Origin of the sequence: Streptoalloteichus hindustanus, from assembly GCF_900129375.1 — a bacterium.
Lineage (GTDB): Bacteria > Actinomycetota > Actinomycetes > Mycobacteriales > Pseudonocardiaceae > Streptoalloteichus > Streptoalloteichus hindustanus.
This window is the reverse complement of record NZ_FQVN01000002.1, coordinates 687,468-745,138: the sequence shown is the minus strand read 5'-3', so window position 1 is coordinate 745,138 and position 57,671 is coordinate 687,468. Positions and strand designations below refer to the sequence as shown.

General features: G+C 71.2%; 48 protein-coding genes (2 of these 48 cut by a window edge). 21 read left to right on the top strand and 27 right to left on the bottom strand.

Annotation, left to right across the window (positions count from 1 at the left end; translation table 11 throughout):
* Window positions 1-91: the 3' end of a 5'-3' exonuclease gene (locus tag BUE43_RS08695; RefSeq protein ID WP_073480838.1), read on the top strand. The gene continues 863 nt to the left of window position 1, outside the view; 91 of the gene's 954 nt are visible here — the last part of the coding sequence; its start codon lies off the left edge, out of view; it ends in the stop codon at window positions 89-91.
* A 272-nt stretch (window positions 92-363) separates the two neighbouring features.
* Window positions 364-1,182, top strand: coding sequence for a ribosomal RNA small subunit methyltransferase A (locus BUE43_RS08690; protein WP_073480837.1), 819 nt, complete (start codon window positions 364-366; stop codon window positions 1,180-1,182).
* Window positions 1,183-1,240: 58 nt separating this feature from the next.
* Here the strand turns inward: BUE43_RS08690 and BUE43_RS08685 are convergent, their stop codons facing one another.
* From BUE43_RS08685 to BUE43_RS35930, 6 genes are all read right to left on the bottom strand, one after another.
* Complete coding sequence (locus BUE43_RS08685; RefSeq protein WP_073480836.1) at window positions 1,241-1,606, bottom strand: nuclear transport factor 2 family protein; 366 nt, start codon at window positions 1,604-1,606, stop codon at window positions 1,241-1,243.
* Window positions 1,607-1,766: 160 nt separating this feature from the next.
* Complete coding sequence (locus BUE43_RS08680; RefSeq protein WP_143174031.1) at window positions 1,767-2,510, bottom strand: PP2C family protein-serine/threonine phosphatase; 744 nt, start codon at window positions 2,508-2,510, stop codon at window positions 1,767-1,769.
* A 156-nt stretch (window positions 2,511-2,666) separates the two neighbouring features.
* Complete coding sequence (locus BUE43_RS08675) at window positions 2,667-3,497, bottom strand: helix-turn-helix domain-containing protein (RefSeq protein ID WP_073480834.1); 831 nt, start codon at window positions 3,495-3,497, stop codon at window positions 2,667-2,669.
* Between the two features lie 283 nt (window positions 3,498-3,780).
* Window positions 3,781-4,149, bottom strand: coding sequence for a hypothetical protein (locus BUE43_RS08670; protein ID WP_073480833.1), 369 nt, complete (start codon window positions 4,147-4,149; stop codon window positions 3,781-3,783).
* Window positions 4,146-4,307 carry a hypothetical protein gene (locus BUE43_RS34110; RefSeq protein ID WP_159447715.1) on the bottom strand — a complete coding sequence of 54 codons (162 nt, stop codon included), beginning with the start codon at window positions 4,305-4,307 and terminating at the stop codon, window positions 4,146-4,148. The genes BUE43_RS08670 and BUE43_RS34110 overlap by 4 nt, the downstream gene beginning before the upstream one ends.
* A gap of 55 nt (window positions 4,308-4,362) precedes the next feature.
* The gene (locus tag BUE43_RS35930) at window positions 4,363-4,641 is read right to left on the bottom strand and encodes an HC3 family zinc finger protein (protein ID WP_407697105.1); all 279 of its coding nucleotides are present in this window, start codon (window positions 4,639-4,641) and stop codon (window positions 4,363-4,365) included.
* Window positions 4,642-5,056: 415 nt separating this feature from the next.
* On the opposite strand from BUE43_RS35930, the gene BUE43_RS34105 reads away from it, so the two are divergent.
* The 4 genes from BUE43_RS34105 to BUE43_RS08640 all read left to right on the top strand — a co-directional run bounded on the left by BUE43_RS34105 (window position 5,057) and on the right by BUE43_RS08640 (window position 8,978).
* Window positions 5,057-5,215, top strand: coding sequence for a hypothetical protein (locus BUE43_RS34105; RefSeq protein WP_159447714.1), 159 nt, complete (start codon window positions 5,057-5,059; stop codon window positions 5,213-5,215).
* 204 nt (window positions 5,216-5,419) lie between these two features.
* A complete protein-coding gene (locus BUE43_RS08650; RefSeq protein WP_159447713.1) occupies window positions 5,420-6,163 on the top strand; it encodes a GntR family transcriptional regulator in 744 nt (247 codons plus the stop codon).
* Window positions 6,164-6,825: 662 nt separating this feature from the next.
* Window positions 6,826-8,031, top strand: coding sequence for a helix-turn-helix domain-containing protein (locus BUE43_RS08645; protein ID WP_073481022.1), 1,206 nt, complete (start codon window positions 6,826-6,828; stop codon window positions 8,029-8,031).
* A gap of 200 nt (window positions 8,032-8,231) precedes the next feature.
* Complete coding sequence (locus tag BUE43_RS08640) at window positions 8,232-8,978, top strand: HAD family hydrolase (RefSeq protein ID WP_073480828.1); 747 nt, start codon at window positions 8,232-8,234, stop codon at window positions 8,976-8,978.
* 4 nt (window positions 8,979-8,982) lie between these two features.
* Here BUE43_RS08640 and BUE43_RS08635 read toward each other — a convergent pair whose 3' ends face one another.
* The gene (locus tag BUE43_RS08635) at window positions 8,983-10,197 is read right to left on the bottom strand and encodes a helix-turn-helix domain-containing protein (protein WP_073480827.1); all 1,215 of its coding nucleotides are present in this window, start codon (window positions 10,195-10,197) and stop codon (window positions 8,983-8,985) included.
* 165 nt (window positions 10,198-10,362) lie between these two features.
* On the opposite strand from BUE43_RS08635, the gene BUE43_RS08630 reads away from it, so the two are divergent.
* Window positions 10,363-11,202 (top strand): helix-turn-helix domain-containing protein, encoded by an 840-nt coding sequence (locus BUE43_RS08630; RefSeq protein ID WP_407697098.1) that lies wholly within the window; start codon window positions 10,363-10,365, stop codon window positions 11,200-11,202.
* Between the two features lie 78 nt (window positions 11,203-11,280).
* Here the strand turns inward: BUE43_RS08630 and BUE43_RS08625 are convergent, their stop codons facing one another.
* A complete protein-coding gene (locus BUE43_RS08625; protein ID WP_073480825.1) occupies window positions 11,281-12,276 on the bottom strand; it encodes an LLM class flavin-dependent oxidoreductase in 996 nt (331 codons plus the stop codon).
* A 238-nt stretch (window positions 12,277-12,514) separates the two neighbouring features.
* Between BUE43_RS08625 and BUE43_RS08620 the strand changes: the two genes are divergently transcribed.
* On the top strand, window positions 12,515-13,069 hold the full coding sequence (locus tag BUE43_RS08620) for an SMI1/KNR4 family protein (protein WP_073480824.1): 555 nt from the start codon (window positions 12,515-12,517) through the stop codon (window positions 13,067-13,069).
* Window positions 13,070-13,150: 81 nt separating this feature from the next.
* Here BUE43_RS08620 and BUE43_RS08615 read toward each other — a convergent pair whose 3' ends face one another.
* The 3 genes from BUE43_RS08615 to allB all read right to left on the bottom strand — a co-directional run bounded on the left by BUE43_RS08615 (window position 13,151) and on the right by allB (window position 16,263).
* A complete protein-coding gene (locus BUE43_RS08615) occupies window positions 13,151-13,681 on the bottom strand; it encodes a GNAT family N-acetyltransferase (protein ID WP_200797442.1) in 531 nt (176 codons plus the stop codon).
* Between the two features lie 78 nt (window positions 13,682-13,759).
* Window positions 13,760-14,929, bottom strand: a complete 1,170-nt coding sequence (gene alc / locus BUE43_RS08610) for an allantoicase (RefSeq protein ID WP_073480822.1) — start codon at window positions 14,927-14,929, stop codon at window positions 13,760-13,762.
* Entirely contained in the window at window positions 14,926-16,263 is a 1,338-nt protein-coding gene (gene allB, locus BUE43_RS08605) for an allantoinase AllB (RefSeq protein ID WP_073480821.1), read from the bottom strand. Before allB ends, alc begins: the two co-directional genes overlap by 4 nt.
* Before the next feature lie 535 nt (window positions 16,264-16,798).
* Between allB and BUE43_RS08600 the strand changes: the two genes are divergently transcribed.
* A complete protein-coding gene (locus BUE43_RS08600) occupies window positions 16,799-17,377 on the top strand; it encodes a Uma2 family endonuclease (RefSeq protein ID WP_073480820.1) in 579 nt (192 codons plus the stop codon).
* Between the two features lie 23 nt (window positions 17,378-17,400).
* Here the strand turns inward: BUE43_RS08600 and BUE43_RS08595 are convergent, their stop codons facing one another.
* The 4 genes from BUE43_RS08595 to BUE43_RS08580 form a co-directional block, all read right to left on the bottom strand.
* Window positions 17,401-18,522 (bottom strand): glycerate kinase, encoded by a 1,122-nt coding sequence (locus tag BUE43_RS08595; protein ID WP_073480819.1) that lies wholly within the window; start codon window positions 18,520-18,522, stop codon window positions 17,401-17,403.
* Entirely contained in the window at window positions 18,519-20,237 is a 1,719-nt protein-coding gene (gcl, locus tag BUE43_RS08590; protein ID WP_073480818.1) for a glyoxylate carboligase, read from the bottom strand. The genes BUE43_RS08595 and gcl overlap by 4 nt, the downstream gene beginning before the upstream one ends.
* 72 nt (window positions 20,238-20,309) lie before the next feature.
* Complete coding sequence (locus BUE43_RS08585; protein WP_407697097.1) at window positions 20,310-21,236, bottom strand: 2-hydroxy-3-oxopropionate reductase; 927 nt, start codon at window positions 21,234-21,236, stop codon at window positions 20,310-20,312.
* A gap of 23 nt (window positions 21,237-21,259) precedes the next feature.
* Complete coding sequence (locus tag BUE43_RS08580) at window positions 21,260-22,087, bottom strand: hydroxypyruvate isomerase family protein (protein WP_234995605.1); 828 nt, start codon at window positions 22,085-22,087, stop codon at window positions 21,260-21,262.
* 682 nt (window positions 22,088-22,769) lie between these two features.
* Here BUE43_RS08580 and BUE43_RS08575 point away from each other — a divergent pair.
* The gene (locus BUE43_RS08575; RefSeq protein ID WP_073480816.1) at window positions 22,770-27,134 is read left to right on the top strand and encodes a cation-translocating P-type ATPase; all 4,365 of its coding nucleotides are present in this window, start codon (window positions 22,770-22,772) and stop codon (window positions 27,132-27,134) included.
* Window positions 27,135-28,637: 1,503 nt separating this feature from the next.
* Here the strand turns inward: BUE43_RS08575 and BUE43_RS08570 are convergent.
* The 3 genes from BUE43_RS08570 to malQ all read right to left on the bottom strand — a co-directional run bounded on the left by BUE43_RS08570 (window position 28,638) and on the right by malQ (window position 32,027).
* Complete coding sequence (locus BUE43_RS08570; protein ID WP_073480815.1) at window positions 28,638-29,306, bottom strand: NAD(P)-dependent oxidoreductase; 669 nt, start codon at window positions 29,304-29,306, stop codon at window positions 28,638-28,640.
* Window positions 29,307-29,410: 104 nt separating this feature from the next.
* On the bottom strand, window positions 29,411-29,860 hold the full coding sequence (locus BUE43_RS08565; RefSeq protein WP_073480814.1) for a hypothetical protein: 450 nt from the start codon (window positions 29,858-29,860) through the stop codon (window positions 29,411-29,413).
* A gap of 205 nt (window positions 29,861-30,065) precedes the next feature.
* Window positions 30,066-32,027 (bottom strand): 4-alpha-glucanotransferase, encoded by a 1,962-nt coding sequence (gene malQ, locus BUE43_RS08560; RefSeq protein ID WP_234995604.1) that lies wholly within the window; start codon window positions 32,025-32,027, stop codon window positions 30,066-30,068.
* A 184-nt stretch (window positions 32,028-32,211) separates the two neighbouring features.
* Here malQ and glgX point away from each other — a divergent pair, with 184 nt between their 5' ends.
* The 6 genes from glgX (at window position 32,212) to BUE43_RS08530 (ending at window position 43,249) form a co-directional block, all read left to right on the top strand.
* Window positions 32,212-34,368, top strand: a complete 2,157-nt coding sequence (glgX, locus tag BUE43_RS08555) for a glycogen debranching protein GlgX (protein WP_143174028.1) — start codon at window positions 32,212-32,214, stop codon at window positions 34,366-34,368.
* A 5-nt stretch (window positions 34,369-34,373) separates the two neighbouring features.
* The gene (treY, locus tag BUE43_RS08550) at window positions 34,374-36,701 is read left to right on the top strand and encodes a malto-oligosyltrehalose synthase (protein ID WP_073481016.1); all 2,328 of its coding nucleotides are present in this window, start codon (window positions 34,374-34,376) and stop codon (window positions 36,699-36,701) included.
* Between the two features lie 47 nt (window positions 36,702-36,748).
* Window positions 36,749-38,515, top strand: coding sequence for a malto-oligosyltrehalose trehalohydrolase (gene treZ / locus BUE43_RS08545; protein WP_073481015.1), 1,767 nt, complete (start codon window positions 36,749-36,751; stop codon window positions 38,513-38,515).
* A gap of 522 nt (window positions 38,516-39,037) precedes the next feature.
* Entirely contained in the window at window positions 39,038-40,045 is a 1,008-nt protein-coding gene (locus BUE43_RS08540) for a glycoside hydrolase family 18 protein (RefSeq protein WP_073480813.1), read from the top strand.
* Between the two features lie 28 nt (window positions 40,046-40,073).
* Complete coding sequence (locus BUE43_RS08535; RefSeq protein WP_073480812.1) at window positions 40,074-41,054, top strand: hypothetical protein; 981 nt, start codon at window positions 40,074-40,076, stop codon at window positions 41,052-41,054.
* Window positions 41,051-43,249 carry a bifunctional polysaccharide deacetylase/glycosyltransferase family 2 protein gene (locus BUE43_RS08530; RefSeq protein WP_073480811.1) on the top strand — a complete coding sequence of 733 codons (2,199 nt, stop codon included), beginning with the start codon at window positions 41,051-41,053 and terminating at the stop codon, window positions 43,247-43,249. The genes BUE43_RS08535 and BUE43_RS08530 overlap by 4 nt, the downstream gene beginning before the upstream one ends.
* An 89-nt stretch (window positions 43,250-43,338) precedes the next feature.
* Here the strand turns inward: BUE43_RS08530 and BUE43_RS08525 are convergent, their stop codons facing one another.
* The 5 genes from BUE43_RS08525 to BUE43_RS08505 form a co-directional block, all read right to left on the bottom strand.
* The gene (locus BUE43_RS08525; protein WP_073480810.1) at window positions 43,339-43,740 is read right to left on the bottom strand and encodes an Imm1 family immunity protein; all 402 of its coding nucleotides are present in this window, start codon (window positions 43,738-43,740) and stop codon (window positions 43,339-43,341) included.
* Window positions 43,728-44,243 (bottom strand): DddA-like double-stranded DNA deaminase toxin, encoded by a 516-nt coding sequence (locus tag BUE43_RS34995; RefSeq protein WP_268844421.1) that lies wholly within the window; start codon window positions 44,241-44,243, stop codon window positions 43,728-43,730. The genes BUE43_RS08525 and BUE43_RS34995 overlap by 13 nt, the downstream gene beginning before the upstream one ends.
* Before the next feature lie 748 nt (window positions 44,244-44,991).
* Window positions 44,992-45,552, bottom strand: a complete 561-nt coding sequence (locus BUE43_RS08515; protein WP_073480808.1) for an NADPH-dependent FMN reductase — start codon at window positions 45,550-45,552, stop codon at window positions 44,992-44,994.
* Window positions 45,553-45,669: 117 nt separating this feature from the next.
* On the bottom strand, window positions 45,670-46,830 hold the full coding sequence (locus BUE43_RS08510; RefSeq protein ID WP_083959513.1) for a macrolide family glycosyltransferase: 1,161 nt from the start codon (window positions 46,828-46,830) through the stop codon (window positions 45,670-45,672).
* Window positions 46,831-47,003: 173 nt separating this feature from the next.
* Window positions 47,004-47,450, bottom strand: coding sequence for an SDR family oxidoreductase (locus BUE43_RS08505; protein WP_073480807.1), 447 nt, complete (start codon window positions 47,448-47,450; stop codon window positions 47,004-47,006).
* A 121-nt stretch (window positions 47,451-47,571) separates the two neighbouring features.
* On the opposite strand from BUE43_RS08505, the gene BUE43_RS08500 reads away from it, so the two are divergent.
* The 3 genes from BUE43_RS08500 (at window position 47,572) to BUE43_RS08490 (ending at window position 49,246) form a co-directional block, all read left to right on the top strand.
* Window positions 47,572-48,180: a TetR/AcrR family transcriptional regulator gene (locus BUE43_RS08500; protein ID WP_073480806.1), complete on the top strand. Its 609-nt coding sequence runs from the start codon at window positions 47,572-47,574 to the stop codon at window positions 48,178-48,180.
* Between the two features lie 83 nt (window positions 48,181-48,263).
* The gene (locus tag BUE43_RS08495) at window positions 48,264-48,917 is read left to right on the top strand and encodes a TetR/AcrR family transcriptional regulator (protein WP_073480805.1); all 654 of its coding nucleotides are present in this window, start codon (window positions 48,264-48,266) and stop codon (window positions 48,915-48,917) included.
* Window positions 48,914-49,246 carry a DUF6204 family protein gene (locus BUE43_RS08490; protein ID WP_073480804.1) on the top strand — a complete coding sequence of 111 codons (333 nt, stop codon included), beginning with the start codon at window positions 48,914-48,916 and terminating at the stop codon, window positions 49,244-49,246. The genes BUE43_RS08495 and BUE43_RS08490 overlap by 4 nt, the downstream gene beginning before the upstream one ends.
* A gap of 160 nt (window positions 49,247-49,406) precedes the next feature.
* Here BUE43_RS08490 and BUE43_RS08485 read toward each other — a convergent pair whose 3' ends face one another.
* The 3 genes from BUE43_RS08485 to BUE43_RS08475 all read right to left on the bottom strand — a co-directional run bounded on the left by BUE43_RS08485 (window position 49,407) and on the right by BUE43_RS08475 (window position 55,190).
* Complete coding sequence (locus BUE43_RS08485) at window positions 49,407-50,816, bottom strand: SWIM zinc finger family protein (protein ID WP_073480803.1); 1,410 nt, start codon at window positions 50,814-50,816, stop codon at window positions 49,407-49,409.
* Window positions 50,813-53,641 (bottom strand): DEAD/DEAH box helicase, encoded by a 2,829-nt coding sequence (locus BUE43_RS08480; protein ID WP_143174060.1) that lies wholly within the window; start codon window positions 53,639-53,641, stop codon window positions 50,813-50,815. Before BUE43_RS08480 ends, BUE43_RS08485 begins: the two co-directional genes overlap by 4 nt.
* A 358-nt stretch (window positions 53,642-53,999) precedes the next feature.
* Window positions 54,000-55,190: an epoxide hydrolase family protein gene (locus BUE43_RS08475; protein ID WP_073480801.1), complete on the bottom strand. Its 1,191-nt coding sequence runs from the start codon at window positions 55,188-55,190 to the stop codon at window positions 54,000-54,002.
* Between the two features lie 224 nt (window positions 55,191-55,414).
* On the opposite strand from BUE43_RS08475, the gene BUE43_RS08470 reads away from it, so the two are divergent.
* Entirely contained in the window at window positions 55,415-56,212 is a 798-nt protein-coding gene (locus BUE43_RS08470; protein WP_073480800.1) for a TetR/AcrR family transcriptional regulator, read from the top strand.
* A gap of 61 nt (window positions 56,213-56,273) precedes the next feature.
* On the opposite strand, the gene BUE43_RS08465 is transcribed toward BUE43_RS08470, so the two are convergent.
* A complete protein-coding gene (locus tag BUE43_RS08465; RefSeq protein WP_234995603.1) occupies window positions 56,274-56,903 on the bottom strand; it encodes a GntR family transcriptional regulator in 630 nt (209 codons plus the stop codon).
* A gap of 250 nt (window positions 56,904-57,153) precedes the next feature.
* On the opposite strand from BUE43_RS08465, the gene BUE43_RS08460 reads away from it, so the two are divergent.
* Window positions 57,154-57,671, top strand: partial view of an amino acid permease gene (locus BUE43_RS08460; RefSeq protein ID WP_073480798.1) — the 5' end (the start) only. The gene runs 988 nt beyond the window's last position; 518 of the gene's 1,506 nt are visible here — the first part of the coding sequence; the start codon lies at window positions 57,154-57,156; the stop codon falls past the right edge of the window.

The window sequence follows — 57,671 nt, the reverse complement described above, 5'->3', positions numbered from 1 at the left end:
CGACGCGGAGCGGGCGATCGCGTTGCGGGACCGCTGGAACCTCGGCGGTTCGGTGGACCGCCTGCTCAAGGCGCTGAACCAGTCGCGGTGACACCGCACGGCCGTGACGCACCCCACCGGTAATTCGGTTGGACCCTCCACTTCGGTCTGATTAGCGTCACCGACATGGCAGCCTTCGCGAGCTTCTGTTTCTGCTACTGCCGCACGCGTCGCTGAGCGCGACGGCGTGATCCCCACGGCGTGACCGTTCTGGTCACTGGCGCGCCGTCGCCTCGTCGTGCCCGTTTCCCGGTCTGAACCGGATGTCGCGGGCACGACGCATCAGGACTCCCTGGCACTTCTTGAGTCTGGATGTGATGGCGCATGCCAGCGCGTACGCTCGCGCCCAATTACCACGGCACGCATTTCCTCCGTTCCGCCGCGGTCGCCACCAACCTGGTGCGCGCCTCCGGCGTCGGCCGGGACCACCTGGTCGTCGACCTCGGCGCCGGCGGTGGTGCGATCACCGCACCCCTCGCCGCCACCGGCGCCCGAGTGCTGGCGGTGGAACGGAACCCGAAGTTCGTCGAGACCCTGATCGACCGGTTCTCCAACACCGCCAACGTTCGCGTGATCCAGGGTGACGCGCGGACCGTGCCTCTGCCCCACCGGCCCTACCAGGTCGTGGCGAACATTCCGTTCTCGGTCTCCACTCCCCTGCTGCGTCGGCTGCTCCAGTCCCCGCGCACCCGGCTGCGCCGTGCCGACCTGATCGTGGAGTGGGGTCTCGCACGCCGGCTGACCCGGCCCCGCCCGCGCGACCTGGAGACGGCGTGGTGGGCGGCACGCTTCGAACTCGCGCTGGTGCAACGCATCCCGCGCACCTGTTTCTCCCCATCGCCCACAGTGGACGCTGCCCACCTGTCGATCCGCCCGCGCTCGGGGATGGGATCGCGGGTTCTCCCGCCCCTGTGGTGGCTGGTGCACGCCGGCTACACCTCTCCACAGAGGACAGTGCACGCCCTGGTCACCGAGGTCGCGGGCGCGCGCCAGGCCCGCCGTCTCGTCAGGATGGTGGGCCTGGAGTCGAACACCCTGGCCGACCAGGTCACCGTGGAGCAGTGGGCCGGGCTCGCCCAGGGCTTGGCCGAGGCCGACACCGTGTCCTGGCCACCGCTTCCCCGCCGCCTCGACCGGGTCTGACCGCCCGAACGCGTCGGGGGACGGTCACGCGCGTGACCGTCCCCCGACGCGAAGCCGCTCAGGCAGCGGGAACCTTGTCGAGGAACCCGTGCACGTTCCGCAGCCGGCCGTCCTCGGTCAGCACCACGACGTCGAAGCCGACCACGAGGGCCTCCTCGTCGCCCGCCGCCAACTCCCACGTGAACCGCGCGAGGTTGTGGTGGGCGTCGACCGGGCTGCCGAACCGGAAGGACAGGCCGGGGAACTGCTGCTGGACCGCAGCGATCATGGCGTCGATCGCGGCCGGGCCCTCCGCGACCGTCTGCGGGTCCACGTAGCTGCCGTCCTCGGCCCACAGGGCGTCGATCTCCGCCCGACGACGGGCGGGGTCCCGCTCGTTCCACGTGGCCAGGTACCGCTCGACCAGCTCCTGGACGTCGCTCATGACTGTCTCCCCTCACCACGGACTGGTTTGCCGCCCCCGGCCCCGTTTCCGGCCGGGCTGACGAAAACGATCGTGGCATGTGGACGGACACAGCGTCGATTACCCCGGAGGTAATGCCACGTCCTCCTGGGCGACGCGGCCCAGCTCCTCTGACGCGCGCTCACTCCTCGCCTTCAGCCGTCGGCGCCGTCCCGGTTGACCAGCCGTCGGCCTGAGGGTGCGGAACCACCAGCGCCGTGATGTCGTCGCTACTCCGTTCCCGCGCGGCCTTCACGAGCTGTTGCGCGCACATCTCCGGGTCCGACGCGTGTTCCTGGAGGACGGTGGCGATCTCGGTCTCCGGGAGGCGGTGCAGACCGTCGGAGGCGAGCACCAACAACCGGGACCGGACGCACATCCCCCACACCCCGTAGACGTGGGCGAGGTCCAGGCTGTTCATGATCCGGTGGTCCACGCGCCGGGCGTCCTCCTCGCTCGCGCCCCGCGCCCGGAGCAGTTCTCCCTGCGTGTGCGGGTTGGTCACGCGCTTCACCGAGCCGTCGGTGGCCCATCTGTAGGCGGCGCTGTCCCCGGCCCACGCGATCTGCCAGTAGCGGCCGGGAAGAGCGGTGGCCACGACGATCGCCCCGCTCGGCGACGAGATGTCCTCGGTGGGGTCCTCGCAGAGCTCGGCGGCGGCCATCACCCCCCACACCGGGGTGCGGCGCGCGGCGATCCTCACCGCGGTGGCGGCGGCGAGCTGCGCGAACTCCGCGACCTCCGGAGTGGAACCGGTGCCGTCGACGATCGCGACGGCGAGCCGGTCGTGGAACTGGTGATGGGCGTGGGCGTCGGCGTTGAGCGGGCGTCGCGGTCCCTTCTCGGTCGCGACGCCGATGACGGGTTGGGAACAACTCGCTGTCATGCCCACGCTTTCTACCCGCTGCGCCACGCGAGAAGCCGTCTTCGTGCGACGACAGCGAACAATCCACCGGACGAGTGGCGAACAACCGCACACGACTGTCACCCACAGCAGTGACGAAGCCTGTGGGTGACAGTCACCGTGGACGTGGTCAGCGCTCTATAGATCTCCCTTCCTCTGCCTGCGAAGAAGCTCAGCGACGTAGCCCGTGGAGTCGCTGGGGTTCAGCGCGGCGTCCAGCAGAACCTCGATCACCCCCCGGTAGTAGCCGGTCTCCGGCGCCTGGTCCGCGAACACCACGGCCACCGGTGTTTCCAGCACCACGACCGGGGACTGGTTCTCGTACTCGCAGAGCACGAACCCGCTCACGCCCACGGCGGCCGTGGCGGGGGCGACCCGGAAGGCGACCGACTCCCGCCGGGCCAGATCCAGCAGGTACTCGTACTGGGCGGCCATCACCTCCCGTGACCCCACCACCCGGTGCAGCGCGTCCTGTCCGACCAGCAGCGTGGCGTGTGGCGACTGGTCGCCGAGGAGAACGGTCGAGCGGCCACGTCGGCATGCGACGCGACGTGTTGCTTCCTCGGGCGTCAGCCGCAGGGCGTCGCACAGGTGGCGCGTGTAGTCCTCGGTTTGCAGGGGGCCGGGAATGGTCAGGATGTCGACGACGGTGACCGTGGTGGCGTCGCTCTCCAGATGGGCGTGAACACCGGGGAGTTCGCGGGCGGCGGGGCACCATCCCTGCGCGGGGGAAGGCCGACACAGGTCCAGCAGAGCCTCACGGTCGGGATTGGCGATCCCGTACAGGGTCAGGAGAGCGGCGACGTCCTCGATTTTCAGGCCGCGTTTGGCGCTTTCCAGCCGGGAGATCTTGCTCAGGGAGAACCCGATGAGGTCGGCGACGCGCTGTCCGGTGTGGCCGGTGGTTTCCCGGAGGCGACGGAGTTCCGCGGCCATCATGCGTTCCTGGATCGTGGGGTTGTGGGCCATGTCAGTGTTCCTGTCCGATGACGAACGGCACGATGACGAACGGCGACAGAACCTGGCCGCCGGACCCTCCGGTGCTGGCTGCGGCGGACGTGAGAACCACGACGAGGGCGGCGATCACGACGCGCCGAGCTGACGCTCGGAACAAGGCTTTCCTTTCGGAGCGAGGAGACGGGCGGTGGGACCGAAGGGTCTCGGCCCCACCGCTGCTCCGGCCGGCGACTCGGGACGGAGTGGCCGGAGCACCCGCCCACGTGAGCGTGACGAGGAACCGTGGGCGGGAGATCTACAGGGGAACGGACTCGATCGGAGTCCACAGTGGAGGGGCGGACGCCACGACCAACCTCGGCGCGAGCCGATCCTCGGGCGGTGGCAACGACAGCAGGGCGAACACGACCTCACCCAGTCCGCCGTCCCGCTGCCACACGATGCCGGGCGGCTCCTCCCCGGTCATCCGCAACCCGGTCACGTCACTCGGCGAACGCACGCCGATCGCGTCCCGATGACCACCCGGCCACTCCCGGAACCCGTCCACCTCGACCGGCCGACCATCCCGCACCAGCGGCGGCAGGAACCGCCATCCCCCGTTCCGCAACGTGATGAGGTGCGCCAACTCCGGGAACGCGTCCACCGCCGCCTGATCGGTGACGTTCACTGGCCGCCCCTGTCCACGGCCTGCCGCTGCCGCCGACGCCAGGCCCGCACCTGCTCCTCGATGGGTGTGGTCGGCAACACGACCCGCACCCGCCGACTTCGGCGCTCGGCCATCCGCTCATCCCACTCAGCCGCCTCCTCCGGGGTCACACACCTCATCAACTCGCACCTGAACTCCAACACGATCCCATCCTGTCCTTTGTGGATAGTTCGATCAGTAGCCCCGACGACAGGGCGGACGGTCGCCGTAGGCGTGCAGGGTTCGCCGCATCTCCCGAACCGCCCTCTCACGACGGTCGGCACACTCAGCGGCCTTCTCCCGACAGGTGTCGCACTCCGGCCACAACCGTTCCGGCATCCTCGGATCGCCATAGGTTGTGACACTCACGACGAGTCCGCAGTAGGTGGTCACCTCCTTGCCATCGGCCCGCTTCTCACCCGGGTAGGCATGCCGCTCCCCGCCGCACGGGAGCCAGGTATGAGTGAAATCCATGACACGTATCTCCACAGTGGACAGCGTCGAACGAGAGAAACCATCTGTGGTTATCGAGAACAGCCCCGCCGCCGGGGCTCCACCCGCTCACACGGCCCGGACAGAAACGGGAGCCCCAGGGCCGGGCAGGGTGGACGGCAGCTCTATCTCGGGCCGAGCAGCAGCGCCACGACGACAAGGCTGAGAATCGCTACGCGCACCACGAAAGCGATTCGGCGGCGACGCCAGATCTGCCTGCCGTGCGCTGCCGCGAGGCCGGAGACTCCAAGAACGATCTTCTCGTCATGGCGACCACAGATCACACACCCAGGTCGGGAGCACCGCGCCCGGTGCCCCACCATCCACCAAGCGATCGCCAACGGAACCGTGCCGATCACATCGACCGGGCTCACCACCGCTCGGTCCTCGGAACGAGATGAGCCTGGTCGCCCTGGACCCGAAGCGTGGCGAGCGTCGTCCACCGCGCGATGTGATCGACGACCCGGCACCACTCCTCGACCTCAACCTCACGGGCGTACCGAAGGCGCCATCGAAAGGCAACGATGGTGGTGACGACGAGCGCCGGAACAACTAAGGCGCTGCCGATAGGGAGAAGAGTGAACACGAGGTCTACCCCCTGCGTGTGTCCAAATCAGACAGGTTTCTGGACCAGTGAGCCGAAAAGTGTAGACGTTTGGTGACGCAGGGAAGCTAACATCGAACCCTGCGCAACATCTACACCTTCAACCCAAACGTCTACACGTTCACGCGATCGGAGCAACCCAAGGAGATGGGCGGCATGACCAAGCACCAGAAGATCGCGGCCGACCTTCGCGACGCGATCACCACCGGCGAGTACCCAGCGGGCTCACTGCTCCCTGCCATCCCGGACCTGATGAGCCGGTACGGAGTCGCCCGCGACACCGTTCGCGACGCGATCGCGACGCTGACGAACGAGGGCTTGGTGCTTCCGCGCCGAGGTGTGGGCACCGTGGTCCGCGAGACCGCGCCGGTGCAGCTCGGCTACTCCGGCAGCCGGGCGGTCGCCCGGACGTGGCAGGACCAGGCGGGCGCCGGGCAGGACGAGGTCATCTCAGCCGAGTGGGAGCCGGCGGACCCGGAGATCGCCGAGCGCCTGGGCGTCGAGCCCGGAAGCAGGGTGGTGCACAGGGTGCGGCACTTCGCCAAGGGCAGCGGCATTGCCCAGATCACCGACCAGTGGCTACCCGAGCACGTTGTCACGGCGGTCCACGAGAACGGCGCGGGGGACCTGGCCGACGCCGCGCACCGACCGGACACGGGTGCCGATCTGTTCCGCCTCCTCGCCGACGCGGGGCACGCACCCGTCGAGGCCGACGAGACGATCACGACGCGGATGCCTGACCCCCTGGAGCGCGAAGCCATGGAGTTGCCGCCCGGAGTGCCTGTCCTGGTGACGTACCGGATCACGACGGACGGGTCAGGCCGCCCAGTCGAGACCACCACGGCAGTGGGTGCTGGCGACCGGATGTCAGCACGGTTCCGCCTGCCACTGAAGTACTGACCGACAACAGGACCGCGGGGCTCCAGGGCCAGTGGCCTCTGGGGCTGTCTCCCCGCGCCCGCAGAACAGCCAAGAGCCAGTAACCGCTCCGCCGTCGCCACTTTGATCATGCTGCGGCCGCATCCTCGAAGCAATCCCACGAGCGGGGCACCATCAGCGGTGCCCCGCTCGCGGCTACCCGCGGCCGCGAACGTCCACCCAAGCTGGGCCAGGGACGCGAACATCCACAAACGGCGGCCCCCAACCCACTGCTCGAACTCACTCACAGTCCACTCCAGATAGTCCATAAGGGACATTAGAAGGATCTCGGACACGTCGGGGCCGATCGGAGGACGCCGTCCCACCGGAAGAAGGAGAGGCGCCCGCTATCGACGACGCCGGCGTTCACTGCGGCGGTCGTAAACCCACAACCACAATCGCGACTCAATATGCCGAAGGCGACGCGCAACTGGCGGCAGCAGTGCCACCAGGATGAACACTTCAGCGAGCAGCGTCCCCCAGAGAAGTGTCCGCCAGAGTTCCGCCAACACGCTCGCCCTCCGCAATGAGAGACAGACGGTGATCAGGAGCAGGGGCGAAGCTAGGGCTGTGGCGACGGAGAAAGTTTCCTTCTAGGAAACCCAGGTCTGGTGTACCCGATCGGGTGCACGTACCGTCACCTCATGACCACTGGCGAGGCACCCGAGATCGGGACAGCCATCCGGCGGATGCGCCGCTGGCGTGGCATGACCCTAGACGCGCTTGCCGGCCTCAGCGGCCTGAGCAAGGGCTATCTCTCTCGTATCGAGAACGGACGGCAGGCGGTCGAGCGCCGCTCGACTCTCGCCAAGATCGCGAATGCGTTGCGATGCAGCGTCGGCGATCTCACCGGTACCTTCGTTCCCACCGACCAAGGTGACAGCGACGTGCACGGCGCGATCCCTGACATCCAGTTCGCCCTGGTGACGACCAACCTTGACCATGCGCGCTCCGCGCCTCAACGCCCTACAGCCGAGCTGAAGGCCGAGACGGCGAGAGTTGCCGACGCACGCCAAGCCTGCGACTATACGGAAGTTGGACGCGCCCTGCCTTCCCTCCTGGTCGACCTGCACGCCACAGCGGTGCAAGGCACCGGGGACGACAGGAACGAGGCACTGCGGTGCCTGATCCTCACTTGCCAGGTCACAACCCTTCTTGTGCGGAACCTCGGCGAGAACCTGCTCGCGTGGAACGCCGCCCAACGTGGCCTCCAAGCCGCCGAACGTCTTGGAGATCCCGTGTGGGCGGGTGTCGCCGAGTTCGCTTACACCCAAGCGCTCGTCTCGTTGGGTGCCTACGACGAAGCACACGAACACGCCCAGCGGGCGCTGCGCGAACTCGGGCCAGATGACGACAAGAGCATTCAGGTCTACGGAACGTCCCTCCTGACGGCCGGGTTCTGCGCTGTGACGGCGGAGTCCGGTCAGGCCGACGACGAGATCGCCGAAGCGAGGAACCTCGCACGGCGGGTAGAGCGTCCCAACGCTTTCTGGCTGGGATTCAGTGATGCGAACGTCGATCTCTGGCGGATGTCCATCGCCCTCGAATCCGAAGACCCAGTCCTCGCGGCAGAGGTCGCCGCACGTCTCGCACCGGAGGCGATCCCCCTGCGATCCCGCCGGGCCACGTTCTTCATCGACCACGCGCGCGCCCTCGCGGGGCTCCGGCGCCCCGACCGCGAGGTTGTCGAGCTTCTGCGACGCGCGGAACAGCTCGCACCGCTTCGCACCCGCAACAACGTGTTCGTTCGGAGCATGGTCACGGAGATGATCGAGCGCTCCCGACGTGACTCGGGCGGGCGGGAACTCCTCGGACTGGCCGAACGCATGAGTTTGGTCCGGCCTGCCTGAACCACCTGCCGGCTCTTGTCCCGAAGCGTTCGGGAGTCACGGGCGCCTCAGGCGCGGGTCGCCTGAGGCGCTCACTGTTGCGTGGCTTGCCAAGGCCGACCATCCAAGTCATGAGTTGTGAGGATTCCCCTGAGATCTGAGGACACAGCGCGCAGGGCCGTGGATCACGAGTACGTCGACCCGGATGGCAGACTGCCTCCATGTCGGCTTCGCCCAGCCAACTCCTGGTGCTCTGGGACATCGACCACACGTTGATCGAGACACGGGGTGTCGGCCGAGCTCTCTACGAGCGAGCGTTCCCGCAGGCGACCGGGAAGACGCTCACCACTCTGGCTAACGTGTCCGGTCGGACTGAATTGGAGATTCTGCGCAAGACCCTTCGCGACAACGGGGTAGAACCCTCGGACAACGCGGTCTCACACCTCGCCGCAGCGTTGACCCGTTGCTACGACACACACCGCGACTGGTTGGCGAGGCAGGGACGCGTCCTTCCTGGCGCTGCTGAGAGTCTGGCGGCGCTCGACACAGAACCGCGAGTTCTCCAGAGCGTCCTGACGGGCAACCTTCGGGACATCGCCCAGATCAAGGTGCAGGTGTTCGGTCTGACTCGCTACCTCGACCTGTCCATTGGCGCGTACGGAGATGACCACGTTGACCGAGCCGATCTGGTGAAGATCGCACAGTGCAACGCCAGCGTCAAAGGGAGCGACACGTTCGACGGAGCCAACACCGTGCTCATCGGTGACACGACTCGCGATGTGGCGGCCGGACTGAAGGCAGGTACTCGGGTCATCGGGGTCGCCACGGGAAAGAGCAGTTTGCGCGAGTTGCGAGAGGCAGGGGCCGGCACAGTCCTTCCCGATCTCGGCAACACACAGGCACTAGTGCGGGCGGTACTGGGAGACAGCCCGTCCCCGGGGACAAACTGTCCCCAGGCGATCGGGTGACGGGCTATACGAGCACCTTGACCCGCTGCGCCAAGGCATTCGCCTCGCGACGCACAGCATCCCTCCCGTTGCGCGCGAGATCAATGATCACCTCGCGTGCGGGCATCGAGAACTGGACAGCCTCCCGCGAGTACCTTTCTGCCTGCACAAGCGGAAGCAGCGCCGTGGTGTCACGTCGTTGGTGGTAAGCCCGAGCGACCGTGATCAGGTGCTGGGCCTGCCAAACCCTGGACGGGATGTCGTCCGGTTCGATCGTGTCGGCGTGCCGCAGCGCATCAGTGGTGTCGCCGAGACACTGCGCCACCCAACACCTGTGGAGGTCAACGTGCGACCGGGAGAACGGGTGCCGCGGGTGCACGTAGCCCTTGGGAAGGCGGGCCGCCACCCGATCAGCCTCCTCGACGGCGACCCAGGCCGAAGGGTCGCCCAGGTGGCGGGCGGTGGTGCTGGCGACGGCGAGATGAAGTGCTCCCCGCATTCCCCACACATCGGGGTCGCCAGCGTCGAGGACCGGATCAAGAGCTTCGACGGCGGTGTTCAGCACGTCGAGCGCGCCCTCCGGTTGCCCGACGACGCGCAGCGCGAACGCGTAGTACATCAGGCCAGCGGCCCGGGCGACCGGGTCGTCAGCGTCCTCCCCCATCTGGAGGCCGCGATCGACCGTGAGCCAGTACCAGTGTGATGCCCCGTCGACCCAGGCGAGGAATGCCTGCCCGAGGTGGTAGGCCTCGGACAGCACGAAGCGCGCCTTCCTGCGGTCCGTGTCACTGCTGACGCTCGTGACAGCCGCACGTGCTGCGGTGAGCAGACTCGGCAACGCCTCCCCCACATCCGTCCGCATGGTGGGGCTGGTGTGCCACGTCCGCCATGTCGAGTCGACCCGAGACTGGAGATGGTCAAGCGCCACCGGCTTGTCGGTAGGGGCGAGATAGGTGGTGAGAGCCAGGCCCACCGCGTTGGCGAGTGGGTGGCCAGGGCGGTCGGTGGTGGCGATCGGGCCCGCCAGCTCGTCGCCGTAGATCTCGCGTAGATCCCGAACACCGAGCTGCCGAGCGAGGCACGTCGCCATCTGAACCGTCAGGCCCCGGTCTCCCCGCTCGATCTTCTTGAGCCAGTCCTCGCTCTTGCCCAGGAGACCGGCGAGGGCGGCTCGGGACTTTCCCGCGTGCTCACGAAGCCTGCGAACTCGTGCGCCAATTGTGGCGTCGGGGCTGGGCATTACGCCTCCCGCGTGGCTTGCCGTGTCGCCTCCATCGCCGAGAGTAGCCCGAGTGCGAGATCAACGACCCGTGGAGAAGGTGCGGCCGTGGTCGCGATCCCCGACATGATGGGGATTACCTCGGAGGTAATGGTGGAGGGGCGGTGGCTGGCCTAGCGTCGGGTCGTGACGATCAATGTGCGGGCCGCGGCGCGGCGGTCGGGTGCGGGCGCGGCCGATCAGCGTCCGGTGGGGGAACTGCTGCGGGAGTGGCGCCAGCGGCGTCGGTTGAGCCAGCTCGAACTGTCCATCCAGGCGGACATCTCCACCCGGCACCTGAGCTTCCTCGAAACCGGGCGGTCGCGGCCGACGAGCGACATGATCCTGCGGATCACCGAGCAACTCGACGTGCCGCTGCGGGAGCGCAACCGCATGTTGCTGGCTGGAGGTCATGCGCCCGTGTATCCCGAACGCGGACTGGAGGCGCCCGAGCTGGGGGCGGTGCGGGCGGCGCTGCGCCAGGTGCTGGCCGGACATGAGCCTTACCCGGCCGTGGTGGTGGACAAGGCGTGGAACCTGTTGGACGCCAACTCCAGCATCGCGTTGTTCACCGAGGGGGCCGCGCCGGAACTGTTGGCCCCGCCGGTGAACGCCCTGCGGTTGAGCCTGCACCCGGAGGGCATGGCGCCGCGCATCGCCAACCTCGGGGAGTGGCGAGCGCATCTGCTCGGGCGGCTGCGCCGGCAGATCTCGGTCACCGGCGACGCCGGCCTGACCGCGTTGTTGGAGGAGCTGCGGGGCTATCCGTGCGACCAGCCCGAGCCGGAGATCGAGTTGCCGGGCCCCGGCGACGTCGTCGTGCCGCTGCACTACCGGTACGGCGACCAGGAGCTGGTGTTCCTGAGCCTCACCGCGGTCTTCGGCACTCCGTTGGACGTCACGGTCTCCGAGCTGGCGATCGAGTCGTTCTACCCCGCAGACCAGGCCACCGGAGCTGTTCTGCGGCAACGGTTCGGCGGTTCGTGACCGGAGTTTCTGCGGGCCGGCCCGGTCTTCCGACTCCACTGGTGGAAGACCGGGCCGGCCACGGATCGTCAGTGCCTGTCAGGCCCGGAGTTTCGCCGCGACCCGGCCGGCGGCGGTGAAGGAGTCCGCCTCCGGTTCCCCGAGGAGCGGCAGGAGGATCACGGAGTCACTGCCCGCGTCGTGGAGTTCCCGAACCCGCTCGGCACAGCGGTCGAGATCGCCGGACACGCTGAGCTGATCAATCCACTCTGGACGGAGCCGGGCCGCCAGTTCCTCGGTGGTGGCGCTGTCCTTGACGACGGCCAGCAGCTCCTCGCCGAAGGGCAGCGGCTCCAGGTGTGCCAGAGCGCCCGGCGTGAGCGAGAGCGCCACGGTGAGCCGCGCGCGCTCCCGCGCCCGCTCGGGGTCGTCGTCCAGGGAGAACCAGTTGTAGGTGACGATCGAGTGCCGCTCCGGCGCGGTGTCGGCGGTCCGCCCCTTCTCGATCTTCGCCCGGGCGGCGCGCACGTACTCCGGAGCGGCCGGTTCGGCGAGGATGGTGCCGTCCGCCACCGCGCCGGACACCGCCAGGGACTTCGGCCGCCGGACCCCGGCGAGCACCGGAGGCGCCACCGTCGGCGGGAACTCAAGGACGACGTCATCGAGCTGCACGTGTTGGCCGGCCATCGAAACGCGCTCGCCGGCCAGCAGCCGCCGGACCGCGAGCAGGGTCTCCTCCAGCGCCGCCAGCGGAGACGAGGGGTAGGCGCCGATCTGCCGCATCCAGGACGCGACACCGTGCCCGAACGCGACGACGAACCGTCCCGGGTGGAGTCCGGCCAGCATCGCGAGCTCCATGGCCGCGATGGCCGGGTTCCTGGCCACCACGGGCAGAACCCCGATACCCACCGCGACCTTCTCCGTGGCGGCCAGGATCGTGGCGGCGGTGGCGATTCCGCCGGCGTAGAAGCAGTCCTCGACCACCCACACCTCGTCCACGCCGGCCTGCTCCGCGTGGCGCGCCAGGTCGATCAGCTGGTTCTCGGGAAGCTCTCGGGGAATCCTGACACCAACGCGCGCCCCGGCTTCGGGCATGTCCTCATCTCCGTTTCCCTGGAATGGCTCCGGTTCGACCTCGTCCCGCCACCCGCGTGGAGAGCGCTACCGCTCCACCCGCGCGAAGGGCAGGACAGTCGCCCCACCGTCCCAGACAACGGGTCGTCTTGGCCACGGATTTTCGCCGCCGTCCGCGAGGGACGGCCTCACGAGCAATTCCGAGCGTGTGGAAAAGTGAGGTCGCCCTGATGTGTTCGTTCTCCCGACAGGAGGAAGCATGAGCAGTGAACGAGCACGGTCCCTCGTGGACGAGATCGCCGCAACGGTCGGCTGGAACCGGAACTTCCAGCCCGCTGGCGACTGGTTAACCGTGGAGCGCGGCCTGGGAACTCCACTCCCCTCAGACTACAAGGAGCTGTTCTCCCGATTTCCTTCGGGAGTTTTCCGCAACTCAGTTCGGGTATTCAGCCCAGTTGAGGACGACGACGGGTGGCTACCTTTCAAGGCCAACGTCGACGAGGTTCTGGAGGTTATCGGTGACGAGGACCTGGAGTACCTGGAAAGCGTCGACTACCGACTGTTCCCCGAGCCCGGCGGACTGCTTCCCTGGGGAGATGACCTTCAAGGTGGGATGTTCTTCTGGCTGACCCAGTCCGCTAACCCGGATGAGTGGTGGACCGCTTACTACAATCAGAGTATGGACGAGTGGCGGGAGCATTCGGGGCCAATGACCAAGGTGATCCTGGAGGTGCTGACGAACGAGGGTGACGACAACATCATGCACTGGAACCTGAACAAGGTACCGGTTAACTTCGTCACGTACGAGGAGTAGTTGGAAGCGGTAAGCGAGAGATCCCCACCAACATCGCCGGAATCGCGGGGTTGGTGGGGTTTCTCTCTGCGTTCGGGGCTCTCACCAGGCGTCGCCGGAGCGCCACTCGCACACCAGGGGCGCGGTCTGGTCGAACTCGCCGGTCGCCGGGGTGGGGAGGACGAACACCTCCCCGTCGTCCTCGGTGGTTCGACGCCGCTCGCCGTTCACCTCCACGAAGGTCGGTCCGGTCCAGCGCAGCCAGCCGAGGCGTTCGTAGAAGGCCCAGTTCTGCGGTCCCGCGGACAACGCGCCCAGCTCGTAGGTCGTCCGGAGGTGGTCGGCGGCCGCCAGCATCACGGTGCGGCCGTGGCCGTGGCCGCGCTGGTCCGGTCGCACGCCCACGGCCTCGACGTAGCCGGTCCGCCAGGCGCGGGAACCGGAGTGGAGGGTGCGGGGGATGACGGCGGCGTGCGCCACGAGCGCGCCGTCGACCGATCCGAGGACGTGCCAGCCGCCCAGGGCGTGTCGCCAGTCCTCGTCGCCGAACTCGTAGTCGTACGCGGCGTCCAGGAAGGCGCGCAGCTCGGCCAGCTCGGCGGTGGTCAGCTCCTCGTCCCGCACGGTGCGCATCTCGATCACCGGGGCAGCGTGTCACAGCTTCGGAATCACCCGGATGCCGGCTACTCCGATGTCACCTGAGCGGGTAGGTCAGCTTCCTCCGACCAGGAGCCCGATCGCCCGCTGCTGACCGAGCTCCGCGAGGGCGTCGAGCAAGGGCCCGGGCTCGGTGTACGGTCGCCTGGCGGCGATCCGGTGGGCGTCTACTGTGGACAGTCCGGCGGTGGTCAGGACGTCCCGTGCCTGCTGCTCGCCCAGCAGGTCGAACCACCGCGTGCCCAGCCGCCGCCGGGCCGACGACGTGAGGGCGCCGTAGAGCCGCAGCCGCGCGAGGCCACCATCGGGATGGACATCCAGCCGAACATGCGTCGCGTCCTGCCCCACCTCCACGGCGAAGCGGTGCAGCGTGTCGGGTTGCAGCCGAGCACGCGGAAGGATGTCGAACCAGCCATCAGGGTTGTCCGGGTCGAGGGACCCACGCACTGACGCCCAAGCCGGTGCGTTGCCCACGAAGTGGGAGGTGTCCAGTTCGACTAAGCGGACGCGCCCCGCCTCCGCCAACCGCAGGCACACCCAGTCGTTGCCGTCGTCGCGCCGGCGGGCGGTCTCCCAGCCTTCCCCCATCACCCGGGCCTGGCCGGGAGCGATGAGGTTGTTGGGCGTGGAGTAGAAACGGTTGCTACAGCCCAGAACCCTCGCGCCGTTCTCCAGCGCGGCGAGGTCAACCGGCCCCACGTCGAGCAGTCGCGGGTCGACGACGGGCTCTCCGTGAACCCGCAGGCGAGCGACACCACCGTCGGGGTAGAGGCACAGCCGGACGTGGGTCACGCGTTGCTCGACCGCGACAGGGAAAACGTTCTTGGTGTCCCCCTGGGCAGCGGAGCGGGGCACCAGCGGCACCCACTCCACGTGTTCAAGCTCCACCGGCGACGGATATCCCTCGACCGACGCGCCCTCAACCGAGATCTCCGGCGGGTAGTTGCCCCGGAACCACGCCGTGTCCACGACGATCCCCCGCACGACCCCGGGAACACCGAGTCGGACGAGGGCATAGTCAAACCCTGGATCTCTTCGCCGGCGCGTCTCCCAACCGTCGTAGACCTGGCCCCTGTGACCGAAGGTGTGCGGCTGGAACACCGGCTCCTCCGGACGAACGAGGTTCTCCTTCTCTGCGAACAGCTCGTCGTTGGCGAACACCACCGCGCCGCCGACACGTCGTGAGGCCAGGTCGGGCAGATCGGTGAACTCCTCGTCCGTCACGCGGCACCCCTCCGGAGAAGTCGTCCCTGTGGTTGGTCGCCGGCTACTTCCTCGCCCCGCAACCAGGTTCCGCGCACCACTCCGGCCAACGGCCGCCCGGCGTAAGGGGTGACCGGATTGCGGTGGCGCAGGCGACTGGCGTCGACGACGAAGGCGTCATCCGGTGCGAAGACGCAGAAGTCGGCGTCGTAGTCGAGAGCGATACGCCCCTTGTGGCGCAGGCCGGCCAGATCGGCGGGGCGCTCGGCCATCCAGCGCACCACGTCCACCAAGCTGTGGCCACGTGGGCGAGCCTGCGTCCAGACTGCCGACAGGCCGAGCTGCACCGAGGCGATGCCGCCCCACGCCACGCCGAAGTCGCCAACGTCGAGGCACTTCAGGTCCACTGTGCACGGTGAGTGGTCGGAGACCACGCAGTCGATTACGCCGTCGGCCAGGCCACGCCACAGCAACTCGCGGTTGGCGGCCTCACGAATCGGCGGGCAGCACTTGAACTGCGTGCCGCGGTTCGGGATTTCCTCGGCGCAGAACGACAAGTAGTGCGGGCAGGTCTCGACGCTGATCCTGACTCCGTCGCGACGCGCCGAGGCGATCGCGGGCAGCGCTTCGGCGGAAGACAAGTGCAGGATGTGCGCCCTGGCGCCGGTTTGTCGGGCCAGCTCGATGATCTGGGCGATGGCCACGTTCTCCGCGTCGGGTGGGCGCGAGACCAGGAAGTCGCCGTAGTTTTCGCCGTGGGCGCTGGGCGCGTGGTCGATCGCGTCGGCGTCCTCGGCGTGCACGATGAGCATCCCGTCGAAGGAGCGCAGCTCCCGCAACGCGTTCTCGACACCGGCCGCGTTCAGCGGGGCGAACTCTTCCACGCCGGAGTGCAGCAGGAAGCACTTGAAGCCGAACACGCCCGCGTCGTGCAACGGCCGCAGCTCGGCGACGTTGCCGGGGACCGCTCCGCCCCAGAAGCCGACGTCGACGTGGCACTGCCCCTCGGCCGCCGCGCGCTTGACCTCCAGCGCGGCGACGTCCGTGGTGGGTGGCACGGAGTTGAGCGGCATGTCGATCAGCGTCGTGACACCGCCGGCCGCTGCCGCCCTGGTGGCGGTGGCGAAGCCCTCCCACTCGGTGCGGCCGGGCTCGTTGACGTGCACGTGGGTGTCGACCAGGCCGGGCAACAGGACCTCGTCGTCGGCCAGCTCCACCACGCGGTGCGCGGTGAGGTCGGCGTCGAACGGCTCCACGGCGGCGATCCGGCCGTTCCGCACGCCCACCGCCCTGGCCGACTCACCGGCGGTGGTGATCACCCGTCGAGCCCGGAACACGACGTCGAGCCCGCTCATCGCCGTCCCCCTCTCCGCCGGCCGGCGATGGTGATCCGCCGGACCTTGAGGCCTATTCCGCTTCGTGGAAGCTAGTTTCCTCACCATGAAACCTAGGAGCCCGACATGCGCTGGTCAAGACCACAGAAGCGTTCTCGCTGCACGTCCATGGGACGCCGACCCGATCGGACGTACTTCGGGCGCGAAACCGGTACGGAGATCCGAACGCAGACGAGCACGGACGAGTACTGACGAACACGGACGAACACGGACGAACGCAGACACACTCGGACAGCCGTCGCCCTCCCCGAATCCGGCTGACGCTGCTGTGATGGGACAGGCGCAGACATCGTCAGGAGCACCTGAGGACCACGGTGGCGTGCGGGGCGACTGGGGGGTCTCCCGCACGCCACCTCTCCCCTCCAAGGACACCCCGGCACAACCTTCACCTGCGAATTCCCCTTGCGGCGACGGTGTTATCGTCAGACTCGTCGCCAACACGTGATCGAACCCGACCCGTCACCTCCACGGGCGGGCCACGGACAGAGGCCAGGCCATGACCACACCCCAGGTCCGCGCCGGTGACTCCATCACCGTTGACGAGTTCGACGCCCTCCCCAGGGACGACGAACATCGCCACGAGATCGAGGATGGCCGTATCCTTGTGCTGGCCGGACTTTCCGGTCCTCACCTGCGAACGACCAAGCGTCTTGTCGCCCAGCTCGACGAGCAGCTTCCCGACGAGTTCGAGGCGATCGCCGGGTTCGAAGTCGAGCTGTCCGGGCCGTCACCGCGCCGAGTCCCGGACGTCGTGGTCGCCGACACCGCGGTGTGGGACCAGGCACGCATTCGAGCCGAGCAGATCGTGCTCGCGGTAGAGATTGTTTCCCCCGGGCACTCCGCAGCCCGCGACTACATCAGGAAACCTCGCGAGTACGCGGCCAACAACATTCCGTTGACCTGGGTCGTGGACATCCAGGAAGACCTGATCTCCCTGACCGCCTATACCTTGGACGACACCGGGCAGTACCACTTCACGTCGCCGCTCACTGGCATCTACGAGGGGCAGATCGCCGGCCACAGCGTCACCATCGACCTCCAGTCCCTGACATACCGCCGCCGGCCCCGCGACTGAACCCGCCAGATCGAACTCCGCGGCTACCGCAGCCACTCGCGCGCGAGGCGTGCGCCCACACAACGCACCAGTGGGCCGGCGTTGGCAACGCATCGGGACAGGTCGGGCTCCAGATCGGTCAGCGAGTAGGCCCGCTCCACTCCAGCCCGCCGCAGGGCTGCGGTCCGGACGGTGACCTGGCCTGCCACCACCACAACGGGAACGCCCACCGCACGCGCGGCAGCCGCCAGCCCTGCCGGGGCCTTGCCGTGCAATGTCTGCTCGTCCAACATCCCTTCCCCGGTCACCGCCAAGCGCGCGTTCCTGAGCGGGGCCCGGATGTCGAGCAGATCCAGCAGAAAGTCCACACCGGATCGCGGCTCCGCGCCCAGCACGGCGAGCGCGGCGAAACCGACCCCGCCCGCCGCACCGGCGCTCGGTGCTCCGGCCCAGTCCCCACCGGCCTCACGGCGGACCAGCTCCGCCCACCGCCGCAATCCGGCCTCCAGCAACGCGACATCGGCCGGTGTGGCTCCCTTCTGCGGCCCGTAGATGGCAGCCGCCCCTGCCGGCCCGACCAGGGGATTGTCCACATCGGACGCGAGCACGATCCGGACATCCGCGATGGTGGAGCGCACGGCGGAGAGATCCAGCCTGGCGAGGCGGGCCAGTGCGGCCCCACCCGGGCCGACCGGACGGCCCGCCTCGTCGAACAGCCGCGCTCCCAACGCGCGCAGCATGCCGGCTCCTCCGTCGGTGCAGGCGCTGCCGCCGAGGCCCAGCACGACGGTGTGGCACCCGGCGGACACCGCCGCCCTGATCACCTCGCCGGTCCCGTGACTGCTCGCCCTGAGCGGGGCCGGAGCGCCTCCGGACAGTCGGCGCAGGCCGGACACGTCGGCCAGTTCGACCACCGCCGTGCCGTCGCGCACGGCGTAGGCGGTGTCCAGCACCCGCCCGGTCGGCCCCGGGGCCCGCACCGGCACTCGGCGGAAGCCGGCGGACACGGCGGCGTCAAGCGTGCCGTCCCCGCCGTCGGCGATCGGCGTGCGCCGGACCTCGACGTCGGGCGCGACCTCGGCGATCCCCGCGGCGAGGTGTTCGGCCACCTCCTGGGCGGTGAGCGAGCCCCGGAACTTGTCCGGAGCCAGGACGACGTGGCTCACGGCGCGGAAATGGCCGGGGCGGGCACGGGCACCGGCTCGGTGATCCGGTCGATGCGCACGCCCGCGGCGATGCCGGCCTCGCGCTCGATCATCACCTCAACCAGCACGGGCCGGCTGGTGCGCGCGGCCTCCTTTCTGGCCCACTCCAGGGCCGAGCGGATCTCCTCCGGCTCGGTCACCCGGCGGCCGGAGCAGCCGTACGCCTCCATGATCTTCACGTTGTCCGTGCCGAACTCGTCGTAGTGGATGTCGACCTGGTAGTTCATCTCGTAGCCGCGCGCCGCGTGGCGGATCAGACCCAGGTACTCGTTGTTGAGCATCACCAGCACGAACGGGATGTCGTACTGGGCGGCCACCGCCAACTCCTCCACCAGGAACTGGAACGAGTAGTCGCCCACGACGCCAACCACCTCTGCGTCCGGTCGGGCCTTCTTCACGCCGATCGCGGCGGGGATCTCCCAGCCGAGCGGGCCGGCCTGGCCGCAGACCTGGTAGTGCCGGGGCAGGAACGTCTCCTGGAACTGGCCGGACCAGATCTGGTAGAGCCCGATCGCGGTGACGAAGTAGGTGTCCGATCCGAAGGTCTCGTTGATGTCCTTGAACACCCGGTTCGGCTTGATCGGGACGCCGGGCAGGTCCAGCGGCCGGGTCAGCGTTCGGCGCAGTTCGGCAACCCTGGCCGCCCAGCTTTCCCTTGCGGCGCCGGCTTTCCTGCGGCGTGCTGCGCCGAGCATCGCCCGCAGGAAGAGCTTGGCGTCGGAGACCACGCCCAGGTCGGGGCCGAAGACCTTGCCGATCTGCGTCGGCTCGATGTCGACGTGGATGAACATGCGGTCGCCTCGGTAGACGTCGAGTTGTCCGGTGTGCCGGTCGCCGAAGCGAGCGCCGACCGCGAGCACGAGATCGGCTTCCAGGAACGATGCATTGCCGTACCGCTGGTGGGTCTGGACTCCGGTCATGCCGGCGAACAGTCGGTGGTTCTCCGGGATCGAACCCTTGCCCATCAACGTGACCTGCACCGGGACGTTGAGGTGCTCCGCCAGTGCCACGAGGTCGTCCGACGCCTCGGACAGGATCACCCCGCCACCAGCCAGGATCAGCGGGCGTTCGGCGGCCAACACCATGTCCAGGGCGCGTTCGACGCGGGGAAGGTGCGGCTCGACGAACGCCACCGGCAGCGGGGCGTCGATGGCGGCGTCCCATTCGATGTGCTGCTGGGCGATGTCCAACGGGATGTCCACGAGCACCGGGCCGGGCCGGCCGGAGCGGGCGATGCGGAACGCCTCACGGAGGATCCACGGTGCCTGGGCGGCTTCCTTGATCTGCACGGCCCACTTGGTGACCGGACGGGCGATCTCCACGATGTCGACGGCCTGGAACGCCTCCTGGTGCAGCTTGGTGCTCACCGCCTGCCCGGTGATGCAGAGCATGGGAATGGAGTCGGCGAGCGCGGTGTAGAGGCCGGTGATCATGTTCGTGCCGGCGGGGCCGGAAGTGCCGATCGCGACACCGACGTTGCCGGTGGTCCTGGCCCAGCCGTCGGCCATGTGCGTCGCGCCTTCCTCGTGCCGCACGACGAGGTGTTCGATCGACCCGTCCTGCTCCAACGCCTTGTACAGCGGAAGAATCGCGGCACCGGGACAGCCGAAGACAGTGTCGACGCCCTCGGATCTCAGGATCTCGACAACCGCTCGCATGGTGGGAATCTTGGGCATGGCAGTGGACACCTTTCGAGAAGCGGGCTGCCGGCCGCTCGGTGCCTGGCCGGCGCGAGGCTGGCTGCGTTCTCAGGCGTGGGAGTTCGCGGTCTGCTCGTCGTGTGGGTCGCGACCGGAGAACCGTTCGACCACCTTGAGCAACGCCGAGTGGTCCAGTGACCCGAAGCCCATCGACCGGGCGGCCTGCACGAGCTGGGCGACGAACCCGCCCATCGGCAACGCGACCTCGGCCTGCCTGGCGGCGGCCAACACGATGCCCATGTCCTTGTGGTGCAGGTCGATGCGGAATCCCGGCTGGAACTGCCGGGCGACCATGGACTCCCGCTTCAGGTCCAGAACCCGGTTGGCGGCCAACCCGCCGGCGAGCACGTCCAGCCCCGCCTTGGCGTCCACTCCGGACGCCTCCAACAGGACGATCGCCTCGCTCACCAGGGCGTAGATCCCACCGACGACGAGCTGGTTGGCCGCCTTGACCACCTGTCCGGCACCGGATGGTCCAACGTGGACGATGGTCTTTCCGAGCACGTCGAACAACGGCTTGGCTCTGGCAAAGTCGGCCTCGTCCCCACCGACCATGATGGACAGTGCTGCCTGTCGCGCTCCCGCCTCACCACCGGACACCGGGGCGTCGAGCGCCTGCACCCCGCGCTCGGCAGCCGCCGTGGCAACCTTCTGCGAGGTCTCCGGGCGGACAGTGCTCATGTCGACCAGCAACGTGCCAGGCTTCGCCGAGTCGAGGACACCGCCCTCACCGAACACGACCTGCTCGACATGCGGGTCGGCGGGCAACATCGTGATCACGACCTGGGCTCCGGCGACGGCCTCGGCCACACTCTCCGCCGCACGTCCACCGGCTTCCGCGAGTCGGTTCCGCGCCTCGGCGTGCAGGTCATACCCGGTGACCTGGTGGCCGGCGGCCACCAGGTGCCCGGCCATCGGCGCGCCCATGACGCCGAGGCCGACGAATCCCACTGATAACACGGGTTGGGCGGTCACTGTGCCTCCCTGAGGTGCTGCGATCAGGAGCTGGCGCGCCGGTCGGGCGGCAGCCAGGCAAAGCTGTCGACGCTCGCGCCACTGGGCTGGTACTCCAGCCCGACATGGCCGCTGTAGCCGAGGTCCGCGAGCCGGGTGAGCTGACCGGCGAGATCGAGCCGCCCGGTGCCGGGCTCGTTGCGGCCGGGCGCGTCGGCGATCTGCACGTGCCCGATGCGACGAGCATGGGTGGTGATCACCTGCTCGACGTCATCGCCATTGACCGCGAGGTGGTACAGATCTGCCAGCAGACGCAGATTGTCCACTTCGGACTCTCGCTCGACACGCTCGATCACGGCCACGGCGTCGGCGGCGGTGAGCAAGGGATAGCGCGGCGCCCCACTGACCGGTTCGACCAGCACGACGCCGCCGATCCGCTGGACTGCCTTGGCCGCCAGAGCGAGGTTTTCCGCCGCCACCGCGTCTTGCTCGGCCGGGGCGATCCCGTCGATCCGGTTGCCATAGAGGGCGTTGAAGGCACGGCAGCCAAGCCGCTCTCCCACCGCGACCACGACGTCGATGTTGTCGCGGAACTCGGCTGACCTGGCTGGCCACGACACCAGTCCCCGGTCACCGCCCGGCATGTCGCCGGCGAAGAAGTTCAGCCCCACCAACCGAACCCCCGCGTCGCGCACCGCCCTGACGAACCCATCGACCTCACGGTCACCAGGGACGGCCACGTCGAACGGCCACCAGAACTCCACGGCATCGAAGCCGGCGGCCCTGGCCGCAGCGGGACGCTCCAGCAAGGGCAACTCGGTGAACAGGATCGACAGGTTGACGTCGAACCGGACACTGCCCGGGACCTCCACGCGACCCCTCCCCATAAATTCCGCCATACGAAACTTTTTTTCTGCTGAGCGGAACCGACAGTAGGTCCGCGACAACCCCCCGTCAAGAGCCCAAGACCAACCCAACCCACCAACAGAAGGACACACCGAACCTCAGCCAGTCCCCAGCCACACTCCCCGCAGCCCGAAGCTCCGGCCCCACCCCGCTGTACACACCCCAAGGCCGGCGGCGATGAATGCCTGGGGAACCACCCCCGAGCGCGGGGACAACAAGGGCTCTCGGTGCTTGCGTGCCTGGTCCTGAGGGCTACCCCCGCGCGCGCGGGGACGACCTGCCCAATCCTTGTGTCGTGCTCTACTCCGTAGAGCTACCCCCGCGCGCGGGGACGACGCCCGGTGGGCGCGGCAGAAGCGTCGGTTGGGGGAGCTACCCCCGCGCGCGCGGGGACGACAGCTCTGATCTCGGACGGCCCGCCCCTGACTCGGAGCTACCCCCGCGCGCGCGGGGACGACACTTGCTGACCTGGGCGAACAGCGGGCGATCATGGTGTTCTCGACCAGTAGATCACAGGGGTGGGGTGGCGCGAGAGGCCCTCTGGCGGGGTGGGGTTCTTGATCGGCGAGGGGTGGTTGCGGACGCATAGGCGGGGTGGGCTGCGGGAACCCCTGGGGGGACGGGGACGGTCACGGCGGACGGGGTGACATGGGCTCTCAGGAGGCGCGCACGGCCGATCCACTCGACACGCTGGGCGCGCTCGCCAGGCAGGTCGCCGGGGCCACCCTCGACTACCTCGGGCGGCCCAGGAACAAGGTGTGGTCGTGCCCGGGGCGGCTGCACGTCGAGGCGCACGGGGTGCACGGGCCGGACGGGGAGCGCGTGGCCCGGCGGATCGAGCGGGTTCTGGAGCGGCATCCCGGGGTGGTGTGGGCCAGGGTCAACGCGCCCGCGTCGCGGGTGATCATCGCGGTCACCGACCCGCCGCCCCGGTCGGCTGAGCTGGTCCGGCTGGTGGCGCGCGCGGAGGCCGAGCCGGCCAACCGCACGGAGGAGATGGCCGAGGACGAGCTGCACCACCCGGCGGATGGCACCGCCGGCACCCGGGTGCTGCCCACGCTCGCGGTGGACGCGTTCGGCCTCGCCCTGTCGGCGGTCACCCGGCTGTTGCCCTTCACCCCGCTGCCCACGGAGCTGGCCGGTCTGGTCTCGGCGACCGATCTGCACCCCACGCTGCGGGAGAGCGTGGCCCGGCGGTTGCACGGCCACGAGCGGGCCGACTCGGTGACCTCGATGACCGCCGCCCTCGTGCACGGCCTGGCCACAGGGGGCACGGGCACGCTGCTCGACGTGGCCGAACGCGTCACCCAGTGGAGGGAGGCCAGGGCGCACCAGGCGGCGTGGTGCCGGGCGGAGGAGCACCTGATCCACGGCCCGGAGGACGCGGCCGCCGAGCCGGTGCCCGCCGCGCGGGACGGTGCGGTCGCCGAGGGCCCGGCCGAGCGGTACGCGCGGCGCGTCCTCGGGCTCGGGTCCGCCGCCACGGCCGTGGCCACCCCGTTGCTCGGCCCCCGGCGGGCCGCCGCGCTCGGGCTGGCCGCGTTGCCCAAGGCCAACGACTCCGGCCGGGCCGCGTTCGCGGCGCACCTGGGCCGGGTGCTGGCCCGGCGCGGAACGCTGGCCATGGACCGCGCGGTGTTGCGGCGCATGGACGTGATCGACACCGTGGTGATCGACGAGCCCGCGCTGCGCACGGGTCGCTGGCTCCTCACCGACCTGGTTCCCTTGCCGGACACCGAGATCGAGCGGGTCACCGGGCGCGCGTTCGACCTCTTCGACGCCACGGCGCCCACGATGGTCCAGCGGAAGGACGGCTGGTCCCTCGGCCCGGTCGACGAGTTGGATCTCCAGGGCCGCAAGGGCACGCGCGAGCGCGAACGCCTCGCGGAGGGCGGCGCGACCACGGTGCTCGGGCTGGCCGAGGGCCGGCGTCTTCAGGCCGTGCTGGCGGTCAGCGAGGAGCTCGCCCCCGGGATGCAGGCCGTGGCCGCCGCCGTCCGCCGGGTGGGGCTGCGCCTCCTCGTGGCCTCTGACCAGCCGGACCTCGACTTCGCCGACGAGGTGGTCCCCCACGACGGGCAGCTCGTGGACGTGGTGCGCCGGCTCCAGGACGCCGGGCACGTCGTGATGCTGCTGTCCGCCGATCGCCACGCGCTGGCCAGGGCGGACTGCGGGCTGGGGGTGCACCGGGAGGGCACGCCGCCGCCCTGGGGCGCTCACCTGATCGTGGGCTCCGACCTGGAGGCCGCGGTGCTGGTCGTGGAGTCGGTCGCGGCCGCGCGCCAGGTGACCAGGGACGGGGTGCGGTTGTCCCAGATCGCCACCGGGATCGGGGGCATCCTCGCCCTGCGCGGCGGTCAGGCGCAGCCCTCGGCCGCCAGCCTCCGCTCCGTCAACGCCGGGGCCGCGCTCGCGTTCGTCGACGGCCTGTGGCGGGCCCACCACCTCCACACCCGGCCGGCGCCGCCGGTCGTCAGCGACACGCCGTGGCACCTGATGCCGGCGGAGGCGGTGCTCCGCCGGCTGGACACGGGGGCGGACGGGCTCAGCGACGCGGAGGTTCGGCGGCGGTGGCGGGCCGTGGGCGGGCGGCCGGCGCTGGGCACGAGCCTGGGCAGCGCGTTCCTGGAGGAGCTGGCCAACCCGCTCACGCCGGTGCTGGCCGGCGGCGCGGCGGTGTCCGCGGCGGTCGGCTCGGTGACCGACGCGGCGCTGGTGGCCGGGATCGTGCTGCTGTCGGCGTGGATCGGCACGGTGCAGCGCGTACGCACCGACCGGGCGCTGTCGAACCTGCTCGCGCGCTCCGCCGTCGGCGCGAAGGTGCGGCGGGACGGCGTCGAGCGCGTGGTCACCGCCGAGGAGTTGGTCCCCGGTGACATCGTCGTGCTGTCCGCCGGCGACGTGGTGCCCGCGGACTGCCGGCTGCTGGAGGCGTCGGGGCTGGAGGCGGACGAGTCGTCGTTGACCGGCGAGTCGCTGCCGGTGGCCAAGGACCCGGCCGCGGTGGTGGCCGCCGCGTTGGCCGAGCGGAAGTCGGTGCTCTACGAGGGCACGACGATCGCCGCCGGCCACGCCACCGCCGTGGTGGTGGCCACCGGGGAGGCGACCGAGGTGGGCCGGAGCATGGCCGCCGCCCGCCAGGGCGCGCCGACCACCGGGGTGGAGGCCCGTCTCGGGTCGCTGGCCAAGTTGAGCCTGCCGCTCGCGGTGGGCTCGGCCGCCGCGGTCGCCGGCGCGGGAGTGCTGCGGGGCGTCCCGCTGCGCGACACCCTGGGCGCGGCGGTGAACCTGGCCGTGGCCTCGGTGCCGGAGGGGCTGCCGTTCCTGGTCAACGCCGCCCAGCTCGCCGCGGCCCGCCGACTGGCCGACCGGGGCGCGTTGGTGCGCAACCCGCGCACGATCGAGGCGCTGGGCCGCGTGGACGTGCTGTGCTTCGACAAGACCGGAACGCTCACCGAGGGCCGACTGCGGCTCAGCGAGGTCGACGACGGACAGCGGACCCGGCCGCTGAACGACCTCGACCCTCCACTGAGGACAGTCCTCGCCGCCGGACTGCGCGCCACACCGCAGGCCGAGCGGCCGGAGGAGTTGGCGCACCACACGGACCAGGCCGTGGTCGAGGGCGCGCGCACGGCACACGTCAGCCTGACCACCGCCGCCCGGGGCTGGCACAAGCTGGAGACCGTGCCGTTCGAACCTTCTCGCGGGTACCACGCGACCGTGGGGCAGGCCGACGGGCACGTCCTGCTCAGCGTCAAGGGCGCTCCCGAGGTGATCCTTCCCCGGTGCCGCCGACACGGGGTGGGCGGCGGACAGCGCCCCCTGGACGACCGGGGTCGGCGAAAGCTGGCTGAACGCGCGGAGCGGCTGGCCGGGGCCGGCCGGCGCGTGCTGGCGGTGGCCGAGAACCGGGGCGCGAGCGTCGGCGACGGCGCCGGCGAGGACCTGGACGACCTGACGTTCCTGGGCTTCCTCACCCTGGCCGACCCGGTGCGGGGCAGCGCCGCCCCGGCCGCCGCCAAGCTGCGCGAGGCCGGCGTGCAGATCGTGATGGTCACCGGCGACCACCCGGCGACCGCGGACGCGATCGCCGCCACCGTCCGCTCCGACGGCGACGAGGGCCGCGTCGTCACCGGAGCCGAGCTCGACGCGTTGGACGACAAGGGTTTGGACGAGCTACTGCCCACTGTGGACGTGATCGCGCGGTGCAGCCCGAGCCAGAAGGTGCGGATCATCCAGGCCTACCAACGGCTGGGCCGGGTGGTGGCGATGACCGGCGACGGCGCGAACGACGCGCCGGCCATCCGGCTGGCCGACGTCGGCATCGCGCTCGGCCGGCGCGGCACCCCGGCGGCCAGGGCCGCCGCCGACCTGGTGGTCACCGACGACCGGCTGGAGACCGTCATCGCGGCCCTGGTCGAGGGCAGGGCGATGTGGTCATCGGTCCGCAGGGCGCTGGCGGTGCTGATCGGCGGCAACCTCGGCGAGATCGGCTTCACCGTGCTCGGCGCGGCCACCACCGGCAGGTCCCCGCTCAACGCCCGCCAACTCTTGCTGGTCAACCTGCTCACCGACCTCGCGCCCGCGCTGGCGATCGCGCTGCGGCCCCCGCCGGGCGCCGAGGCCAGGTCCGAGCTGCTCCGGGAGGGGCCGGACAGGTCGCTGGGCGTGGCGCTGAACCGGGACGTGGCCCTGCGCGCGGCGATCACCACGCTCGGCGCGACCGGGGCGTGGGTGGCCGCACGGATGACCGGCCGGTCGCGGCGGGCGAGCACGGTCGCGCTCGCGGCGCTGGTGGGCACCCAACTCGGCCAGACCCTGATCTCGGGCGGGCTGGACCGGAAGGTGCTGGGCGCGAGCCTGGGCTCGGCCGCCGTGCTCGCCGCCACCATCCAGACGCCGGGCGTGAGCCAGTTCTTCGGCTGCACACCACTCGGGCCGGTGGGCTGGGGCATCGCGGCCACCAGCGCGACGACCGCGAGCCTGCTCGGCGCCCTCCTCGGCGGCCGGTAACCCGACCGTCACCGGCCGCGATTACCTGTCCACATCGGACACTCGTTCATCCGATGTGGACACGAACCCTGGGGTCGACACCGAGTGCCGACACGCCAGGCCAGCCGCTACTCCAGCCCACTGCCAGCTGATCGAGTCCTTGCCGCCCACGGCCGGACACCGGACTCGCCACCCTGGCCACACACGGCTGAACGACTGGCCGTGGGCGATCGCGCCCACGACCAGGACAAATACCGCAAGCTCATGCGGGGCGCGGGCAAACCACCAGCCACTGCCTGCCTCGGCATCGAACACGGCTGTGGACGGTGACCGAGCCACTGTTGCTCGGGGCTGAACAGCGCTGTCGGTATCCGGGAAGCGGCATCCGGATCGCCTTGGACTCGGGCATGACGTGCTGGCCTCGCCTGACCGAATGGGCCGAGGCCGGCGCGGCCGCGGCCGCGGCCGCGGGAGATTCCCTCCTGGCGAAGCTGCGAGGAGCGGGGACTTCTCCGGGCAGTGGTCGACGGCCCCCACATCCGGGCGTTCAGGTGGGGAGCCAGGACGGGACGCGGTCGGGTCGACCGGAGTAGGGCTGGTCGTGAGGACCACCAGATCACCGGTGCCACTGGCATCCCCTTGGCCGCCACGCTGACCGGCGAGGATCACCATGACCCCACCCACCTGGTCCCGCTTCTCCAAGGGGCGCCGCCCGTGCGGGGCAGGCGCAGCCGGCCTCGGTGTCTCTCGGAGATGGTGCTCGGCGACCACAGTGACAACCACGACAAGTACCGCCGTCTGGTGCGGAAGCTGGTCGTGGGGCCGCTCATCCGCGGATGGGCGCTGGGAGTGCCTGCGAGGACTTGCACCAAGCCTTGCTCATCTCGCATACGCACCGATCTGCTGGACACGCCCGAAGCCACTGCGTCACGAGCTCGCAGCGATCAGCTCAGCATGAGCTCGCGTGATGTCTTTGTTCGCGGCGTAAGGCCTTCCGAGGTCACGACGCGCGTGCGGAGGTCCTGACCGACCAACTATGGGCGCGGTTGCAGTCGCCGACCCCCGTGCGTCCACCACGGTTCCACTACCCCGGCCACAGGCGTGGTGATCACCGGGCCGTAGCGGAATCCCTGCACAGTGTGCGCAGCGGTATCGACGGGAACCGGCTGCCCACCGTCCTGTTCGGTGCCTCGGGCGCGGTCTCTTGGCGGTTGGCGGGGGCTCATTCAGTGACGCGAGGCTGGCCTCTGGCGGGAATCGCGCGCGGCTCGTCGCCGAACAGCGCGCCCCCGGACTGTTGGCCCCCTCCGCAGTCCTGGTCGACTCCACCCCCGCATGCGTCCCCAGAGGGAGAACACGGAGCCGGTCTGGGGAAGGTGCGCTGACCGGTCAAGCGCGCCTTCGCCTGGACCACAGGCTCCGAGGACTCCACGTCCGCGCAGACGACGAGCCGAGGACCAACAGTCGACCTCAGCGTCGTCTGCGCGATCACCTGCCGCCGCGGACTTCGTCCGAACTGGTCACTCAGCGAGCGGGGGACGTGTCCTTGCCCCGCTTCGCCGAGCCGACGCCGAGGGCGTGTCGGATCGTCGTGTCGTCCCGCAGGACGTCGAGCATGGCCTGGGCCAGGTCGGCTCGGGAGATCCTGGTGGTGGGGACGCTGGCTTCGAGGGCGCTGCGGTAGTGGCCGCTCGCGGGCTCGTCGGTCAGGTAGGGCGGCCGCAGGACCGTCCAGTCGGCGGCGCTGGCGCGCAGAACACCTTCCATGCGCTCCAGGTCCGCGTACACGTTGCGGAACACCGCGCGGATGATCGGCCGGATCGTGCTCCGGAACCACAGCGGCTCACCCAGGCCGCTCCGGAGCACCGGTTGGGCGCTGAGAGCGACCACCCTGCGCACTCCAGCGCTGTCCATGGCGTCCAGGATGCGTCTGATGGCGACGGTGCACACCGACGTGGTGTCGTGGCGGCCCACCGGTCCCAGTGCCGACAGCACGGCGTCGCTGCCGGCCACGGTCGACGTGAGGGGCGAGGCGCCGACGACGTCCGCGACAACGATCTCCAGCGACGGGTGCTCGATCGCGAGCTTGCCGGGAGTGCGGACGACGGCCCGCACGTCGTGGCCCTCCGCCAGGGCCTGCCGGACCAGCACCTGGCCGGTTCCGCCGGTGGCACCGAAAATGGTCAGTTTCACGGATTCCCCCAGAGTCGTCGGCGTGGCTCGACCAGCGCCGTCAGATCATGCCGCCCCACAAGGATGACAACGGTCGCGGCCGCGAAAGTGGGCTGTGCGTCACCTCAGGCGGTGCCGGCGCGGTCGCCGGCCCGGATCATCCGGCGCGTGCCGCGGAGTTCGAGCCCCGCGAAGATCCCCACCACCAGGGCTCCTACCAGCATGAACGCGATGCCCGGGCCGGTGAGCGGAATCAGCCCGGAGAACGTGAGCACCAGCATGGCCACGCAGGACAGCGCGTTCCCGGCGACGACCGTCACAGCGTGTCGCGCCGGGATGCTCGGGTAGCCGGCGATGAGGCCGAGGGCGGCGGCCCCGCCCAGCATGGCGACCCCGAACGGGACTGACCACGAGGTCGGCAGCCCCAGCGGGCCGCTGAGCAGGCCGCAGCAGGCGAGCAGTACGACGCCGAACACCGCGGTGCCCCAGGCGTCAATCCGCAGGATGACGCGCAGCGGGGCCGAGGCGGAGTCACCGGCTGTCGAGTGCCGTGCGGAAGTGGTCGCCGTGCTCATGCGGGCCTCCTCGGTTCCCGGGGTCCCACGTCACCAGGACCCCACCGGGAAAGACCGTCGCACTGCGCCGGTCACGGACTCAATGACCTCCGAGGTCATGGCCGCGATGATCCACGTCTCACACGACGCGGGGGCGCGGAGAACCCTTCCGCACCCCCGCGCCAACGCCTTTCTGTCCACTGCGGACTGTCCACAGGAGTCCGGGCTACTGGCTGTGTTGGCTCAACCACGCGGAGAACAGCGCTCCGGTCCGCCGCATGGCCGGGTGTCGCCGCAGCTCCTCCAACGTCGCCGGCAACGGCAGCCGCCAGTTCGGGTACTGGTGGACGGTGCCGGGCACGTTCGGCTGCCGGGTCTCCCCCAGCACGTCGACGGGTGAGGCGATCAGCAACCGGCACGGGGTGCGGGCGAGCAGGCCGTGCATCGCCGCGACCAGGTCCTCGGTGCGCACCTCGCCGTCGAGCAGCCCCTCCCGGCGCAGCAGCTCGACCAGCTCGGCCCGCTCGAACTCGGCGCGCGTCGCCTCGGCCACCGGGTCGTCGAGCAAGCCCAGCTCGGCCCGGGTCCGGACGTGCTCGCCCCACAGGAAACCGGCGGCGGTGGGCAGGTCGTGCGTGGTGATGCTGGCCGCGGCCAGTTTCGGCCAGCGCTTCGGCGGGAGCAGCGGCCGGTCCGGCTCCTCCTCGTCCCGCTGGAACCACAACACCGCCGTGCTGAGCACCTGTTGTTCCCGCAGGCGGTTCCGCACCGCCGGCTCGACCGTCCCGAGGTCCTCGCCGATCACCACGGCCTGCGCGCGCTCGGCCTCCAGGGCCAGCACGGCGAGCATCGCCTCGGCGTCGTACTGGACGTAGGTGCCCCGGGACGGCGGCTCGCCGGCCGGGATCCACCACATCCGCCACAACCCCATCACGTGGTCGAGCCGGATGCCGCCGGCGTGCAGGAAGGTGGCGCGCAACAGGTCGCGCAGGGGCTGGTAGCCGACCTCGGCCAGCCGGTCGGGCCGCCACGGCAGGAGCTGCCAGTTCTGGCCGTGCTGGCTGAAGGCGTCCGGCGGAGCGCCGATCGTGACGTCGCTGGTCAGGACGTCCTGCCACGCCCACGCGTCCGCGCCCGCCGGGTCCACGCCGACGGCGAGGTCGTGCACGATGCCCAGCGACATCCCGGCGGCCCTGGCGGCGTGCCGGGCGACGGCGAGCTGGACGGCGCACTGCTGCTGCAACCAGGCGTGGAACCGGATGCGGGAGCGCAGCGCCACCCTGGCCGCCGCGACGTCCTCCGCCTCCGGGTGGCGCATGGCCGCCGGCCAGCGCCGCCAGTCCGGGCCGTGGAACTCGGCGAGGGCGCAGAACGTGGCGAAGTCCCACAGCCCGGGGATCGCGTCCGGGTCGCCGGCCCGGCCCTCCTGCTGCCACAGCAGGTCCAGCGCCTTGCTCTTGGCTGACCACACCTCGTCGTAGTCGACCAGGCTCGACTCCGGCGGCCGCAGCTCGTCGATCCCGCGCCGGGTCTCGGCGTCGGCCCGGACGTAGGCGGCGGTGTCGGTCACCCGCAGGTAGAGCGGGTTCGTGAAGCGCCGGCTGGACGGCGAGTACGGGGACGCGGACACCGGGTGCATGGGCGTGACGGCGTGCAGCGGGTTGCAGAGCACGAGGCCCGCGCCCAGCTCGTCGCCGGCCCACTGGGCGAAGTCCCGCAGGTCGCCGAGGTCGCCCATGCCCCACGACCCGGCCGAGCGCAGCGCGTAGAGCTGGAGGCTCCAGCCCCAGGCGTGCGGCGGCGGGGTCAGCCGGGGCGGCGCGACGACCAGCGTGATCTCGTCGCGGTCCAGGGCGATCCGGTGGTAGCCGAGGGGGAGGTCGGGCGGCAGGCCGTCGGGCAGGCCGCGCTCGGTGCCGTCCTCGCACCGCAGCACCGCCGGCCCCGGCAGCTCCCGGCGCTCCCCCACGCGGTGGGAGATCGTCTTCGGCAGAGCGTGCCGCTGGGCGGCGGCGTCGACGGCGCGCAGGGCGTGTCGCACGGCGGCCGGTCCGGCCGCGTCCACGCCGAGCGCCGCCAGAACCGCGACGACGACGTCGTCGTCGACCTCGATCCGCTGATGTTGGTCGTTCTCGTACCAGGTGGCCACGCCGTGCGCCGTGGCGAGCCGGGCGAGCTCGGTGTCCACGGCAGCCGATGGTGCCAGCAGTGGGCGCCTCCCTCGCCGCCACGCGCCCGGATGGCCACCTCGTGCACCGGGATGGGTGACACGGGCGGTGGGTCCCACGCCGGTGCGGCGTTCCGGCTCGTCACCGGGTTGTCGCCGGGTTGTCGCCGGGCTTGGCGGCACCGCGTGTGGTACCGAGTGCGGTGTGATGCAGTGGCCAGGCTCGCCCTGCCCGTTGGGCGCGACCTACGACGGCGCCGGCACGAACTTCGCGTTGTTCTCCGAGGTGGCCGACCGGGTCGAGCTGTGCCTGTTCGACGAGGCCGACCGGGAGACCCGGGTGGAGCTCCGGGAGGTCGACGGGTTCGTGTGGCACGCGTACCTGCCCCGGGTGACGCCGGGGCAGCGCTACGGCTACCGGGTGCACGGCCCGCACGATCCGCCGGCCGGGCTGCGGTGCAATCCCCACAAGCTGCTGCTCGACCCGTACGCGAAGGCGATCACCGGGGACCTGCGGTGGAACGAGGCGCTGTTCGGCTACGTGCTGGGCGGCGGGGAGCGCAACGACGCCGACTCGGCCCCCTACCTGCCCAAGTCCGTGGTGGTCGACCCGTTCTTCGACTGGAGCAGCGACCAGCCGCCGGGCCGGCCGTACAACGAGTCGGTGGTCTACGAGGCCCACGTGCGGGGACTGACGATGCGGCACCCGGACCTGCCGGAGGAGCTGCGCGGGACCTACGCCGGGCTGGGCCACCCGGCGGTGATCGAGTACCTCACCCGGCTCGGCGTGACGGCCGTCGAGCTGATGCCGGTGCACCACTTCGTCGACGACCACCACCTGGTCCGACGTGGACGGACGAACTACTGGGGCTACAACACCATCGGCTACTTCGCCCCGCACGAGCGCTATGCGGCCAACCGGGGGCAGGGCCGGCAGGTGCAGGAGTTCAAGTGGATGGTGCGGTCCCTGCACCAGGCCGACATCGAGGTGATCCTCGACGTGGTCTACAACCACACGGCCGAGGGCAACCACCTCGGGCCGACGTTGTCGTTGCGGGGCATCGACAACGCGGCGTACTACCGGTTGGTGGAGAACGCCCCGCTCTACTACCGGGACTACACCGGGACCGGCAACTCGCTCAACGTCCGGCACCCGCACACGCTGCAACTGATCATGGACTCGTTGCGGTACTGGGTGACCGAGATGCGCGTCGACGGGTTCCGCTTCGACCTGGCCGCGACGCTGGCCAGGGAGTTCTACGACGTGGACCGGCTCAGCGCGTTCTTCGACATCGTGCAGCAGGACCCGGTGATCAGCAGGGTGAAGCTGATCGCGGAGCCGTGGGACGTCGGCCCCGGCGGCTACCAGGTCGGCAACTTCCCTCCACTGTGGACGGAGTGGAACGGCAAGTACCGGGACACGGTGCGCGACTTCTGGCGCGGCGAGCCGGCGACGATGGCGGAGTTCGCCTCCCGCATCACCGGCTCGTCCGACCTCTACCAGGACGACGGGCGCCGCCCGTACGCGTCGGTCAACTTCGTCACGGCGCACGACGGGTTCACCCTGACCGACCTGGTGTCCTACAACGAGAAGCACAACGAGGACAACGGGGAGGACAACCGCGACGGGCACGGTGACAACCGGTCATGGAACTGCGGGGCCGAGGGACCGACCGACGACGCGGCCGTCCTGGAGCTGCGCGCCCGCCAGCGCCGCAACCTCCTGGCGACGCTGTTCCTGTCGCAGGGCGTTCCCATGCTGCTGCACGGCGACGAGGTCGGCCGGACGCAGCACGGCAACAACAACGCGTACTGCCAGGACAACGAACTGTCCTGGTTGGACTGGTCGTTGGCGGAGAAGAACGCCGACCTGCTGGAGTTCACCCGGGCGCTGGCCGAGCTGCGGCGCGCCCACCCGGTGTTCCGGCGGCGTCGGTTCTTCCGGGGCCGCCCGCTGCGGCGCGGGGACGAGTTGCGGGACATCGCGTGGTTCACGCCGAGCGGCGAGGAGATGACCGAGCGGGACTGGGAGTGCGGGTTCGGCCGCTCGATCTCGGTCTTCCTCAACGGCGACGGCATCCCGGACCTGGACCGGCTGGGCCGGCGGGTCACCGACGACTCGTTCCTGCTGTGCTTCAACGCCCACGACGGGGCGATCGACTTCACGATGCCGGACGTGGAGTACGGCAACGAGTGGACCGTCGTGCTGGACACGGCGTCGGGCGAGGTCCTGGGGTGCGGCTGCGGGAAGGTCACCGGCGTGGTCGCCGGCGACACCCCGACCCGGGCGCGGCAGGCTCCGGCCCTCGGTGTCCTGACGGTCGGTCCGCGCACCCTGGTCGTGCTGGAACGGACAGGGTGAAGCCGGTGTCCGGAGCACACCGCACCGCGCCGCCGTCCTCGACCTACCGGCTCCAGCTCGGCCCGTCGGCCACCTTCTCCGACGCGGCCGGCCTGGTCGACTACCTGTCCGCGCTCGGCGTCGGGGCGCTCTACTCCTCGCCCGTCCTCCAGGCCGCGCCGGGCTCGACACACGGCTACGACGTCGTCGACCCGACGCGCGCTTCCGCCGAGCTGGGTGGCGAGGAGGGTCTGCGCGAGCTGGCGGTCCGGCTGCGGGAGCGCGGCGTCGGCCTGGTGGTGGATCTGGTGCCGAACCACATGGGTGTGGCCGAGGCGTCGGCCAATCCCTGGTGGTGGGACGTGTTGCGGCACGGCCCGGACTCGCCGTACGCGCGGTTCTTCGACATCGACTGGGATCGCGGGCCTCTGTTGCTGCCGGTGCTGCCGGACGAGGGTGACGACGGCGCGAAGGCGCTGGCCGAGCTGGTGGTCGAGGAGGACTGCCTCGTCTCCGCCGGCCGGCGTTTCCCGCTCGCCCCGGCCAGCGGCGAGGGCGATCCGCAGGCGGTGCACGAACGTCAGCACTACCGGCTGGTGTCCTGGCGTCGAGGCAACACCGAGCTGAACTACCGGCGGTTCTTCGACATCGCCGAGCTGGCGGCCGTGCGGGTGGAGGACCCCGAGGTGTTCGCCGCCACCCACCGGGCGGTGCTGCGGTGGGTGACCGAGGGATGGATCACCGGCCTCCGCGTCGACCACCCCGACGGCCTCGCCGACCCGGGTGGTTACCTGCGGCAGCTACGGGAGGCCGCGCCCGGGGTGTGGTTGGTGGTGGAGAAGATTCTCGGCGCTGACGAGTCTCTCCCCGCGTCCTGGCCGGTCGACGGGAGCACCGGGTACGACGCGCTGCGGGAGACGTGCGGGGTTTTCCTCGATCCCGCCGGGGAGTCGGCCCTCACAGAGTTGTCCACAGTGGAGTGTGGATCGTGGGACCCGCGCGGGGTGGCGCGCGAGTGCCGCCGCATGGTGGGGGAACGCCTCCTGCGGGCCGAGGTGCGCCGGATCGCGGCGCTGGTCCCCGCTCCGGACCAGAACCGCCTTGAGCAGGCCGTGATCGAGCTGCTGGCGTCGTTCCCCGTCTACCGCTCCTATCTCCCGGAGGGGCGGGACGCCTTCGACGAGGCGGTGGCGACCGCGCGGTCCGCACGACCGGACCTGTCCGCCGAGATCGACGCCGTGGCCGGCCGGGTCCTCGCGCGGCCCGACGGGGAACTGGCGACCCGACTGCAACAGACCTCGGGCATGGTGATGGCCAAGGGCGTGGAGGACACCGCGTTCTACCGCTGTCCCCGGCTGCTCGCGCTGAACGAGGTGGGCGGTGATCCCGCGCGGTTCGGCGTCAGCGTCGAGGAGTTCCACCGACGCGCGGCGACGCGGGCCGCGGGCTGGCCGGCCACGATGACCGCCCTGTCCACACACGACACGAAGCGGTCGGAGGACGTGCGGGCGCGGCTGGCGGTGCTGTCCGAGGTGGCCGACGAGTTCGGCGCGGCGGTCCGCAAGTGGTCGGCCCGGTGCGCGCTGCCGGAGCCGACGCTGAACCTGCTCGCGTGGCAGACCCTGGTGGGGGCGTGGCCGATCGAGATCGGGCGGTTGCGGGCCTACCTGGCGAAGGCGGCCAGGGAGGCGAAACTGCGGACGGGCTGGACCGATCCGGACCCCGACTTCGACGCGGCGGTCGCCGCGTGGCCGCAGGCGGTCCACGCCGACGAGGACCTGCTGGCCGAGGTCGCGGCCTTCGCCGGCCGGATCAGGGAGCCGGGCTGGTCCAACGCGCTGGGCCAGAAGCTCGCGCAGTTGGTTGGACCGGGCGTGCCGGACGTCTACCAGGGCACCGAGCTGTGGGACCTCTCGCTGGTGGACCCGGACAACCGCCGGCCGGTGGACTTCGGGCTTCGCCGGATTCTGTTGCGCCGCCTGGACTCCGGGTGGCTGCCGCCCGTGGACGGCTCCGGCGCGGTCAAGCTGCACGTCACCGCGACCGCGCTCCGGCTGCGGCGGAACCGCGCCGAGTGCTTCCAGGGATACCGTCCACTGTGGTCAGAGGGTCTGGCGTCCAACCACTGCCTCGCGTTCGCGCGGGGGCGTCACGCCGAGCTGGTCGTGGTGGCCACCCGGTTGCCCGTGGGGCTGGCGAGGGCGGGCGGATGGCGGGACACCGTTTTGCCCCTGCCCGGTGGCGGCCGGTGGACCAACCTGCTCACCCGCCGGCCGGTCACGGATTCCTTTGCCCCGATGGCGGACCTGCTCGCTCAGTACCCGGTGGCGTTGTTGCTCAGGGAGGAAACGTGACCCAGGTCGACGCGGACACACCGACGCTGGGCAGCGTTTCCGTGCCGCTGGGGGAAATCACGGTCTGGGCTCCCCATCGCGACCGCGTGGCGCTGTGGCTCGACGGTGACACGCACGAGATGCGCCGTGACGAACGGGGCTGGTGGCGGTCTTCCCGCGACATCCCGCCCGGCCACGACTACGGCTTCCTGCTCGACGATGCGACGAGCCCGCTGCCCGACCCCCGGTCGTTGTGGCAGCCCGAGGGAGTCCACGCGCCGTCGCGTCGCTACGACCACAGCGTTTTCCCGTGGACCGACCAGAAGTGGACCGGCAGGGCACTGGCCGGCGGCGTGGTCTACGAACTGCACGTCGGCACCTTCACCGAGCGGGGCACGTTCGACGCCGCGGTCGACCGCCTGGACCACCTCGTGTCCCTGGGCGTCGACTTCGTCGAGGTCATGCCGGTCAACGCTTTCGACGGACCGCACGGCTGGGGCTACGACGGCGTGCTCTGGTACGCGACGCACGAACCCTACGGCGGACCGGACGGGTTCAAGCGCTTCGTGGACGCCTGCCACGCGCGCGGCCTCGCCGTGCTGCTGGACGTGGTCCACAACCACCTCGGCCCCTCCGGCGCGTGCCTGGGCGAGTTCGGGCCGTACTTCACGGGGAACACGCCGTGGGGGCCGGCGCTGAACCTGGACGGCCCCGGTTCCGACGAGGTGCGGCGGTACGTCATCGACAACGCCCTGGGCTGGTTGCGGGACTTCCACGTGGACGGTCTGCGGCTGGACGCGGTGCACGCGATGGTGGACCGCCGGGCCACTCCCCTGCTGGCGGAGCTGGCGGCGGAGGTCGACGCGCTGGCCACGCACCTGCGCCGGCCGCTGACCCTGGTCGCCGAGTCCGACCTCAACGACCCGGCGCTGGTCACGGCCGGGGAGGCCGGCGGCCACGGGCTGCACGCGCAGTGGAACGACGACGTCCACCACTGCCTGCACACCGTGCTCACCGGCGAGCGGCAGGGCTACTACGCCGATTTCGGCTCGTTGTCCGCGCTGGCGCGAACACTGCGCGAGGTTTTCTTCCACGCCGGAACGTGGTCGTCGTTCCGGGGTCGCACGCACGGACGCCCCGTCGACACCCGGAGGTTGCCTGGCCACCGGTTCCTGGCCTTTCTCCAGAACCACGACCAAGTGGGCAACCGGGCCACCGGAGACCGGCTCTCCGCCACCCTGTCGCCCGGCCTCCTGGCTTGTGGAGCCGCGATTCTGCTGTGCTCCCCGTACACCCCGCTGCTGTTCATGGGTGAGGAATGGGGCGCGAGCACCCCGTGGCAGTTCTTCGCCTCCTTCCCCGATCCGGAGCTCGCCGACGCGGTGAGGCGGGGGCGGCGTGCGGAGTTCGCCGAGCATGGTTGGGGCGTGGCCGAGGTTCCCGACCCGATCTCACCATCCACTGTGGAGCGGTCCCGAGTGGACTGGTCGGAGCCCGAGCGCGGCTGGCACCGCGAGTTGTTGTCCTGGTACCGGGCGCTGATCGCGCTGCGGCGGAGCCGGCCGGCGTTGTCCGATCCGTGGCTGGACCGCCTCGGCGTGGTGGTCGACGAGGACGCGCGGTGGCTGGTGCTGCACCGGACGGACGGCCGGGGCGACGAGGTCCACCTCGCGTGCAACCTCGGCCCGACCGCCGCGCGGGTTCCGGTGGCCGACGTGGCGCTTGAGGTCCTGCTCACCAACGGCGTCACGCGGCCCGGCGCGGCCGACGACGGACAGCGGGGCCGGGTCGATCTCGGCCCGGAGACCTGCGCCGTCCTCGCCCCGGTGCGGTAGTCGTACCCGCCCTGTAGCCCGTTCCACGCCGTATCACTCGACGAGGACCTAACCCACGCTTTCGAGGGAAGGTCCGGCGTCCGTCCTCCCGGGCTTCGACAACCGAAAGTCAAGGCTCCGCCCGAAATACCGGGCAGACCCTCGCGACAATCACTCGACCGGGGTGGGAATCCGCCGGTGGAGTTGGCCCCGGACCGCGTCCCGACCTACGGTGGCTTCGCAGCGGAACACGCACAGCCGGCACTGCCCGGCCCGCGCCTGGGACGCCACCCAGTGCCCGCACCGCGCAGTGCGCCCACCTCGCGGCGCCGCGACCCGGGGCTCGTCGTCAGCCCGATCCGGCAGGTCGCCGCCGAGCACCGCGTCAGGTGGTCACCGCAGGTCGTCCCGCCTCGCCGACGGACGACCGCATCCCGGACGACGGACGACAGCCGCGACCAACGCACCGACGACCCGCGAGGACCCGCACGGACGACCGCGCTTCAGGACCACGGTCCCGACCGAGCACGGGGGGACGCGTCGATGGAATGCCGCCCCAGCCGAGCGCGCCGCGAGCGCCGAACGCGGCACGGTCGGGGCGGCCTGTCCCGCGCGGCGGCCGTCCTGCTGCTCGGCGGCGTCGCGACGGGCTGTGCCAGGAGCGGCGACCCCGCCCCCGAGCAGCGACCCCGGCCTCGGTTCGCCCCGTACGTGGAGATCACCCCGGCCCGACCCGACCTGCTGGAGGTCGCGGACGCCACCGGTCAGCGCGAGTTCACGTTGGCCTTCGTGCGGTCCGACGACCAGCGGTGCTCGGCGACCTGGGACGGCGGGCTGGCGTTGCGCGATCCCGGCCTGCTCCGGGAGGTCGGCGCGCTGGTGGACCGGGGCGGCGCGCTGACCGTGGCGTCCGGCGGCGCGAACGGGCCGTACCTGGAGAACCACTGCGGCACCCCGGAGGAGCTGGCCGCCGCCTACCGGCAGGCGCTCGACGCGGTGGGCGGGAACCGGCTGGACCTGGACATCGAGCTGGACGTGCCGGTGGAGCGCGTCAACCGCGCGCTCGACCTCCTGCGCGCCGAGCGGGCCACGGCGATCACCTACACCCTGCCGGTCACCAGGGACGGGCTCGAACCCCGGGCGCTGTCGTTGCTGGACGACGCGGCCCGGCGCGGTCTGGACGTCTCGGTCAACGCCATGGTCATGAACGTCGCGCGCGACGGCTCGCAGGTCGACGCGATGCTGGCGGCCGCGCGCGCCACCGTCGAGCAGTTGCGGCGGATCTGGCCGGACCAGCCGCCGGAGCGGGTGCACCGGAGGTTGGGCCTGACCGCGATGATCGGCCGCAACGACGACGGCACGGTGACCACGGTGGACGACGCGCGGGAGCTGCGCGCCTTCGCCGACCGGCAGGGCGTCGGCCACCTCGCTTTCTGGTCCGTGGCCAGGGACAACGGGCGCTGTCCCGGCCGGGTCGTCGCCGCGTCCGACTGCAGCGGCGTCGAGCAGTCCCCCTACGAGTTCACCAGGGCCTTCGCCCGCGCCGGCTGAGGCACGGGCGTCCGGAGGTGCTGAGGACATGGCGAAGAAGATCATCCGAGGGTCGGGCGGGCCCGTGTTCGTGGACGACAGCGGACGGCGGCGCCGGCACCTGTCCCGGGCGACCTCGCTCGCCTCGGGGCTGTGCCTGTCGTTCCTGACGGCGGTCGGGGTCAGCCTGGTGGGCACCCTGTCCGGTCCTCCGGTCGCGCTCCCGAGGGGAGCCGGAGCCGGGGTGGAGCTGGGGCCGTTCGCTCCCGAGGACGTGGACCAGGCGGACGAGACCGGCGCTTCTGCCGTTGAGGAGGAGAGAGCCGAGCCCGAGCCGGTGGCCGAGGGGCTGTCCCGCCCCGAGGAGCTGCCCCGGGCCGTCGCTCGCCCGGTGGCCGAGCCGGCGGCTCCCGCGCTCACGCTCTCGCCCTCATCCGCGCCCGCTCCCGCTCTCGCGGCACGCGTGGGGCCGTTGCCGGCGCAGGTCGAGGCGCTCCGCGCGACGGCGGCCCCGGAGCTGGCGTCGACGCCCGCCGTCGCGCCGCCGGCCCCAGCGGCCGCGAGCGAGCCGGCCCCACCCCGCGCGCCCGAGCCGGCACGGCCGGTGCTGGTCGTGCCCGCCCCACCTCCGGCACAGATGATCTTGCCCCAGCTCGGCGCGGCGCAGCGGCCCAGCACGGCACAGCCCGCTCGCCCCTCGGCTGTGCCGCCCCAGTCGCCCCCGGCGCGTCCTGCGGCGGGCACCCAGACGGGCAACCAGGTGGCCCCGCCGATCGCGGCCGGCACACCGTTCGTGCCGCGCCTTCCGTTGCCACCGCGCCTGCCGGTGCCGCAGGTGCCACCGGCCGCGCCCTCCCGACCCGCCCCGGCCAGCACAGCGCCGCCGTCCGCCGCTCCGCCGTCGCGGCCGGGGTCGACCAGCACCCAGCCGGCGAATCCACCGTCGGCCCGTCCGCGGCCGACGCGCCCCACGTGGGCGGTCCCGTTCCTGCCGTCTGATCTTCCATTGCCGCACGGGTTCCCGCGATGAGCCGGCGGCGCCGGCCGGACAAGGCGGCCCCGCCGCGACCGATCCCCCGGCGGCTCGTGGTGCCGCGCCGGCCCGGCTGGTTCGTCGCCGCGATCGGGCTGCTGTTCCTGGCCTGCCTGCTCGTCGGCAACGGCCTGGTGCACTCCGAGGTCGGCGTGGACGCCCACCGCCAACCCCTCGGCGGTCACGACCAGGTGCCGCGGTCGGTGCTGGAGGGCGGCCCGATCATCGACGGCCGGCGCGACCCGGTCCGCTCGTTCACACCCCCGCCGCGCACCGTGGCGCTGACCTTCGACGACGGCCCCGACCCGGAGTGGACGCCGCGCGTCCTGGCCGTCCTGCGCAGGCACGGCGTGCCGGGCACGTTCATGATGGTGGGCGCGCTGGCCACCCGGCACCCCGGGCTCGTCCGCGAGGTCAGGGACAGCGGCTCGGAGCTGGGCGTGCACACCTTCACCCACCCCGACCTGCGCACCAGCTCCGACGCCCGGCTGCGCGAGGAGCTGTCCACCAGCCAGCTCGCCCTGGCCGGCGCCGCCGGGGTCACCACCTACCTGATGCGCCCGCCGTACGCGTCCGGCCCCAGCTCGCTGGACGACCTGGGCATGCGCACCGTGCGCGCGGCCGGAGCGTTGGGTTTCGTCACGGTGCTCAGCGACGTCGACAGCCGGGACTGGGCGACGCAGGACGCGGACGCCATCGTGCGGCACGCGACGCCGCCCCGGGACCAGGGCGCGGTGGTGCTGATGCACGACGCCGGCGGCGACCGGGCGCAGACCGTGGTCGCCCTGGACCGCCTGATCCCCGACCTGAAGGCCAGGGGCTACCGGTTCACCACGGTTTCCGACGCGTTGGGCCTGCCCTCGGCCAACCCGCCGGCGCGGCCCTCGGATCGGATCCGGGGGCTGGTGGTCGTCGCCGCGGTGGGCGTGGCCACCTCGCTGGTGCGGGTGCTGGCCTGGCTGCTGCTGGCGACCGGGGCGCTCGTGATCATCCGACTGCTGCTGATGATCGTGCTCGCGCACCGGCACCACCGACGGCGCCGGCTCCCGGGCTGGCGCTGGGGGCCGCCGGTGACCCGGCCCGTCTCGGTCGTCGTGCCCGCCTACAACGAGCGGGAGAACATCGCCGAGGTGGTCCGGTCGCTGGTCGGCGGCGACCACCCGGCGCAGGTGGTCGTGGTGGACGACGGGTCCACCGACGGCACCGGCGAGATCGTCGAGGGCCTCGGGCTACCCGGGGTCACCGTGGTGCGGCAGCCCAACCAGGGCAAGCCTGCCGCGCTCAACACCGGCATCGCGCACGCCCGGCACGACATCGTCGTGCTGGTGGACGGGGACACGATCGTCGAGCGCAGCACCCTCCGCCTGTTGGCGCAGCCCTTCGCCGACCCGACGGTCGGAGCGGTCTCGGGCAACGCGAAGGTCGCCAACCAGCGGGGGTTGATCGGCCGGTGGCAGTGCATCGAGTACGTGATGGGCTTCAACATCGACCGGCGGGTCTACGACGTGCTGGGCTGCATGCCGACCGTTCCCGGCGCGGTCGGGGCCTTCCGGCGGGAGGCGCTGGAGCAGGTGGGCGGGGTCAGCGCCGACACCCTCGCCGAGGACACGGACCTCACCATCGCGGTCGGCCGCCGGGGGTGGCGCGTCGTCTACGAGGACGGCGCCCGCGCCTGGACCGAGGCGCCCACGACCTGGAGCCAGCTCTGGCGGCAGCGGTACCGCTGGAGCTACGGCACGATGCAGTCGATCTGGAAGCACCGTCGGGCGGTGCTGGAGGCCGGCCCCTCCGGTCGCTTCGGCCGGATCGGCCTGCCCCACCTGGCCGTGTTCCAGGTCCTGCTGCCGCTGCTCGCCCCGCTCGTCGACGTCTTCCTGGTGTACGGGCTGCTCTTCCTCCGCCCGTGGCAGACCGTCCTCGGCTGGTCCGGGGTGCTGCTCGTCCAGACCGTCGGCGGGGTGTTCGCGTTCCGGCTCGACCGGGAGCGCCTGCGCCTGCTGTGGCTGCTCCCGCTGCAACAGATCGTCTACCGGCAGCTCATGTACGCGGTGCTCCTCCAGTCCATCACCACGGCGCTGGCCGGCGTGCGGATGCGCTGGCAGAAGCTCGACCGGCAGGGAGTCCTGGCCACGGCCGAACTCCCGGACGCGGCTCCACGCTCGCCCCGGACCGGGAAGACCGACACGTCCTGACCCCCGAACAACCCCCTGTGGCCGCACCGGGGCCGAACATCACGTCTGCATTCCGGGTGCTCATTTTGCTCTGATCAGGTGGGCAAGCTTCACTTCACTGGCTGCCACTCGACACACGTCGGACGTGAGCCAGTGCGCAGGAATTCATGTGCCGCCCGACGCCCTTCGGCGATCGGGGCCTCCGCACTGGCCGGGACTTCGCGGACGTTTCCCATGTAGTCGTACTCAACGCTGCCGGCGGCTCCACTGTCGCAGGTCATCACCGAACCGTCCGGATCGGCGTAGGCGAAGAACCCGCGGCCCGCAGTGGCGCGGATACCCGCCTGCGCAATCGCCCACCCGTCCGACCCCCGGTAGAACAGCTCTGCCATGGGCGGTACCGGCGCGTCAGCATCCCTGACCATCCGGTCGAGAAGACTGTCGAGGTCATCGGAAGTACGGATGAGCACGGCTCCCTCGTCGGCGTCGTACCACGCTTCTAGCGCCACCACGGCTCAGCTCCTCCCCTGAAGGTCCTGCGGTAGTTGTTGGGGCCGTAGACGGTCAGCGCGTATCCCTCAGGCAACACGACCGGCAACAGGGTGTCGCAGCCTAGCGGCCCTTGGCACGGCGTATTGTTCGTGACGACAATCGCGTGGCGTATTCCGCTGTCCCGCATCAACACGGCTAGTTTCAGTTCGACATCGGCAGCTGTGCTGGCCGGCAACATCGGACATCCCGCCTCCCGCAGCACGTTGTTGACCCGTGGCGTCAGCACGTCGTCGTGGCCGCTCACGATCGCATGCGCCGTGCCATCCGGTCCGACCCACCGGCCGTGCATCTTCTGCCCGCTCCGGCGCTGTACCGGCGGTGGCAACTCGCCACGCAGCTGTTCAACCTGGTCCGTATCCGACGCCGCAGAAGTGGAGGCAGGCCCGGGGCTAGGCGCGGCCCGGTCGGCGGGCCGAGCACCAGGGGTAGGGGCTGGGCCGGTCGTGACTCCAAGACCAACCACGAACTGGCGTAATCGGACCTTCGCGTCACCTAGGACGCGCCCCACGTCGTCCGCTCCGGCACGGGCATGCGCCAGGTACGCGACGGTACTGTCGGCGTCCGGGTCGTTCGACCCGGCCAGACTGTCCGCCGCGCACCGGTGTGCTTCATCAAGAGACGTACCCGCGTGGGCGAGGTCCCGCCGCGCTTGGTCGACTTGGTCGAGCACGGCGCGCACACGCGCGATCACCTCAGCCAGTTGTGACACGCTCCGCCCACCCCGGCCCGGGCCGCTGGCGGGTCACAGCGCCCGTTCTCCAGGGCGATGGCCCGGCTGAGTTGTTCCCGCCGCGCCACTGTAGCGGTTTGACTACTCTGCGTCAGCATGCATCGTCGGCGTCAGACTTCGACCGGCAGGGTGTCCTGGCCACGGCCGAGCTCCCGGACGCGGCTCCACGCTCGCCCCGGACCAGGAAGACCGACACGTCCTGACCCCCGAACAACCCTGCGGTCGTCCACGGCTGCGTGGGACCGGCGACGCGGTGTCAAGTTGTTTTCTTGGCGGAGGGCCGAGTTGTCCACAGATCCGGAGTTGTCCACAGGGGAGCGTAATGATCTCGGGGGCCGGGCGCTGGGCCGGTAGGCTGGAGCAGGGCTCGCCCCCCAGGGAGGGTGGGGGCTGACTACTGGGAAGAGGGCGGCGGGCGGCGGCGCTGACTGTCCACAGAGGACGCAAAGGACTCAGTGGGCAGGGCGCCGAGTGGGTTTCGTCAGGCGTGGGCGGGGTTCGACGCCGACTGAGGGGATTCCACCAGCCGCGCGAGGACGTCCCGGAGCTGCTGCCGCACAGCGGGGTCGGCGATGACCCCGTCCGAGATCATCCCGGGAGCGACGGGGATGCGCACGCACGCCGACTCGACGATGCGCGTGCCCGTGTACGCGAGCACGGACCGGAGCGTGGCCTCCGCGCCCTCCCCGCGCCCGGGAGCGGCGACGTTCACCCAGGCCACGGGCTTGTCGCTGGTCTCGGTGCCGCCGATCGTCCAGTCCAGCAGGTTCTTGAACGCCCCCGGCAGCGTTCCGGCGTACTCGGGAGCGCAGACCAGGACCGCGGTCGCCCCGGCGATCGCCGCCCGCAGCTCGGCCACCGGCGTCGGCAGCGGATCGTTGTCGTCGTCCGGGTTGAAGTGCGGCAGCGACGCCATGCCGTCGTAGCGGACGGTCCGCACCCGCTCCGGAGCCACGACCTCAGCCGTGCGCAGCAGGGCGTTGTTGGAGGACGCGGCCCGCAGACTTCCGGACAGCAACAGGATCACGGGGAGCTCGGACATCCGTTCACCGTACTGTCCTTTCTCGACAGTCCACCCATGATTCGCCGCACACGGCCCGGCCGGAGGCCGGCCGGGCCGGGGGTGGCCGCCGGCACACCGACCGGCGGCCACCTCCGGTCAGCGGAGCCGCGCCTCGATCAGGTCGACGGCCCGCGCGGTGCCGCCCTCCTCCCGCAGCTCCTTGCGGATCGTGGCCAGCGTGGCCGCCACCTGCGGGTCACCGGTGAGCCCCTCCAGCGCGGCCCGCAGGCGGTCCGCGGTGGCCTCCTCGGTGTCCAACCGGCGGGCCACCCCGAGCTGGACGAGCAGGTCAGCGTTGCTGAACTGGTCGACCGCCTGCGGCACCGCGATCATCGGCACGCCGCAGTACAGGCCCTCGGTCGAGCCGCCCATGCCCGCGTGCGTCACGAACAGGTCGGCCTGTTCGAGGATCGCGAGCTGCGGCACCCAGCGGTGCACCTCGACGTTGCCCGGCACCTCGCCGAGCTCGGCCACGTCGACGTGCTTGCCGATCTGGAGCACGACGTGCCACCCGGGCAGGTTCCCGAAGGCGCGCAGGCACTCCCGGTAGAAGGCGGGCTGCTGGGTGAACGCCGACCCGAGCGAGACCAGCACGACCTTCTCCGCGTCGGCCGGGCGGGTCCACGTCCCCTGGTGCGACCGGTCCCCGAAGCACGGCCCGACGAAGGTGTACCGGTCGAGGTCCACCCGGTCCGCGTTCGGTTGCAGGGCACGGGGAATCAGCACCAGACCCCTGGGCGGCCGGCTCATGAAGGAGGCCCAGTCCAGGTGGCCGAGGCCGTTCTCGGTCAACCACTCGTCGCACCGCCGGAAGAGCGCCGCGCCCCGGGGGTCCTGGAGCATCGCCTCCGTCATCGCCGCCATGTCCTCCCGGTAGCCCTCCCACGCGACCAGCGTCGGCGAGAGCTGCATCTCGGGCACGTCCCACTCGTTGGCGAGCACCCGGGCCGGGGCGCCGGCGATGTCGTAGAGGAACAGGTCCGGCCGGTCGTTCTCGTACGCGGCGCGCAGCTGCGGCAGCATGGCGATCGCGTCGTTGAGGAAGATCTCGTAGAACCCGATCTGGTCGTCGAACGAGGTGCCCGGGTCCTCCGTGGGGAGCGTGGAGGTGTAGGGCACGAGCTCCGCGCCGGTCGCGGCGATCGCCTCGGCGTAGGCCTCGGTGTTCGCGTAGGTGACGCGGTGGCCGCGCGCCACCAGCTCCCGCATGATCTCCAGGTTCGGGTGGACGTGCCCGGGGGCGGGAATGCTGACCATGGCGATGTGGGCTTTGCGCAAGGCGTCCTCCAACTCGAAGTGCTCGCTGCTCCAGTTGGAGCAGTGGGAAATGTGTGTGCTCACCGGCACTTTTCCTGATGTGACACGGGAAACGATCGGCAGGGTTCCCCGGCCGGCCGCGCGGCGCCGCCGCTTCGCGACGTCGGTCTCCGCTAGCGCCGGCCGGAGCGGTGGTTGCGGGGCGGGACCGGGCGGTGCCGGAGAGCGGGTTGGCGGACGCGGTCCCCGCCGAACGACGGCGTCGCGGCACGGCCCGGGCGCCCCGTGCGACCGCCGGGAACCGGGTGTCCGCCCGGGGCCTGGACCTCGGCCTCGATCTCGATCTTCCTGACCTTGTCCACGGTCGCCTCCTCCGTGCCGAGCAGGCCGTGGCCCGCGTTGTTCGTGACGATGTCGAGCTGGCCGAACGCCTCGACGCCTCGGTCGACGGTCGGCCGGACCGCGTTGTCGCCGGCCGCGTCAAGCGGGAGCGCGACCAGGTCGTCCAGGGCGCGGGGTCGGCGCGGGGCGACGACCGGCGGGACGATCTGGCTGAACTCGCGCCCCGCCCCGGCGGCGGACCAGGCGCGGGTGTGGGCTGGGCGGTTGTTCTGGATCACGTGTTGCTCCCTTGGCACTAGGCGAGACGAGACGTCTCGTTCACGGGGCATAGCTTGATCCATCGGTGGACGACTTGTCAAGACGAGACGTCTCGCCTCGTGTGAGTGCTACCGTCGGCCCATGCGCACGGAGAAGGCACCGAACCCCGCCCGGCGGAGCGAGCGCTCCCGGCAGGCGATCCTCACGGCGGCGCTCGACCTGGTGATCGAGGTCGGGTACCGGAAGCTGACGATGGAGGCGATCGCCGGCAAGGCCGGCGTCGGCAAGCAGACGATCTACCGCTGGTGGCCGTCCAAGGGCGCGGTGGTGCTCGACGCGATCCTCGCGCTGAGCCAGGGCGACACGGGCGACAGCACGCTGCCGGACACCGGCGACGTCGAGGCCGACCTCAAGCTCGTGCTCAGGGCCAGCCTGGAGGAGATGGGCGACCGCCGGTTCGACGTGCTCTACCGGGCGGTCATCACCGAGATCCAGTACGACCCCGCGCTCACCGAGGAGATGGGCCGGCGGTTGCTGGGCCCCATGTTGGAGCTGAGCAAGGACCGGCTGCGCGCGGCCCAGCGGGCGGGCCAGATCGCCGAGAACGCCGACCTCGACGTGGCTGTGGAACTGATCTACGGCTCCGTCTACTACCGGTGGCTGCTGGGCACGGGTCCGCTCACGGCCGAGTACGCCGACCGGGTCGTCGACTGGGCGCTCAACGGCCTGCGCCCGCGCCCGGCCGGGTGAGCACGCTTTGATACAGTGTTGTATCTGAATACAATGCTGTATCCGACTGTGCTGTAGCCGTTCGCCGAGCCGAGGGAGGCGCCGTGACGCGCAAACGCCTGTCACGCGAGGAGAGCCGGGAACAGACCCGGGAACGCCTCCTGACGGCGGCGGCCGAGCTGTTCGCCGAACGCGGGGTCAACGGCGCCTCGGTGGAGCAGATCGCCGAACGCGCCGGGTACACGCGGGGCGCGTTCTACGGCAACTTCGAGGACAAACACCACCTGGTGCGGGAACTCCTCCACCGCCGCACCCGCGGCGAGCACGAGGAGGTGCGCGCGCTCACCGAGAGCGCGTCCTCCCCGCAGGAGGCGCTGACATCGCTGCGGGCGTGGCACCGGGAGCGCGCCAACCACCTGACCGGCTGGCTGGCGCTGCGGATGGAGCTGCTGCTCTACGCGCTGCGCAACAGCGAGGCCCGCCCGCTGTTGGCGGAGCGGGAACATCTCGCCAGGAACGCGCTCGCCGACGGCCTCCGGCAGCATTTCTCGGCCCGCGGCCACACGCCCCCCGCCGACCCGGCGTTCCTCGCGCTGGTCGTGCACGCGTTGGAGGACGGCCTGCTCATCCAGCGGATGCTGTCCCCCGACGACGTCTCGGACGAGGTGGTCGTCGACGCCTACGAACTCCTCGTCCGGTCCTGGACCGCGCTCGGCGAACGACAGCGGGACGACCACCAGGAAGGTTCCCCGACATGACGACACGCACCTACCGCCTCCTCGTCCGCGGGCGGTTCGACCAGCTCGACGAGGACGCGCGGGCTCGGCTGCTCGCCGTCGCCGACGACCACGACTCGCTCCAGGCCGCCTTCACCGAGGAGGGCACCTTCACCTACTCCCGGGAGCTGCTCAGCTTCACCTTCCGCTACCTGGTGTCCGTCTCGGGCGAGGACACCGACCGGAAGGCGCACGAGCTGGCCAAGGAGAAGGCTGTCGCCGCGCTCAGCGAGGGCGGCTACGGGTTCCGGGACCTGCGCGTGACGGGCACCGACATGACCGACGTGCGCATTCGCCGCCGGGGTCGCTGAGTTCCTGGGACCACGCTGGTGTTTGCCTTCCATGGCAAGCAGAAGTCATCGGAGCGCGGTGACGGGGACGCACACCCGCCACCGCGCTCCGCGATCTCTGGAACGCCCGTCCACTGAGGACAAGTACCGACTGTCTACTGAGGACAGTGAGACAGGGCTGTCACTCGGCGTCGAGGTCGGCGAGGGCGGTGGCCGGGTCGCGCTTGGGCGGGCCGGCGGGCCACCAGTCGCCGGACTCCTCGCGGTAGGGGTACCACCGCCCGTCCCTGCCGTAGCGGAGTTGGAGACCGCGTCCCGTCAGCGTCCACCGGTTGCGCCAGGCCCGGACGCCGGCTCCGGCCTCCGTGCCCGCCACGCCCGCTTTGCCCGCACTGCTCGCGGGGTCCGCGCCGTCCGCACTGTCTGTGCTGTCTGGGCTGTCTGTGCTGTCTTCGGGGTCCTCGGCGAGCCGGCCGACGGCGGCGCGGACCCGGGCCACGGCCTCCTTCGGCGGCGACCACACCACTTCGAGGGTGTCGAGCCCCGCCCGACCGCCGTACTCCCACGCCCTGGCGGCCCGGGGCAGCTCCGCTCCCCGCTCGCTCGCCTCGCGCAGGCGGGCGAGGACGTGCGGATCGCGGTGCGTCGCGGCCCACCGCACGGTGTCCTGCCACAGGTCCAACGGCTCCGGGAGATCGACGAGCTCAGGAGGACCCGCGTCGCCACTCTCCACAGTGGACAGAATCTCCCTGGCCCGGAGTGCCGCGTCCACGACCAGCACGGCCAACCCGGCGGGGTCGACGCCCTGTGCCGACGGCACCGCCAACGGCGTTGCCGGCGTGAGCGGCGTGGTCAGGGGCTCGGGCAGCGGCGGCACGGGGCGCGCGTACGCCTCGCCGGCGGGAGTCCCTTGTGGCACAGCGGTTTCCGCCGTCGCCAGGTCGACCGGCGCGGGCACGAGCTGGGCCTCGCCCCGTGCCGCGTTGCGGTGCTGCAACTCGTCCAGCAGCTCCCGCTCGCCCCGGCCGCGCATCAGCAGCAGCACGAACGGGTCCGCGTCCAGCAGCCAGGACGCCTGGTAGCACAGCGCCGCCGCGTGCCGGCACGGGAGCTCCCAGTCCGGGCAGTCGCACTCGGGTTCGAGGTCGGCGATGCCGGGCAGCAACCGCACGCCGGCGTCCTCCGCCGCCGCCACCAGGTCGTGCGGCATGTCCCGGTCCAGCAGCGCCGCGAGGTGCCCGGCCCTGGCCGCGACCCGGTCCAGGAACCGCTCCCACTCCACGTCGCTGAGCTCGTCCAGGAAGACCGCCGTGCGGTACGACGTGTCCTCCTCGTGGTCGTGCACGGTGGCCGCGATCCGACCCGGGCTCACCGTGATCGGGCCGACCTGTCCGCTGTGGGCGTTCTTGCGCCCCTGCTTCAACGGCCGCTGGTCGAGCGCGGTGTCCTCCATGGCGGTGATCCAGGCGTTGCCCCACCACGTCCTGGCGAAGCGTCCCGGCCGGCGTCGGCTGGCGGGGAAGGCGGCGAACCCCCGCACCCGGTCGCGGTCGTCCCACTCGTCGTCCCGGCTCGTGCGGTCAGGTCTCATCGCGCGCTCCTCAGCTCGACCAGGGTCGCCAGCTCGACGTCGGACAGCTCGGTCAGCTCGGTCAACACCGCCTCGTCGCCGTCGTCCGGCCGCCCGAGCACCGCGTCGGCCAGCTCGCGCTTGGACCGCAGCATGGCCGCGATCCGGTCCTCGACGGTGCCCTCGGCGATCAGCTTGTGCACCTGCACCGGCCGGGTCTGCCCGATCCGGTAGGCGCGGTCGGTCGCCTGCTCCTCCACCGCCGGGTTCCACCAGCGGTCGTAGTGGATGACGTGGTCGGCCCGGGTGAGGTTGAGGCCGGTGCCGGCGGCCTTCAACGACAGCAGGAAGATCGGGGCCTGCCCGTCGGCGCTGTCCTGGAACCGCCGCACCATCTCCTCGCGCGCCGCCACCGGCGTTCCGCCGTGCAGCAACTGGGTCGGCAGGCCCCGGTCGCGGAGGTGGCGCTCCAGCAGCCGGGCCATGCTCACGTACTGCGTGAAGACGAGCACCGCGCCGTCCTCGGCGACGATCGTGTCCACCAGCTCGTCGAGCAGGTCAAGCTTGCCGGAGCGCGCGGCCAGCTTCGGCCGCGTCTCCTTCAGGTACTGCGCCGGGTGGTTGCAGATCTGCTTCAACGCGGTCAGCAGCCGGACGATCTGGCCGCGGCGGGCCATGCCGGTGCTGCTCCGGATCTCGGCCATGATCTCGCGCACGACCGCCTCGTACAGCCCGGCCTGCTCCGGGGTGAGCGCCACCGGCCGGTCGGTCTCGGTCTTGGGCGGCAGCTCCGGCGCGATGCCGGGGTCGGACTTGCGCCGGCGCAACAGGAACGGCCGCACCAGCCGGGACAGCCGGTCGGCGGTCGCCTTCGCCGTGGCCTCGTCCCCGCCCTCGATGGGCTTGGCCCACCGGTTCCGGAAGGCGGTGAGCGAGCCGAGCAGACCGGGTGTGGTCCAGTCGAGGATCGCCCACAGCTCGGAGAGGTTGTTCTCCACCGGCGTGCCGGAGAGCGCGACCCTGGCGGCGGCCGGAATCCGGCGCAGCGCCTTCGCCGTGCCGGACCGGGGGTTCTTGACGTGCTGCGCCTCGTCCGCGACGAGCAGTCCCCAGTGGACGGTGGCGAGCTGGTCGGCGTCCAGCCGCATCGTCCCGTAGGTCGTCAGCACGAAACCGCCGTCGACCCCGTCCAGCGAGCGCCCCGCGCCGTGGAAGCGGCGCACGGCCGTGCCCGGCGCGAAGCGCTGGATCTCCCGCTCCCAGTTGCCCAGCAGCGAGGCGGGGCAGACCACGAGCGTGGGACCGGCCGTGTCCGCGTTGTTCTCAGTGTTCTTCGCGATCTCCTGCCGGTGCAGGTGCAGCGCGATCAGGGTGATCGTCTTGCCCAGGCCCATGTCGTCGGCCAGGCACCCGCCCAGGCCCAACGACGTCATGTTGGCCAGCCAGCGCAGACCGCGGAGCTGGTAGTCGCGGAGGGTGGCGGCCAGCGCGGCCGGCTGGGGCGCCGGCTCCGCCCCGCCCGAGGACTGGTGCGAGGCCAGCCGCTCCCGCAACGCGTCCAGCCACCCGCTCGCCGCGACCTCGACCTGCTCCCCGTCGACCTCGGTCGCGCCGGTCAGCGCCACCCCCAGGGCGTCGATCGCGGTCAACGGCTTGAGCGCGCGGTCCCGCGCCTTCCGCGCCAGGGCCGGGTCGACCAGCAACCACTGGTCCCGCAGGCGCACGACCGGGCGGTGCGCCTCGGCCAGGCGGTCCATCTCGGCCGCGGTCAACGGCTGCCCGCCCAGCGCGAGCTGCCAGTCGAAGTTCAACAGCTGCCCACCGCCCAGGAAGGACGGCAGGTCCGTGGGCGCCACGTCCGAGCCGCCGACGACCGCCCTGGCGGTCAGGTCCCTGGCCAGTTCCTTCGGCCAGTGCACGGCCACCCCGGCGGCGGCCAGCCGCGCCGCGCCGTCGGCGAGCAGGTCCTGCACCTCGTCGTCGTCGAGCGGCAGCTCGTCCGGGGCCGCCCGCTCCAGCAGCCGCTCCAGCGGGGTCCACACCCGGGCGGCGCGGCGCACGGCGAGCACCGCGTCAACCCGCGCACGGGGGCCGAACCGCTGCTCGGCCTCGCCCCACAGCTCGCCGGCGTCGGCGACCAGCGTGGGGTCGGCCAGGCTGTGGGCCTGGACCACGGCGCGGAACGAGATCCCCCCGTCGGCCTCCCACGCCTCGACGCCGCCCGGGATCTCCACCCGCAACGAGATCCGCACCCCGGCGTCGATCCCGGCGGACAGCTCCTCGGCCCACCCGCGCAGGTGGGGAACGCGGTGCGGGGCGCGGGCCGCGAACGCCGCGCCACCGGCGGCGTAGGCCGCGGCCGGCGTCCGGGTCATGCCGTCCGCCACCGCGTCCAGGAACCCCCGCACCAACAATTGGGCGTCAGGCAGCAGGACGTCTGCCGCCGTACCGTCCGTCACAGCGCCGTCCGGCGCGGTCACCGGGACCGCGCGGGCCACGGCGGGCATGGCGGCGGCCAGTTGGCGGACGCGGGCGACGTCCTCCGGGGCGAGCGGCCCGACGCGCCAGGCGTCGAAGTCGCCGGTGGAGACGCCGGGCAGCAGTCGGCCCGCGGCGACGAGCCGCAGCGCCTCGACCGACACCGCGCCCCAGAAGGCCGCGGCCGGGTGGGCTCCGGCGACGCGCCGTGCCCTGGTCAACAGGGCGAGGGCGTCGGCGACCGGCACCCGCACGGCGGGCACGGCGCGGGTGGCCACCACTCCCTGTTCGGGCACCACGACGGTCAGCTCACCGGGTTCGCCGACCGCCTCGGGCAGCCCCTCCCCCGTCGGGCTCCAGAAGGCCATCCGCCCCGTCCTGGGCGGGTCCCCCTCCTCGAACACCACCGCGCACCGCGCGAGTCTCGCCGCACTGTCACCCGAAACCCGTGTCATACCGCCCTTTCCCGCTCTCGCTGCCTGCTGATGCCCGGTCGCAGTGAACACCGGCTGGTCTTTTCCCCACCTCTGAGAGCTGTGCCACGGTCGTCGTCCGCCGCCGGGCGGGGGACAGCGCGCCCCGTGGAGCGCGCTGTCCAACCCGGCGTGGGACGCCCACTATTCCCCGTTCACGGCGATCGCGCACATGAACCGATAAACCGTCCACTGTGGACTGTTCACGGACGGTGCACCGCCGATTCACCGACAGTTCGCGGAGCGGGCGCGGTCAGCGCGCGGTCGCCCCCTCGGCCCGGACGCGGCGGAAGAACTCCCGCACGTCGCCGACGTAGAGGTCGGGCTCCTCCATCGCCGCGAACGTGCCGCCCCGGTCGAACTCCGTCCAGTGCACGATGTTCCTGTTGTCCCGCTCGGCGAACCGGCGCATCGGCCAGTTGATGTCCCTGGGGAACACGGCGACCCCCATCGGCACCGTGGAAGGACGGATCTCGGTGGGCACGTCCACCTCCTCGCCGGTGTCCGGAGTCTCCACAAAGGACCGGGCGACGGAGTTGGCCGTGTTCGTGAGCCAGTAGAGCATCGCGGTGGTGAGGATGCGGTCGCGGTCGACGGCGTCCTCGGGCGTCTCGCCGCAGTCGGTCCACTCCTTGAACACCCCGACGATCCAGGCGAGCTGGCCGACCGGTGAGTCGGTCAGGCCGTAGGACAACGTCTGCGGGCGCGTCGACTGGATCTTCTTGTAGCCGTACAGCTCCGCCATGTAGTGCTCGGCCCTGCGCATCCACGCCTGCTCGTCCTCGGTGAGGTCGACCAGCTCCTCGGGGTCGCCGGAGGGGAAGGTGATCAGGCCGTTGGTGTGCACGCCGACGACGTGCTCGGGCGCGATCAGGCCGACCTCCCGGGAGATCCAGGTGCCCCAGTCGCCGCCCTGCGTGCCGTACCGCTCGTAGCCGAGCCGCCGCATCAGCTCCCGCCACGCCCTGGCCACCCGGGCGCTGCCCCACCCCGGCTCCCGCGTCGGCCCGGACAGGCCGTAGCCGGGCAGGGAGGGGATGACCAGGTGGAACGCGTCGGCGGGGTCGCCGCCATGCGCGCGGGGGTTGGTCAGCGGGCCGATGACGTCGAGGTACTCGGCGACCGAGCTGGGCCAGCCGTGGGTGACCAGCAGCGGCAGGGCGTCCGGCTCGGGCGAGCGGACGTGCAGGAAGTGGATGTTCTGGCCGTCGATCTCGGTGGTGAACTGCGGGTGCTCGTTCAGGCTCGCCTCGTGGCGGCGCCAGTCGTATTCGGTGCGCCAGTGCTCGGCCAGGCCCCTGAGGTAGCCGAGCGGGACGCCGTAGCTCCAGCCCGTGCCCGGCAGCTCGTCCGGCCAGCGGGTGCGCGCGAGCCGGTCGCGCAGGTCGGTCAGGTCGGACTCGGCGATGTCGATGCGGAAGGGCCGGATCTCGGTGTTCGTCATCCTCTGCTTCCTGCTCCCTCGGTTCGGGTCGAAGGGTGGACGGACGCGTGCGCGCGCCGGGAAGGGTCCCGGCGGGGACGAGCGGTGAGAAGGGGATCGAGAGGGCGCGTGTCAGCGCGTTGACCAGCGTGAAGGAGGTTCTCCGCGTTCGACGCGGTGCCGGTACATTATAACCGTGCGGCGTACCGTATCACGTACGGTACGCCGTGCGCTAGTGTCGGCGCATGGTCGAGTACAGCGGCAGTGGAGACCCGGCCCGCAGCCTGGCGCTGCTGTGGCGGACCCGGGAGCGGACCAGCAGGAAGGGCCGGCCGGACCTCGGCGTGGACCGCATCGCGCGGGCGGCCATCGAGATCGCCGACACCGAGGGCCTGGGCGCGTTGGCCATGCGGCGCATCGCGGAGCGGCTCGGCGTCGGCACCATGACGCTCTACACCTACGTCCCCAGCAAGGCCGAGCTGCTCGACGTCATGCTGGACACGGTCAACGGCGAGGTGGCCACCGAGGACGTCCCGGGCGGCTGGCGGGCCCGGCTGGAGCACGTGGCCAGGGAGAACTGGGCCCTCTACCACCGGCACCCGTGGATGCTGCACGTCGCGACGATCCGGCCGGTGCTGGGGCCGAACCTGATGGCCAAGTACGACTACGAGCTGCGTGCCGTCGACGGGATCGGGCTCACCGAGATCGAGATGGACTCGGTGCTCAGCCTGGTGCTCGGGTTCGTCGCCAGCGCGGTGCGCGGCGCGGTCGAGGCGGCGCAGGCCGAACAGGTCACCGGCATGTCCGACGAGCAGTGGTGGGGGTCCTACGCCCCGCTGCTGAACCGGGTGCTGGACGCGAGCCGCTTCCCCACCGCGTCCCGGGTCGGCGCGGCGGCGGGCGCCGAGTACGGCGCCGCCCACGACCCGGCGCACGGCTTCGAGTTCGGCCTCCAGCGGGTGCTGGACGGGATCGAGGTGCTGGTCCGGGCACGCGCCGCCGAGCGGGACGCCGAGGGGGCACCGGCTGATCACACAGACTGATCACCGCCGGTCGACGGCCGCCAGCGGACAGCGCACGGCGGACGGCCTCAGGAGTCCCGCGTCAGGAGTCCGGCGTCAGGACGTCGTGCGTGTAGACGAGGTGCTCGTGCATCAGGTCGCGGGCGCGCTCGCCGTCGCCCGCGAGCAGGGCGTCCAACAGGCCGGCGTGCTGGTCGGCCGAGTCGCGCAGCCCGCCGCCGTGCGCGAGCTGGCCGGCCCCGTAGAGCCGGGTCTGGTCGCGCAGCAGCCCGACCATCTCGACCAGCCGGCGGTTGCCGGCCAGCGCGAGCAACGTCAGGTGGAAGTCGCGGTCGGCCTCCAGGAACGTCGGCAGGTCGCCGTCGTCGGCCGCGCGCTGCATGGTGGCCACCAGCGCGCGCAGCCGGGGCTCCTCGGCCGCGGGGACCCGGCCGGCGACCCGGATCAGGGCCGGCACCTCCAGCAGCTCGCGGATCTCGTAGATCTCCGCGATGTCGGCGTCGGCGAGCTCGACCACGCGGTAGCCGCGGTTGCGGACCGGTTCGAGCAGACCCTCCCTGACCAGCTCCAGCATGGCCTCGCGCACCGGGGTCACCGAGACGCCGAGCTGGGCGGCGAGCTGCAGCGCGGAGTAGATCCGCCCGGGACGGATCTCACCGGTGACCACGGCGGTCCTGATCATCCGGTGTGCCTGCTCACGCAGACTGCTCACGCTGAGTCGCTCGCTGGAGGTCAGGTTCACCATCCGCGGTCACACTCCGCTACTCGTCCCACAGGGGCGCTCATGGTCGCACACGTCGAAACCGCATCGTGTCGGAACTGCCGGTACACCGTTCTTGTGTTGTACCTAACACCTCAATTAGGGTCCCCGCTCATCCGGCGGCCCATGCCGGATTCTGCCCGATGCCCGCACGGCCGTCCGGGGGACGGTGGTGTCGGCCGATCAGAGGAGGTTCGACCGCATGAGCGCATCACCACCCACCCTGCGCGAGGGGCGCGGGGTCCTCCGGCGCAAGCCGGTGGAGCAGATCGCGTCCGAGGGCGAGGGGGACCTCAAGCGATCGCTGGGGCTGTGGCAGCTCACCGCGATCGGCATCGGCGGCATCATCGGCGCCGGCATCTTCTCCCTGGCCGGCGCGGTCGCCAACAAGACCGCCGGCCCGGCCGTGCTGATCTCGTTCCTGATCGCCGGCGTGGCCAGCGCCGCCGCCGCGTTCGCCTACGCCGAGTTCGCCGGCCTGATCCCCAAGGCCGGCTCCGCCTACACCTACGGCTACGCCGTGCTCGGCGAGATCGTCGGCTGGTTCATCGGCTGGGACCTGCTCCTGGAGTACATCGCCATCGTCGCCGTCGTCGCGATCGGCATCTCCGGGTACTTCGGGTTCGTGCTCGCTGAGCTGGGGATCAACCTCCCGAGCTGGATGCTGGGCGCGCCCGGCACCGGCGAGGGCCACAAGGTCGACCTGTTCGCCGCGCTGCT

Excerpts from the sequence above, each read along its gene's own strand:
- BUE43_RS08690 (WP_073480837.1), top strand. The coding sequence starts at position 364 with ATGCCAGCGCGTACGCTCGCGCCCAATTACCACGGCACGCATTTCCTC.
- BUE43_RS08685 (WP_073480836.1), bottom strand. The coding sequence starts at position 1,606 with ATGAGCGACGTCCAGGAGCTGGTCGAGCGGTACCTGGCCACGTGGAAC.
- BUE43_RS08680 (WP_143174031.1), bottom strand. The coding sequence starts at position 2,510 with ATGACAGCGAGTTGTTCCCAACCCGTCATCGGCGTCGCGACCGAGAAG.
- BUE43_RS08675 (WP_073480834.1), bottom strand. The coding sequence starts at position 3,497 with ATGGCCCACAACCCCACGATCCAGGAACGCATGATGGCCGCGGAACTC.
- BUE43_RS34110 (WP_159447715.1), bottom strand. The coding sequence starts at position 4,307 with ATGAGGTGTGTGACCCCGGAGGAGGCGGCTGAGTGGGATGAGCGGATG.
- BUE43_RS35930 (WP_407697105.1), bottom strand. The coding sequence starts at position 4,641 with ATGGATTTCACTCATACCTGGCTCCCGTGCGGCGGGGAGCGGCATGCC.
- BUE43_RS34105 (WP_159447714.1), top strand. The coding sequence starts at position 5,057 with ATGAGCCTGGTCGCCCTGGACCCGAAGCGTGGCGAGCGTCGTCCACCG.
- BUE43_RS08650 (WP_159447713.1), top strand. The coding sequence starts at position 5,420 with ATGACCAAGCACCAGAAGATCGCGGCCGACCTTCGCGACGCGATCACC.
- BUE43_RS08645 (WP_073481022.1), top strand. The coding sequence starts at position 6,826 with ATGACCACTGGCGAGGCACCCGAGATCGGGACAGCCATCCGGCGGATG.
- BUE43_RS08640 (WP_073480828.1), top strand. The coding sequence starts at position 8,232 with ATGTCGGCTTCGCCCAGCCAACTCCTGGTGCTCTGGGACATCGACCAC.
- BUE43_RS08635 (WP_073480827.1), bottom strand. The coding sequence starts at position 10,197 with ATGCCCAGCCCCGACGCCACAATTGGCGCACGAGTTCGCAGGCTTCGT.
- BUE43_RS08625 (WP_073480825.1), bottom strand. The coding sequence starts at position 12,276 with ATGCCCGAAGCCGGGGCGCGCGTTGGTGTCAGGATTCCCCGAGAGCTT.
- BUE43_RS08620 (WP_073480824.1), top strand. The coding sequence starts at position 12,515 with ATGAGCAGTGAACGAGCACGGTCCCTCGTGGACGAGATCGCCGCAACG.
- BUE43_RS08615 (WP_200797442.1), bottom strand. The coding sequence starts at position 13,681 with ATGCGCACCGTGCGGGACGAGGAGCTGACCACCGCCGAGCTGGCCGAG.
- allB (WP_073480821.1), bottom strand. The coding sequence starts at position 16,263 with ATGAGCGGGCTCGACGTCGTGTTCCGGGCTCGACGGGTGATCACCACC.
- BUE43_RS08600 (WP_073480820.1), top strand. The coding sequence starts at position 16,799 with ATGACCACACCCCAGGTCCGCGCCGGTGACTCCATCACCGTTGACGAG.
- gcl (WP_073480818.1), bottom strand. The coding sequence starts at position 20,237 with ATGCCCAAGATTCCCACCATGCGAGCGGTTGTCGAGATCCTGAGATCC.
- BUE43_RS08575 (WP_073480816.1), top strand. The coding sequence starts at position 22,770 with ATGGGCTCTCAGGAGGCGCGCACGGCCGATCCACTCGACACGCTGGGC.
- BUE43_RS08565 (WP_073480814.1), bottom strand. The coding sequence starts at position 29,860 with ATGAGCACGGCGACCACTTCCGCACGGCACTCGACAGCCGGTGACTCC.
- BUE43_RS08540 (WP_073480813.1), top strand. The coding sequence starts at position 39,038 with ATGGAATGCCGCCCCAGCCGAGCGCGCCGCGAGCGCCGAACGCGGCAC.
- BUE43_RS08535 (WP_073480812.1), top strand. The coding sequence starts at position 40,074 with ATGGCGAAGAAGATCATCCGAGGGTCGGGCGGGCCCGTGTTCGTGGAC.
- BUE43_RS08530 (WP_073480811.1), top strand. The coding sequence starts at position 41,051 with ATGAGCCGGCGGCGCCGGCCGGACAAGGCGGCCCCGCCGCGACCGATC.
- BUE43_RS08515 (WP_073480808.1), bottom strand. The coding sequence starts at position 45,552 with ATGTCCGAGCTCCCCGTGATCCTGTTGCTGTCCGGAAGTCTGCGGGCC.
- BUE43_RS08510 (WP_083959513.1), bottom strand. The coding sequence starts at position 46,830 with ATGGTCAGCATTCCCGCCCCCGGGCACGTCCACCCGAACCTGGAGATC.
- BUE43_RS08500 (WP_073480806.1), top strand. The coding sequence starts at position 47,572 with ATGCGCACGGAGAAGGCACCGAACCCCGCCCGGCGGAGCGAGCGCTCC.
- BUE43_RS08490 (WP_073480804.1), top strand. The coding sequence starts at position 48,914 with ATGACGACACGCACCTACCGCCTCCTCGTCCGCGGGCGGTTCGACCAG.
- BUE43_RS08485 (WP_073480803.1), bottom strand. The coding sequence starts at position 50,816 with ATGAGACCTGACCGCACGAGCCGGGACGACGAGTGGGACGACCGCGAC.
- BUE43_RS08480 (WP_143174060.1), bottom strand. The coding sequence starts at position 53,641 with ATGGCCTTCTGGAGCCCGACGGGGGAGGGGCTGCCCGAGGCGGTCGGC.
- BUE43_RS08475 (WP_073480801.1), bottom strand. The coding sequence starts at position 55,190 with ATGACGAACACCGAGATCCGGCCCTTCCGCATCGACATCGCCGAGTCC.
- BUE43_RS08470 (WP_073480800.1), top strand. The coding sequence starts at position 55,415 with ATGGTCGAGTACAGCGGCAGTGGAGACCCGGCCCGCAGCCTGGCGCTG.